Below are 57516 nucleotides of genomic sequence, written 5' to 3' on the forward strand. Positions count from 1 at the left end.
AGCCGCGCATAAGGCGGAGCGTCGCGCAACAGACGTGGCAAGGATTCCGGCAACAGCCACACCAGAAACGGAAACAGCAGCAACGGCGTCACGCCACCGGCGAGAAACACGGCCTGCCAGCCAAACCCTTCGATGAACCCCGCCGCCACAAACCCGCCTGCCGCGCCGCCGAACGAGAAACCACAAGCCGCCAAAGTCACCATCAATGTGCGCAGGCGTGGAGGGGAATAGTCCGACATCAACGCCATCGCACTCGGCATTGCGCCGCCCATGCCGATGCCACAGATGAATCGGGCGGCCATCAACGTGGTCAGCGAGTTGGCGAACACCATCAGCACAGTCAGGGTGGCGTAGATCAGCACACAGCCGAGCAGGATACGGCGTACCCCGAAACGATCCGCCAGCGGGGTGACCAGCAACGAGCCCAAGGTCAGCCCGAGCAGGTTGGCGCTGAACACCGGGCCAAAGGCAGCCTTCTCCAGCCCCCAGTCCTGGGCCAGCGCCGGCACCACATAACCCAGGACCTGGGCGTCGTAGCCATCGGTCACCAGCAGCAGCGCCAGCAACAGGAGAATCAACCACTGGTAGCGCGACACCGGACGGGCGTCGAGTGCCGCGCGAAAGCTGGCAATCTGATTATGCATCGCAAGGTACCTATTATTTTTATAAGGGTGTTGCAGGTCAAAATGTGGAAGGGGCTTGCACCCTTCCACAGTGTGTCCTAAGGCGTGTCAGGTTGATTGGCGGGGTGTGCTTTCACAAACGCCGGATTCTGCGCCGCCAATGCCGCCACCCGCCCGATGCGCGGGTACGCCGCCAATGGCACCTTGAAGCGTTCCGCCGCATACAACTGGGGAATCAGGAACGTATCGGCCAGCCCCGGCTGCTCGCCAAAACAAAACCCCGTGTCACCGATCAACTGCTCCACCGTACCCAGGCCCTGGCTGATCCAATGGCCGATCCATTCCAGCACTTGCGCCTCGTCATGCCCCCACTGGCGCAGCAGGTTCTGGGTACTGGAATTGTGCAGCGGATGAATATCGCAGCCGATGATCGAGGCCACCGCACGCTCATGGGCGCGGGTCGCCAAGTCCTTGGAGAGCAGCGGTGCCTGTGGATAACGTTCTTCCAGGTATTCGATGATCGCCGGCGACTGAATCAACAGCTCGCCCTCATCGGTGCGCAACGAAGGCACACGGCCCTGCGGATTGATCGCCAGGTACTCCGGCTGGCGATTGGCACCGCCCGCCGGCACCAGCAGGTTGACCGGTACGGCAGTGAAATCCAGGCCCTTGAGCGCCAGGGCAATGCGCACCCGGTACGACGCAGTGGAACGGTAGTAAGTGTAGAGTTCCATCGCCGGGCCCTCCTAGCGCGCCGCGACCACGGTGCCACGGCATTCGCCGAAGCCGATGGAGGCAAAGCCTTCGCGGCGGCAGCGGGCGCGCAGGATGATTTCGTCGCCATCCTCGAGGAACTTGCGCACCTCGCCGGACGGCAACTCGACCGCCTTTTTGCCACCTTCGGTCATTTCCAACAGGCTGCCGAACTGGCCCGCCTGCGGCCCGGACAAGGTGCCCGAACCAAACAGGTCACCGGCCTGCAACTGGCAGCCATTGACGCTGTGGTGCGCCACCAATTGCGCGACAGTCCAGTACATGTGCAGGCTGTTGCTCAGGGCCAGGCGGAATGCCGGCAGGTTCTGTTCGCGCATCGCGGCGGTGGTCAGCAGCACTTCCAATTCGATATCCAGGGCGCCCGCAGCCTGGTCGCGTTTATCCAGCAAGTACGGCAGCGGTTGCGGGTCGCCTTCGGGGCGCGCCGGTTGCGCTGTGCGGAACGGCTCAAGTGCCTCGACCGTGACCACCCACGGTGAGATGGTGGTGATGAAGCTTTTCGACAGGAACGGCCCCAATGGCTGGTATTCCCAGGCCTGGATATCCCGCGCCGACCAGTCATTGAGCAGGCAGAAACCGGCGATGTGGTCCGCCGCGTCACCAATGGCAATCGAATCGCCCATCTCGTTGCCCTGGCCGATCCAGATACCCAGTTCCAACTCATAGTCCAGGCGTGCACACGGGCCGAAGGTCGGTTCGGTCTGGCCGGCCGGCAGTGTCTGGCCCTTGGGACGACGCACGTCGGCGCCCGAGGCGCGGATGGTCGAGGCGCGGCCGTGGTAACCAATCGGCACGTACTTGTAGTTGGGCAGCAGCGGGTTATCGGGACGGAACAGTTTGCCGACGTTCTGCGCGTGCTCGATGCCCACATAGAAGTCGGTGTAGTCGTTGATCTGCGCCGGTACGTGCATCCGGCAATCGGCGGCGCGGTGCAGTACCTGTGCCTCGCGGGTTTGCAATGGGCTGCCTTCGGCCAGCAGTTCCAGCAGACGCTCGCGCAGGGCCACGCGCGGGCCTCGGCCCAGTTCAAAAAATGCGTTCAGTTGACCACCGGCGGTAGCCTCGACGGCGCGGCGGGCATCACCACTGAACTCGTCGATGGCGGCATGCAGATCCAGGATCGAGTCACCAATCGCCACGCCACTGCGTGGCGCACCGCCGTTGATGCTGAACACACCCAGTGGCAGGTTCTGCAAGGGGAAATCGGTGTGACCGTTGGCGGAGGCCACCCAGCTGCGGGTGAGTGTGGGCTGCGTCATGGGTTATCTCCGGTTCGGGTTGAAGGTAGCGGGCAGCGAGGCCCAGCACGCGTCATAAGCAGGTTGCAGTTGCGGGCAGTCCAGGGCGAACTGGGTCGGGCGCAGCACCTGGCTGGTCTCGAACATGAACGCCATGGTGTTATCGATCTTGTGCGGCGCCAGCTCCACGTTGATGGCCTTGGTGCAGGTCTCGCCGTCCGGGCCGTGGGCGCTCATGCAGCTGTGCAGGGATGCGCCCCCCGGCAGGAAGCCTTCGGCCTTGGCGTCGTAGGCACCCTGGATCAGGCCCATGTATTCGTTCATCAGGTTGCGGTGGAACCACGGCGGGCGGAAGGTGTTCTCGGCCACCATCCAGCGCGGCGGGAAGATCACGAAGTCGAGGTTGGCCAGGCCGTGGGTGCTGGTGGGCGAGGTCAATACGGTAAAGATCGACGGGTCCGGGTGATCGAAGCTGACGGTGCCAATCGTGTTGAAACGGCGCAGGTCGTATTTGTACGGCACGTTGTTGCCGTGCCAGGCGACCACGTTGAGTGGGGAATGGTCGAGCTCGCAGGCCCAGAGTTCGCCGAGGAATTTCTGTACCAGCGTCGTCGGTTTCTTCACATCTTCATAGTGCGCAACCGGCGTCAGGAAATCACGCGGATTGGCCAGGCCATTGCTGCCGATGGGGCCCAGGTCCGGCAGGCGCAGGGGTGCGCCATGGTTCTCGGCGACGTAACCGCGCGCTTGCGCGTCCAGCAGCTCGACGCGGAACTTCAGGCCACGAGGCAACACGACGATTTCCAGTGGCCCCACTTCCAACACGCCAAGCTCGGTGGCGATGCGCAGGCGGCCTTGCTCGGGAACGACCAACAACTCGCCGTCGGCGTTGAAGAACACACGCTCCATGGAGCGGTTGGCGCGGTAGTGATGGATGCTGATGCCTGAGGGCTTTTCTGACCCGGAATTAGCCACCATCCCGACCAGCCCGTCGATAAAGTCCGTCGCCTCGCTCGGCATATCCAGCGGGTTCCAGCGCAGGCGATTGGGCGTCACCGCGCCCAGCGGACCACCGGCCAACTGTCGTTCAAGCCTGATAAACGCCGGGTGATTGGCCGACGGCTGGATGCGGTACAGCCAGGTACGCCGGGCTTCGCTGCGGGCCATGGTGAACGCGGTGCCGGAGAACAGTTCGGTGTACAAACCGTAGGGCGCTTTTTGCGGGGAGTTCTGGCCGACGGGCAGTGCGCCGGGCAAGGCTTCGCTGGCGAATTCATTGCCAAAGCCCGACAGGTATTCGAGGTTCATGGATCATCCTCTGCACGGAAGTTGTTTTTATCGTAATCCAGTTACGCATAACGTAATTTGATCACTATCGACCGTCAAGCTATAAAGACGCCCATTCATCTCTCGGATTCTCGTCCCTCCATGGAAAAGCCCCGCGACACCGGTAAACAGAAAGTCCGCTCGGCCGAAGTGGGCACCGATATCCTCAAGGCCCTGGCCGAGTTGTCCCCGGCCACGTCGCTGTCACGCCTGGCCGAACACGTACAGATGCCGGCCAGCAAGGTGCACCGCTACCTGCAGGCGCTGATCGCCTCGGGTTTCGCCGAACAGAACACCGCCACCAACCACTATGGCCTGGGCCGCGAAGCGTTGCGTGTGGGCCTGGCGGCGCTGGGCAGTATGGACGTGCTGAAAGTCGGCGCACTGCCCCTGGCGGAGTTGCGCGATGAATTGAATGAAACCTGCTTTTTGGCGGTGTGGGGCAACCAGGGCGCGACCGTGGTGCAGATCGAACCGGCGGTGCGCGCGGTGACGGTGGTGACGCAATTGGGTTCGGTGCTGCCGTTGCTCAGTTCGTCCACCGGGCTGGTGTTCAGCGCCTTCCTGCCGTCGCGGGAAACCGTGGAGCTGCGCGAACGTGAGATCCAGGCCGGCATCGCCCATGCGTTGGCGGACGACCAAGCCTACGCCATCACCTGCAAACAGATCCGCAGCCGTGGCCTGCACTTTGTGCATGGTTTGTTGATGCCCGGCGTCGATGCGCTGTCCGCACCGGTGTTCAACGCCATCGGCCAAGTCGCGGCAGTGATGACCGTGGTCGGCCCCACCTCGTTGTTCCATGCCGATGAAGACGGCCCGGCGGCGCAGCGCTTGCTGGCGGCGACTCGGGCCGTGAGTTGGCGCATGGGTTATCAGCCCTGAACTAATCGTGCCATTGGGTCAGGGCCAACGCCACGCGGTTCTCCAGGGCGCGGATCGGCGCGGCGCTGCTCAGGTAGTTGTTACTGATCATTGAAAACACCAGGCGCCGGCCCTGGGCGTCGCTGATGTAGCCGCTCAGCGACGACACGCCGGCCATGGAGCCGGTCTTGGCGTGCAGGTTGTTTTGCGCAGGCGTCCCACTCAGGCGATAGCGCAGGCTGCCACCGGTCATGCGGTCCGGGTTGCCGGCAATCGGCAAGGCGTTGTACCAGGCGTCGAACCACGGCTGTCTGGCCGTGGCCAGCAGCAGATCGGTGAGGCCTTGGGAAGACACCAGGTTACGCCGCGACAGGCCCGAACCGTCGACCTGGCTGAGAGTCGTCGGGTCCAGGCCCTGGCGCCGCATGAAGTCCGCCACCGCGGCCACCCCCGCCTGCGCCGTGCCCGCATTGGACGTCTTGCGCCCCATGGCCTTGAGCAAGGCTTCGGACATGTTGTTGTTCGAAAGCTTGAGCAGCGGCGTGATCAGCTCCTGCAATGGCGCCGACTGATGTTCCGCCACGACCTTGGCCGTCGCAGGACTGGCACCGCCGATCACACGACGCCCGAGCACTTGGATGCCTTGCTGCGCCAGTGCTTGCTCAAACAGATTCGCCACCAGTTGCGTCGGCTCCCACACGCTCACCCACTGCCGGCTTTGCTTGCCCGGCGCCAACGCGCCGGTGAGTTGCAGCAGGTTGGTGCCGTGCTGGCGGGTGATGCCGTAATTGTTGCCGGGGCCGCTGACAGCACGGTTGTCCAGTTGCACGTAGTCGGTGGACGGACTCACCAACACGCTGACCGGCTGACCCACCACGGCGGGGGCTTTGGCGGTGACCAGCAACGTGCCCGCATCAAAATCAGAATTGGGTGACACGGTCAGCGCCGAAATTTGCGCGCCGTAGTAGGTGCTTTCGTCGTCCTGGGCCCAATCCACGCCCAGGCGTTCGGCGTCAAAAAAGCTATCGTCGAACACCAGGTCACCCTGGATCTGACGCACGCCCTGGCCGGCAAGCTGTGCCGCCAATGCCTGGTAGTCGGCGAACTGCGTGGTCGGATCGCCCAGGCCCTTGAGGTACAGGTTGCCGCTGAGACGCTCGCCTTGCTGCGTGCCGTCGCTCAACAGTTGCGTGGAAAAACGATACTGCGGCCCCAGCACATCCATCGCCGCTGCGGTGGTGAGCAGCTTGAGATTGGATGCGGGAATCAGGCGGGTTCGCGGGTTGTGTTGATAGAGGGTGCTGCCGCTGCGGGCATCACGCACCATCAGGGACACAGTGGCGCCGTTGAGGGCCGGGTCGGCCATCAACTGGTCGATGATGGTTGGGGTGGACGTCTGGGAAACACTCGCGCAGCCACCCAGCAATAAGCTCAAGCCCAACAGCATCCCGCTGGTGGGTATCCATTTTCCAAAGTACATCAGTAGCGTTTTCCTAAAGCGGTCAGTGGCAGCAACGCTAACAGCTCCCTCCCCCTGTGGCGAGCAGGCTCGCCACAAGGTTTATGTGGCTAAAACTCCAGGGTGCTCGACACCGACACCTGACGCGCATCCCCCATGGACACAAACAACCGGCTGGCCGCCGAGGTGTAGTAGACGCGGTCGAACAGGTTCTTCACGTTGAGCTGGAACTTGACCTTCTGCCCGTCAATCCTGGTGTCATACGTGGCAAACACATCCGCCACGGTGTACCCCGGCAGGGTGAAATCGTTGGCGGCATCGCCTGCACGCTCGCCGACATACCGCGCGCCGGTCCCCACCCGTAACTGATCGCCCCCGAACACGTTGCCGAAGTCATAGGCCACCGACAGCGAGCCGGTGTGCTTGGCCACGTTCTGCAGGCGGTTGCCTTCCAGGGTCGGGTCCTTGTCCTTGATGTCTTCGGCGTCGGTGTAGGCGTAGCTGCCGATCAGGCTCCACTTGTCGGTCAGTTGCCCGGTGGCGTCCAGTTCCAGGCCGCGGGAACGCACCTGGCCGGCAATGCTGTAGATAGTGTTCGCGCCGGAACCGACCGATACCAGCACGTTGCGCTTGTCGATGGTGAACAACGCGGCACTGGCCGTGATGCGCCCAGGGATGTCGAGCTTGGCCCCCAGCTCCCAGGACTTGGATTTCTCGGGCGTCAGGTCGCCAGTCAGCGTGCTGCCGTCGGCCAAGGCAGCAATGGTGGAGTTGGGCTTGAACGATTCGGTGTAGCTGCCATAGAACGACAACTCATCGGTGTAGCGGTACACCAGCCCAGCACGCGGCACCCAGGCCTGGCCATTGCCGTTGGTGTTGGCCTTGAACGGTACGCCTTTGCCAGCGTATTGGTCGTACATCTGGTAGCGCGCACCGGCGACAAAAATCCATTGGTCGTTGAGGTGAATCGCATCCTGGAAGAACAGCGAGTCGCTGCGCAGCAGGTCGGTCTGGGCGCTGTCGGCGGGGCTGACGGTGGTGCCCGCCACTTCGTTGCCATACACCGGGTTGTTGTAGTTGAAGGTGCCGCGCGAATTCTGGCGGATCAGGTCAGCGCGGTAGATCTTGCGGTACTCATCATCCAGGCCGAACACCACATCGTTCTGCAGGCCGAACACATTGACCTTGCCTTCCAGGCTTGCAGTGGCGAAACGGTCGGTGGTGATCGCTCCCTTGGTGCCATCCATCTTGCGGGTCAGGGTGCCGTTGGTGTTTACCGCGCTGACGCGCACCTGGCTGGCGTCATAGGTCTCGCGGTTCCAGCTGTAGCCGAAGTGGGCTTTCCAGTCGTCGTTCAGGTCGTGGTCGGCTTCGAAGCGGTAAAGGTCGGAGCGACCTTCCATGTTGTTGAACGGTTCATCCAAACGACGTGTGGCCGGGATGTCCAGCGGGTGGTTGGACTTGTCGATGGCGGTACCACGGTCGAACGGCGTGAGGAACTCGCGGTGCTCATAGGCGAACAGCAGTTGGGTGCTGTCGCCATACCAAGCCAGCGACGGCGCGATCAGGCTCTCGCGGTGGGTGCCGAAGTTGCGCCAGTAATCTTCGTCTTCATGATCGACGATCAGCCGATAGGCCAGGCCGCTGTCGCCAATCGGGCCGGTGGTGTCGAGGCTGCCGCCGCTGCCGTTCTTGCCGTCACCGAAGGTGGAGCCGCGTACGGTCAGGGCGGTGGACTGGACCAGTTCAGGCCTTTTACTGACGATGTTAACCACGCCGCCCGGGTCCTGGATGCCGTACAGCAACGACGCCGGCCCCTTGAGCACTTCGACCCGTTCCGCCGTGGCGTTCAGCGCACGACCCTGCACGATGGGCATGCCGTCACGCATGATCGAGCCGTTACGGTTGTCGCCAAAGCCGCGCAGCATCACCGCGTCCTGGGTGCTGGCCAGAGTGTTGGCCTGGGTGATGCCGCTGATATTGCCCAGGGCGTCATCCAGGTTGCGCGGGGTCTGGTCGCGCAGCACTTGGGCCGGGACCACGTTGACGGTTTGCGGAGTCTCCAGCAGCAGGCCATGGGAGCGCATCACCGAACTGGTGGGTGGTGGCTGGTAGCTGGTGCTGTCCTGGGCCAGGCTGGCACCGCTGATGGTGGTGGCGCCGAGGTTGACCGCGCCTTCGGTGGGCACCGGCTCCAGGGCCAGGGTGCGAGCGTCGATCTGGCGGAAGGTCAGGCCGGAACTGCCCAGCAGGCGCTGCAGGGCCTGGGTCGCGCTCATCTGGCCGCTGACCGCCGGGGCCTTGATGCCGTAGGGCGCTTCGTCGGTGTAGATCACGCTGATCCCGGTGACCCGGCTGAAATCGCTCAGGGCCTGGGGCAGCGGCTTGGCTGCCAGGGCAAAGGTGAACTGGGCGCTTTGCTGCTCTTGTGCCTGCGCCATGCTCAAGGGCAGCACCGCCAGCCCCGATACCGCCAATACCGAGGCTCCCAGCCACTGTTTAACCCAACCGCCCGCCGCTGACTTCATGCTGTGAGAACCCGTGTAGAAAACGCTGTTAATGCGAATAGATCGCAGTTTCAAGCACTACACGGTTGCGCGGTGGTTTTACCTCACTTTTATTTGCAAATATTTTTCCCTACTGCGCCTGGATGCGAAAACCGATGCGCGGGAAATGCACATGCACGGTGCCCGCGCGCTCGTCGGTGCGGCGCAGGATCAGTTCTTCACGCCCGGCAAACAGCAGTTCGCCGGCGACCGGGTCGGTGCCGTAGTCGGTCGCCGAAATGGTCACCTGCTGGCCTGCCTTGAAGCCGTTCAAGTCTTCAAACAGTTCTTCGGGCAGAGCAGCCGGCGTCGCATTGCGCGACACGTCCAGGGCTTGCTCGGCGCTCATCTGAGTGGAGGTACCGTGGCCGAAACCCAGCACACGATCCAACCAGGCGGCAACGCCGGGATAGGCGTCTACCAAAGGCGACGTCACTGAAGAGCCTTTGAGGAACCACAGGGGATGGGCCAGGGCAAAGTCGGCAATCGACGGCTCGCCGAACAGGAAATCCCCGGCCTGGTGCTGCAGTTGCTGATCGATGCGGCCAACAATCGCCGGCCATTGATGCTTGGCTACATCCAATTGCACCCGAGTCGCCGTGCCGCCGCTGAACAGTTTGCTGCGATCCGCCACCAGCACCTGGAGCATTTCCGGCGGCACCTTGGCGAACTTGACTGCCAGTGATTCCGGCTGGAATACCAGCGCCACCGCATGGGAGAACACCACCGAGTCGGCCCAGGCGGCGAAGCCTTGGGTGACCAGTTCCAGGCCTTGGAGAAACAGGGCCGGAGCGGCTTTTTCCTGTTCCAGACGCCGGGCGATCAGCGCGGTGTCGCAGTAGATATCGGCACCGATTTGCAGCACGGGGGTCTTGCGATAGCCGCCCGTCAGGGCGGTGAGGTCCGGCTTGGGCATCACCGGCGAAATATGCACCGAGCGCCAGGACAAACCCTTGAAGCCCAGCAACAGCCGGGCTTTTTCAGCGAAGGGGGACTGCGGGTAGTGGTGGAGGATCAACTCAGACATGCCAGGCTCCGCGAGAGAAGTGAATCGCTAGCTTAGCCTGCAAACCCTGGCGCGGGCATGATGGGGACTCATCAGTCAAATCAATGAGCCACTTGCCGCCAGGCACTCCTTGGCGCTCTTCTTCAACTTCTTGATCAGCCGTTCCTGACGCAGGGCCTCGCCCTTGCTCGCGCATTGCTCGGTGTACACCAGCGCCACCGCCGGGCTGGACAGGAAAAACCGCGCACCCTTGCCGCTCTGGTGCGAGGCGAACCGGCGCACCGGGTCATTGCTGATGCCGCAGTACAGCGAGCCATTGGCGGCGCGCACCAGGTAGACGAACCAGGGTTTGGCTTCAGGTGTATTCACAGAAAAATTCGGCAATACCAAAGAAGCGACAAGCTTATCAACGACTGGCCTGGAATGCCTTCAAGCCTTTGCGCGCCTGGGCACGCACGGCGTTTTTCACCAGCGGCGTCCACCCCAGCAACAACCCCTTGGCGCCCAAGGCCTGACGCGACCAGCGCCACAGGTCGAAGTGATCGTGGTGTTCGCAGATCCTGCCGTCGCGAAACACAAAGCGCGCCTGGATATCGTTGACCACTGTGTTGCCAGTGGCGCTGAACAGGTAAGTCGCCACCCAGTGAGCGCCACCGCTACGGTCGTCGCTGCGCACATTGTCGAAGGTCAGGGAGAAATCCTTGGCGCGGGTGGTGAGCATGCGCCACATGTCACCGGCATCGCGGCCGCGCAGTTCGCCGAAGGCCGGGTCGCTGAAGACCACATCGTCGGTGTAGCAGGCCGACATGGCCTCGGCGTCCAGGCGCTGGAACGCGCTGTAGAACTCGGTGATCAAGGCGTTGTGGGCATCACTCATGAACAGGCTCCGCAATTATCGGCATAAGGCCAGCACGATAATCCGCGGCGCCTGGAAACACCATGTTCATTCACCCGATGGATAAGCGAGGGTGCGTCAGAGGTAGACGATATCCAGGGTGGCGCTGCCGTCCAGCGGGATCTCTTCGGTGATGGCGCCCCGTGGTTTCCGGACCCGAGTCTGGATCGTCAGGTCCATCGCCAGGTTCTGGACCGGCACCGGCATGGCGTCGACTTCACCGGGCGCACCTACAGAGCGCATCCAGAGCGGTTGCCAGGTTTGATCTTGCGAGACGGGAAACCAGGTCTGGCCATCCACGGACTCGATCACCGGGGCCACGGCACCGTCGGCCTGGACGTTTTTCACCATCAAGCGATACCCGCCCAAGCGCCAGGTCCCGCCGTAGAAACCCAAACCAAACACCGCATCGGTATCGCTACCGAACCAGGCACTGCCGGACCGATTGTCCGTGGCCTTGACCGCCATCAATGTCGCGGCGTCACAGTTGACACTCAACGCCAGCGTGGCCTCAGGCAGGTAAGCGTCGTAAGAAAGATCGCCGATGGAAATCTTGCCATGATCGACCACTCCTGCGCGTGACAGTGCTGGCGTGCAGGCGGAAGGTGTCAATGTACCCACGACGCTCAGATCAATGGTGGACGCGGCAAACAGGTTCGAACTCGCCGTGATCAGGAGTACGGAGGAAATAAGGGACAGTGAGTATTTCATTGATTCAAGTGCTCGCATTCAAGCCAATACAGATACTTGCATCTTGCCGGATAACAAGACGCTGCTCTGTATTCAGCTCAGTGTTGGACATAGGTATTTTATGTCGCCGATTTATAACTATCGGGTACATGAACACACACTAACCTGCCAACGCTTACCCCCCCATACAACTAATACGAATCACCATCAAGCCTGTAACAAAACTGCAACTTATCCATTATTCACACCAACTAAGGCACCATGCCGCTTTGCCGTGCGTAGGTAAAAAGATCCACATCGGTGGAGATACACAAACGCTGCATGGCCGTGCTTTTCTGCTTGCTGATGGTCGAGATACTGCGGTTGACCCGTGCGGCAATCTGGCTGACAGTCATGCCACTGGCGAGCATTCTGACCACCTCCCGCTCCTTGCCCGACAATTGCGGTTGGGACGGATGCGCCAAGTCGGCTTGCTCCATCTGCAGGCGCAGGCACTCACTGACAAAAGTACGCCCCTCGACCACCGCCCGCAGAGCCAGGGGCAGCTCCCTCGCCGACGCGCTCTTGGCCACGATTGCCCGCGCACCATGGGCAAACGCTTCGCGCAGCGTCACAACGTTGGCGAACATCGTCACCAAAATCACCGGCAATTTGGGGTATTGCCGATGCAACAAGCCCAACAAGCCATACCCATCTGCCTGTTGGTTCCCTGGCATCGCAAAGTCGGTCACGATGATATCGCACGGGATACCGCTCACCAGTGCCAACAACTCATCCGGCCCGTTGGCTTCTCCTACGACTTTGTATTTACCACTTGCCTCGATCACCACTTTTTGCCCAATCCGAACTATAGGGTGATCGTCAGCAATAATTATGCGAATCATCGACACTATCCGTGATGGCAATTTGAATTTACGCAAAATAGCGCGCTCTGCCTCATGTAACAACCTGAAATAACTGGGTGATTGCGCGTTACCCCCCACGTCGCTGGAAGTCGGCATTTAACCCACAAAACAAAAGGAAACTACATACAGATAAATCCTACATATCAGCAAAGAAACTTCTTACAAGCATCTCAATTTAAAGTTGATGCAACCGCTGCAGATAACACTCGACATCGCGGTGGAATCGCTCCAATGCCTGCCGATTCCTTCCCACCCCATTGGCCTGTACCCGGTCAATCAACACCGCGGCCCGCCGCTCCAAAACCGTCGCTCCCAGAAACGCCACGCTGCCCGCCAGTCGGTGCAAGCGCTGCGAGGTCAGCGTGGCGTCGCCGCTGATACGCGCCTGCACCAGCACTTCCAAGTCGTCGCGGGCCTCTCGCAGCAGGCTTGTCAACATCGCCTCTACCACCGACCAGGAGCCAAAGGTCGCGATGAGGCTGTCACGGGAAGGGAATCGTTCCCGTCGACGACGCGGCGACTGCGGTTGCCGGCCACGGGCGCAGAGCAACGGCGCCGGCGCCAGCCACTGCGTCAGTAACTCGTGCAACTGGCCCAGGTTGATGGGTTTGACCAGCCACCCATCCATCCCGGATTCCAGGCAACGGCGAATCTCTTCCGGCCCCAGGCGTCCGGTCATGGCAATGATGGGGATACCAGGCCTGCTCTTGCCGTACTCGCGTCGACGCCATTCACGCGTCATGGCGAAGCCATCCATCACCGGCATTCGGCAGTCGGTAATGACCAAGTCAAAATGCCCCGTCTCCAAGGCGTGCAGCGCCATGCGGCCATCGCCGCAGGCTTCGTGGGCGACCCCCAGCATCTGCAGCAATGACCCGACCAGCAATCGATAGGTTGCATGATCATCGACCACCAGGACCCGGGCCTGCTGCCAGTGGGCGGGAACATCAGCCGGGGGCGAAGCCTTTCGTGAATAACGACGTGGAGCATTGCCCGGCATAACAACCTCATGCAGAGCGATCAGCTCACCAGGCTTACCTGGCGCAAGGAGACGCCTGAAAAGGTTTATGGCCCGTCAGACGATTTCACTCGAACTTTTCGCGCAAAGACATTCCGCTTCATTCAAAAGAAGCCGGATCGATTAAAAAAGAGCGCGAAAAATATCCGAACGAGTGAGTTTGAGCGATACAACAACTACGACTAAGCCACTTTCCTTACATGTTGATCTGCACATTCCAACAGCAAATCGCAGCGGTATCAGGCAGCGCCATTATCGTAATTGTTGCATTCCAGCCCCCAGGGGAACGGGCGTTAAATATGTCCCGGCTCAAGGCAACAAGAGGCGCGTCGCCGCCTACAACATCCCTCCAATATTGCGACGCCAGCGCCCCGCCCGAGCCACTGACTGCCCTTCGTGCCAACACTTTGCCCAGGAATGCGCTGTTCACATGAAAGCCCAATATGCCCTGCTCTTCACTACCTTGCTGATGACCACTGCAACCCCGTTGCTGGCTGCCAGCAGCACCGACCTGAACGTCTCCGGCCTGATCACGCCAAGCGCTTGTACCCCTTCGCTCAGCGGCGGCGGGGTGGTCGATTTTGGCAAGATATCCGCCGCCGATCTCTACGAACACAGCGCCAAGGCGTTGCCGCCCGCGACGTTGCAATTGGGCGTGGAGTGCGAAGCCGCCACGCTGTATGCCTTCATCGGCCTGGATAACCGCGACGGCAGCTCCATCGGCGGCCCGACCTCCTATGGACTGGGGTTGATCAACCAGACCGAACGGGTAGGTGCCTTTGACCTGGGCCTGAACAACGCCACCGCCGACGGCATGCAGGTCGCCACCCTCGCATCCAGGGACAACGGTGCCACCTGGCAGCAGAGCAGCGAAAACGCGTTATGGACCCGCGACCGCCTGGCCGGATTCGGCACTGAGGCCGCAGGGACCTGGGCGCCAATCCCGATCCGCGCCTTGAGCAGCGACCTGCGCATCTACGCGGTCATCGCCGCCACCAGCACCCTGACCCTGACCGAGGAACAACCCCTCGACGGCTCCGCCACGTTGGAGTTGCGCTACCTGTAAGCCCCACTGCTTTCCCTTCACACAAGGACCCGTGCCGATGGACAGAAACACCTGCGCCACACTTGCCCTGTTACTGAGTACCTGCGCTCCCGCAGCCTTCGCAGCCAGCACTACCGACCTGAATGTCTCGGGCACCATTACGCCCAGTTCATGCACCCCCAGCCTGTCCAATGAGGGCGTCGTCGATCATGGCAAGTTGACCGGTCGGGACCTGGACATCGATCTGCCGACCCGCTTGCTCCCCGGTGAAATGCAACTGGATGTGCATTGCGAGGGCGCCACGCATTTCACCCTGACCACCGTCGATAACCGTGGCGGAACGTCGGCCATCAATCCGGTGTTCCACGGGCTGGGAGTGGTCAACGATGACCAGATGCTGGGCAGCGTCGCGCTCGGACTGTTCGAACCCGTGGCGGATTCGACACCGGTGCAGGCCATCATGTCGCGGGACGGCGGTGCCAGCTGGGGGCCGTCGTCCTACCTGGGGCACGCCGCACTCACCGCCTTCGCCGCCGCGGGCGCCCCCTATACCCCCATTGCCATCACCGAGCTCAGCGCTCGCCTGCGGGCCTTCACCATCATCGCCCCGGCCCGCGACCTGACCCTGCTGGACGAGCTGCCGATCGATGGCAGTGCCACGTTGCAACTCAAGTACTGGTAACCCTTTTTCCCTTGCCCTTTATATGGAGCCTGACCATGAAACTTTCCTTGAATACCCTGTTCGCCAGCGTACTGCTGGCCGGTAGCACCAGCGCCTTCGCGGCCTCCAGCGTCGATCTCACCGTCAAGGGCCTGATCACCCCCAGTGCCTGCACTCCAGCCCTGTCCAATAGCGGGTCTGTGGACTACGGCAAGATTTCCGCCAAGGATTTGAATGTCGACCAGGTAACGCCCCTCACCGAGCAAACCGTACAACTGACCGTCACCTGTGATGCGGCTACCCTCATGGCCCTGGACGCCGATGACAACCGTGCCGGCTCGAACTACGGCGGCGACATCACGGAATTCGGCCTGGGCCTGATCAACGGTACGCAGAAGCTCGGGGCCATGGGCCTGAGCCTGAACACGCCGATTGCCGATGGTGTGGAGGGGCGGCCGATCACCTCGGTCGACGGCGGTGTCACCTGGGTCGTTGCGCGCAACTTGACGCCCGACAACCTGATCTCGGTGGCCGACACCGCCGTCGACACGCCCATCCCGGTGCAGGTGCTGACCTCGGACCTGACGGTCAGCCCCAAGATCGCCCCCTCCAGCCAATTGACGCTGACCAACGAGGTGGCCATCGACGGTTCGGTGACCGTGACGGTGCGCTACCTCTAAGCCCACTCGAAACGCACACAGGCAGGTCATGAGACCTGCCTGTGTCCTGCACTGAAACGAAGAACCAGGCAACCGGTGAACCTCCCCATGAAGCACACCTCTTCACGCCTTCTTGCCATGCTTTGCCTGCTCTGTAGCGGGCCCGCAGCGTTGGCGGCCTCCAGTACCGAATTGAATGTGACCGGGATAATCACCCCCAGCGCGTGTACACCGACGCTGTCGGCCAACGGCATCGTCGACCACGGATTGGTGCCGGCACGCAGTCTCAACCAATACGAATTCAGCGTCTTGCCCACCCAGGCCCTGGACCTGAATGTGAGCTGCAACGAGTCAGTGCTGTTTGTATTGGTGGGCTTGGACAATCGCGCCGATTCATCCCTGGGCCCGGGCTTTTACTATGGCCTGGGCCATAACGTCCACGCGCCCACCGAACGACTCGGCACCGTGTCCATTGCCTTTCGCGACGTGATGGGCGACGGCGAGCGCGTATTGGTGCTGGCGTCCAGCAATCAGGGCCTGACCTGGTTCCCGGAAAGCAATGCCTACCCGAACAATTACATGGGGTTCGCTCACCCCGGCACGTTGGTGCCGGAACCCCACCGCCAGATCGCGGCCACGTTGCAAGTCAATACGTCGATCAATGCGGCCGCCTATTTGACCCTCAAGCAGGAAGTCCCTCTGGACGGTTCCATCGTGCTTGACCTGAGGTATCTGTAGCCATGTCCCCCCTGCCCTTTTCAACCCGCGCCTTCACCGCCATTCGCTACGCCGGCCTCTACCTCGGCGCACTGGCCCTGACGTTCGCCGGCCCCTCATGGGTGCTGGCCGACGGCATGGTGCCCGACACCTCGGTGGTCATCGTCAACGAGGCGGACGGCGAAGCCTCGGTGTCCGTGACCAATACCGACGACAAGTTGGCGCTGTTGCACGTGACCCTTGAAGACATCCCCGAGGACAAAGCCTCGCTGTTGTTCGTGACCCCGCCCCTGGCCCGGGTGGAACCGAACAAGAGCCAATTGATCCGTTTCATTCTGCAATCGCCGCAACCGCTGAAAACCCAGCGCCTGAAACGGGTGATATTCGAAGGCATGCCCCAAGGCCGTTCGGCGGCCCAGGCCGGGCACGCACGGGTGGGCGTGACCGTGCGCCAGAACCTGCCGGTGATTCTGCACCCCAAGGGCCTGCCCCCCAACCGCACACCCTGGACCGGACTGGAGTGGCGCCTGCAGAACAACCAATTGAGCGTCAGCAACCCCACGGCCTATGTGGTACGCCTGGCTCAGGAGTTGCGCTTGTTGCCCGGCGACGGTTCGGCCTTGCTGCCGCGTACCTACGTGCTGCCCGGTGAAACCCTGCGCGTGACGGCCACCGGCAGCGGCGCGAGTCGCGTGCAACTGCAACCGGCCACGGTGTATGGCTTTGCCGTGGCGCCCTACGAAGCACCGATCACCCTATAAAAAAGAGTGGCCTGCCAACGCCACCGGAGGGCCTGACTGAACCGCAGAGTCAGCAGGCCACCCCCAGTTGAGAATGACCTTGTGAGCACAGTAATGACTGACCGCCGCGGCCAAGCCGTGCCCGCCGTTTCACCACGCCGCGCGCACACCTTATTGGCAGGGCTGGCGCTGACCCTGGGTGGTTCACTGCCATACGAGGCAGCTTGGGCGAGCGACAACCTGATTGCCGGCGCCTTCGACCCCCAAACCTTGTCCCATCGCGGCATCGATCCGGAGTTGGCCAACCTGCTCCTGCAAACGCCCCGTTTTGCCACGGGCAGGCATGCCGTCAACCTGAGCGTCAACGGCCAACGCCGTGGGCGGGTGGATGTGGAATTCGACCGCCAGGGCAGTCTCTGCTTCAGCCGGGCCCTGCTGGATGCGGCCAACCTGATAGTGCCCGATGAAGTCCAGACCCCAGGCTGCCATCGTTTCCTCGAGCGCTACCGACAAACCGTCATCGAGCAAGACCCGGCCAGCCTGACCCTGGCCCTGGTGGTACCGACCGATGCACTGCGCCCCGCCCGGCAGGATATCTCCGGCTATCAGACCGGTGGTTTTGCCGGCCTGCTCAACTATGACCTCACGGGCCTGCATAACGAGTTCGGTGACGCCACCAGCCGCTTCGGCTCAGCCAACACCGAAGTCGGCTTCAACGCCGGCGACTGGATCGTACGCAGCCGCCAGGTCAAGACCTGGCAAGACAGCCGCTCACGCACCACTCATCTGGATGCCTATGCCCAGCGCACCTTTGCCGAGCAACAGGCCGTGTTCCAGGCCGGCCAGATCAGCCTCTACAACCCGGTGCTGGCGGGCACGCAGATCACCGGCGCCCAAGTGCTGACCGAAACCGCACTGCAAGACCAGAATCAGGGCGCGACGATCAACGGCATCGCCAACAGCCCGGCCCAGGTGGAGGTCCGCCAGAACGGTGCGCTGATTCACTCCACCGTGGTGCCGGCCGGACCGTTCGCGCTGACGGATGTGCGCCGCTTGAACAGCCGCTCCGACGTGGAAGTCACCATCAAGGAAACCACCGGCGAAGAACGCCGCTTTACGGTGCCTGCCGCCATGCTCGGGCTGGGCTTGCCGGCGCCGGGGTATTCCGTGGCGGCGGGCCGCGTGCGGCAGATTGGCGACAGTGACGGCATCGAGCCCTGGGTGGTCAGCGCGGGGTGGAGTGGTGCGATCCATCCGCAAGTCAGCCTCGGCGGCGGTGCACTGATGGCCGATGACTATCGATCGGCGGGCATCAACCTGGGTTGGCTGCCCTGGCAGGACAGCCAATTGCAGGTCTCGGCGCAAGCGGCCCAGGCCAGCCACGAGGGGCGTGAGCGTGGCGTCCAGACGGACGTGTCCTGGTCCCAGCGCTTGAGTGAAAACTGGTCGGTGACCACTGCCGGCTCGTGGCGCTCCCAGGGCTATCGCGACCTCGAGGACTCAACCTTCGTCGGCAACAGTCGCGACCAACAGCGCTCGCGCTATCGCGATCAGCAAAGCCTCACCGCGTCCTGGGCACATCCAGCGCTGGGAGCGTTCAGTGCCGGCGTGTCGCGCACTGCGGCCTATAACGGTGAAAGCAGCAGCCGCGCGTTGGCGTCTTGGGGCACCAGTTTTGGCCGGGTGTCGGTGTCCGCCAGTGCCGAATGGCAGGTGGGCGGCCGCCAGCAAAACGATGACAGCGTTTACCTGAACATCAGCCTGCCGCTGGGTGAAAACCGTCGCGCCCGCACTTGGGCGCGCAGGGCCGGCGGTGAGCATCGCCTGGGCGTGGGGTTGAACGAGCAACTCAACGACCAGTTGAGTTACCGCGTGGGCGTGGAGCATGACAGCCGCGACCGCGAGGTGGAGTCTTCGATCGGCGTGTCGGCGCTGCCGTGGTACAGCCAACTGGACTTCAACTACACCCGCAGCAACGACGAGCACTCCAGTTACCAGGGCGGCGCCCGTGGCGGCGTGGTGGTGCATGGCGACGGCGTGACCTTCTCGCCCTATCCGGTGCGCGACACCTTTGCCGTGATGTCGGTGGGCGAGATGGCGGGGATCAAGGTGGCAACGCCCAGCGGCCCGGTGTGGACCGACTGGCAAGGCCAGGCCGTTGTGCCGCAACTCAACGCCTACGGCCGCAGCCCGGTGGAAGTGCAGACGCGCTCACTGCCGCGCAACGCCGATATCCACAACGGCCTGGCGGTGATTTCCGCCGGGCGCGGCGCGGTGGACAAGGTTGAATTCGGCGTCGCCCTCACCCGGCGCGCGCTACTGAACGTGACCACCGACAACGGTCAGCCGTTGCCGCGCGGCGCGACCGTCAGCACCGCCGACGGTGAATTCATCACTCTGGTGCAGGAGGACAGCAAAGTCTTCCTGCCCGACGTACTCAACCCGCGCCCGCTGTGGATCAAGGCCCCGGGCCAGGCGCCTTGCCGCCTGAGCTACGAATTGGCGGACGACGTCGACCCCGAGGTGTATTACGAAACCGCACCCGCCCGGTGCCACCAACCATGAGGACTGTGACCATGGGCCTGAAACCTGTCTTGTACGTCATAGGCGTGCTGTTCGGCGCCCACGCCCTGGCCGCCGACGAATGCCAACTCAACCTCAGCCAGACGCACATGGACTTTGGTTTGATGAACCGCGCCGTGGCATGGGTGCCCGCCCCCGAGCGCCTGCTGGGAGAGCGACAACTGAGCCTGACGTTGAACTGCCCGCAACCTATCGACATGAGTGTGTTTTATCGTGGACTGGGCGCGGGCCCTGGGCGCTTTCGCTTCACCGAGCGCGGCAGCTACGGCTTGCAAGTGCGCGATGCGGTGCTCGACGGTCAAACGGTCGAGCTTGGTTTGATTGCGGGCCCGGGGCAGGCGCCATCGGTGGTCGCTGGCCATCTGAATTGGCAGCCCGACCACGGCGTGGTGCCGATGCGTGGTGGCGTCGCGGTCACCGGGCGCAACCTGTCGCTACAGCTGCAGGCCAGTGCCTGGGCCAACGAAGATGCCGCCCGGGTACGCGACGCAGTCACCTGGGACACCTCCGGGCTGTTCGACGCCTTCGCCGCCGGGCGCTCGCGCGAGTTGCACTGGCAGGCACGTTTTGCGCCGGCCGCCTGTACCCCCACCCTGTCCAACGGCGGCCATGTGGAGCTGGGCAAACTTTCGATCGGCGACCTGTCCATCGACAAGGACACCCTTCTGGCGCCACGGCCCCTGTCCCTCAGCGTGACCTGCGATGCACCGACGACCTTCGCCGTACGCATGCAGGACAACCGCCAGGGTTCGGCAACCGGCGCCACGGATGAAACCACCTTTGGCCTGGGCCTGGACGCCAGCCGCCAGAAAATCGGGCGTTATCGCCTGCTGTTCGACCCGTCGCACATCGCTGCCGACAGCTTCGCCCATGTCTTCAACACCTTCTCCAGCACCGGCGGCCTGCCCTGGAGCAGCGCCAGCGCACGCATCACTGCGGTAGGCGCCAATCGCTACCTGGGGTTCAGCAACACCTCCGGCAGTACCGGGGGACCCACTGCCATTCAACACCTCAGCGCCACGTTGAGCCTGGAAGCGACCATTGCGCCCTTGGGCACCCTGGACCTGGGCAACGAGGTACGCCTCGACGGCGCGGGCACCCTCGAAATTCATTACCTATAGGAACGCAACCATGAAAGCGATACTGATCCGACTGACCGCCTGCGTGTGGCTGGCCCACATGCTACAGGCCCAGGCCGCCTCAACCGTCGAGCTGAGTATCAACGGCCTGATCACGCCCAGCGCCTGCGCGCCCGCACTGTCCGAGGGCGGCGTGTATGACTTGGGCAAGATAGCCGCCAAAGACTTGAACAGCGATCGACCCACCCTATTGCCCGCCACCAGCCTGCAACTGGCAATCACCTGTGAAGCCATGACGCTGCTGGCCCTTGAGCCCCGGGACAATCGCCTCGGCTCGAGTTACAACGATTCACCCAACTCATTCGGCCTGGGGCTGACCGGCAATAACGCCAAGCTCGGCTTCCTGCTGCTGACCCTCGATACCGCGTTGGCCGACGGCGTTGAGATGATACCGATTGGCTCGACGGCGTCCTCGTCCTGGTCCCCCACGAGCATTCTCTCGCACCACTTCCTCACCGCATTTGCCCCAAAAGACGTATTCGCTCCAGTACCTGTGCAGCAACTGACCGCCCAACTGCACGTCGCGCCAGCCCTCGCCCCCGCCAACACCCTGCCACTGAGCGAAGAAGTGCCCTTCGAAGGCTCGGTGACCTTGACCATCAAGTACTTATAGGAGCTGAACCATGAACGCCTCACTGATTCGCGTGGCCGCCCTTGCCTGGCTGGCCAGTATTTCAACCGCCCAGGCCGCGTCCACGGTGGAACTGACCGTGGGTGGCCTGATCACCCCCATGGCCTGCACCCCGGCGTTTTCCGGCGGTGGGTTGATCGACTTCGGCAAGATCTCCCGGCAGGACCTCAACCAGGCCACGGGCACCCGGCTGCCGCTCAAGTCACTGACCCTGACCGTCAGTTGCAACGCCCCGGGTCGCTATGCCCTGCGCATGCGCGACAACCGCGATGGCTCGGCTCACGTCAACAGCGAGATTTACTACGGCCTGGGCCTGGACAGCGCGGGTAACAAGATTGGCGTGTACTCGGTGAAATTCGATCCCAAGCAAACGGTGGCCGATGCTTTGCCGGTGACTTACGGCACCGAGTCCACCACGGGTGGCGTGGCGTGGCGTACATCCAACAGCAACCCCATCGATATCGGCTCCAGGAGCCTGCTGGGCTTCACCGATGTGGCCGGCAGCACCGCCGGCCCATCAGCGATCCAGAACCTGACCAGCACCCTGACCCTGGAAGCCGTGATCAACGCCAGGCAAAACCTCGACCTGAGTGTGGAAACGCCGATGGATGGCTCCGCGACGCTGGAAGTGGTGTACCTGTAGGTCGTACGCAGCCCCTGCGTTACCTCGAGGCCGCGGATCAAACCCGCTCGCTGAGCACGCCCACATAGCGTGCTCGGCCGGCGCCGAGACCTGTGATGATGGCCCCCAGGCCGATCACAGCGAACACCCAGCCGGTGGCGCCCCAGCCGCCGGTCCAGTCATGCAGCACACCCACCGCCAATGGCCCCATGGACGCCAGTGTGTAGCCAAAGCCTTGCGCCATGCTCGACAGGTTGGCAGCCACGTGGGAATCCCGCGAGCGCAACACGATCAAGGTCAGCGCCAGGCTGAAGGTGCCGCCCTGGCCCAGGCCCAGCAGGATCGCCCAGCCCCACAGGCCGTCGAGCGGTGCGTACAGGCAACCGAACAGGCCGCCGAGGGTGAACAGCATCACCACCACAATCGCCAGCCGTTGATCCTTGCCCCGCGTCGCCAACCACGGTGCCGCCAGCGAGCTGAACAGCTGCACGATGATCGAACCCGAGAGCGCCAACCCGGCCTCAGTGGCGCTCAGGCCACGGCCGATCAGAATCGACGGCAACCAGCCGAACACGATATAGGCCAAGGACGATTGCAGGCCCATGTACAACGTCACCTGCCAGGCCAGCCGGTCGCGCAGCAAGCCCTTCACGCGATAGGCCACGTGGTGCGCACCGTGCTTGTGCCCGACCTGCGGCAACCAGACCAGTGCCGCTACCAATGCCGGCAAGACCCAGAACCCCAGGCCGATGCTCCAGCTGTCGCCGAAGTAATGACTCAGGGGCACCGAAGCGCCGGCTGCCAATGCCGCCCCCAGGCACAGGGCCATGGTGTAGACGCCGGTCATGGTGCCCGCCTGCCGGGGGAAATCACGCTTGACGATCCCCGGCAACAGTACGCCGATGATGCCGATACTCGCTCCGGCGATCAGGCTGCCGACGAACAGCCCGGCTTCGCCAAATGAACTGCGCAGGATGATGCCGGCAGCCAGGGTCAGGAGGATGCCCAGCACCACCCGTTCGGCGCCGAAGCGGCGCGCCAGCAACGGAGCGGTCGGCGCGAACAGGCCCAGGCACAACACCGGCAACGTGGTCAGCAGACCGGCCCGGGCTGCCGACAGCCCCAGGCTGGCGGAGACCTCGGCCAGCAGGGGCGCCATGCTCGACAGTGCCGGACGCAGGTTCAGTGCCACCAGCACCAGGCCCAAAAGCAACAGCCATGGGCGGCTTACCAACGGTGGCGTGTGCTGCACCACCTCGTCATCGGCTTCGGCGTCGATCAGCAGTTCTTCGAATTCGGTTTTGCGCTGGGTTTCAAGGCTCATTGATCAACTGCCGGCAGAGGGATTTGGCGCGTTCAGGGTTTTGCTGTTCCACGGCGTCGAGCAAGGCTGTGTGCAGGTCGAACACCGCTTGGCGACGCGGTGAAATGTTCAGGGTCTGGCGCAACTGGGCGGCAACGATGCGCGAGAAATACTGGTACAGCTCGCTGAGTGCCGGATTGTGCGCGGCGTCCACCAGGTGCTTGTGGAACACCAGGTCAGCGCTGATATAGGCCTCAAGGTCGCCGTGATACAGCTTGCCACTGGTGTCAAGGGCTTCGCGCAAGGCGATGAGGTCTTGTTCGGTACGACGCATGGCGGCCAACCCGATGGCTTCCACTTCAAGAATCTGCCGCGTCTCCTGCGCCTGCTCCAGGGTGCAGTGGGATAGCGCCCGCATCGTGCCCAGCGGATCGGTCATCGAGCGCAGGTAACTGCCATCGCCCTGGCGGATTTCAATCAAGCCGGAGAACGCCAATACGCGCATGGCCTCGCGCACGGTATTGCGGCTGATACCCAATTCGGCGGACAGCTCGGGCTCGGTGGGCAGGCGTTCACCGATGGCCCACCGGCCTTCGGTGATGCGCAGGCGCAACTGCTCCAGGGCCTGGTCGACCAGGGAGCGTTTGATCAAAGGGGCTATGTCTGTCATGGGCTCCGCGCTTTCGTCCAATCATAGGATGAATTTTCCTACAGCCTATTCGGACTTGCCTACAAAGGCAACGCACTACGGTTCTTAGGCAGGTAAAGGAGCAGTATTTTCGATTGGTAAAATTACCCTTTGAGGGTAATTATGGACTTAGGTGTCTTATGGAAAAGTACACACCTCATTACGATTTGGCGGTGATAAAGGCGGATGTGAGGCGGCTGGGAGACCAGGCATTTACCTCAACGGCCAAGGCCACAGGAAGGAAACTCGGCTTCGCAATCCATGAGATGAAGGAGGTCGTTTATCAATTGCAAACCAGGATGTTGTACAAATCAATGACTACCTATGCAGACCATCGGGTATGGCAGGACGTGTACCACATCAGTTCACACGGCATGGAGATCTACATAAAGGTGACTTACTGCCCAGGCGGTAATCCCCCGGTCATCTCCTTCAAGGAGTGCAACTCATGAAAACCCGACAATGCTATATATGCGGTACACCCGACGGAATGACCCGGTTCGAGGGCCGAAGCGAAACCCTTAGTGTCAAAGGCATGGAACGTCGTGTCGATGACCTTTCTGGCTGGGAATGCCATGCATGCAGCGACAGCGTGTATGACCCTGATAGTTCAGAGCGCCATGCGAAAGCCGGTGATGAACTCATTCACGCCGCGCGAAAAATGATCGGCACCGAGATGAAACGCATCCGACGCAAACTGCACCTTACACAGAAGGAAGCAGTGGAACTGCTATCGGGAGGCGGTCACAACGCTTTTTCACGCTACGAGCGCGGCGAGCTTCTGCCCCCCAAACCCCTGGTGCTGCTGATGCGACTATTGGATCGCTACCCACACCTGCTGGCCGATGCGAGGGCGTTGGCCGAGGGTACTGATATGCGCGGATTCAACCACACCATCAATACCGATCAGGAAGCGCTCAAGGCCTCCTAGACAGGCAAAAACAAACCCGGCGCCAGGCCGGGTTTATCGTTTCAAGCATCGATCAATGCAGGATCTGGCTCAGGAACAACTTGGTCCGATCATTCTGCGGGTTGTCGAAGAAGTCATTCGGCGCCGCCTGTTCCACGATCTCCCCCTTGTCCATGAAGATCACGCGGTTGGCCACGGTGCGCGCAAAGCCCATTTCGTGGGTCACGCACAGCATGGTCATGCCGTCTTCGGCGAGGCCGATCATGGTGTCCAGGACCTCTTTCACCATTTCCGGGTCGAGTGCCGAAGTCGGCTCGTCGAACAGCATGATCTTGGGCTTCATGCACAACGCACGGGCGATCGCCACGCGCTGCTGTTGGCCGCCGGACAGTTGTCCCGGAAACTTGTGCGCCTGCTCCGGGATGCGCACGCGCTCCAGGTAGTGCATGGCGATTTCCTCGGCCTTGCGCTTGGGCATCTTGCGCACCCACATTGGCGCCAGCGTGCAGTTCTGCAGGATGGTCAGGTGTGGGAACAGGTTGAAATGCTGGAACACCATGCCGACTTCGCGGCGGATCGCTTCGATCTGCTTGAGGTCGTTGGTCAACTCCACGCCATCGACCACGATGCGACCCTGCTGGTGCTCTTCCAGGCGGTTGAGGCAGCGGATGGTGGTGGACTTGCCCGAACCCGACGGGCCGCACAGCACGATACGCTCGCCCTGCTTGACGTTGAGGTTGATGTCTTTCAACACGTGGAACTGGCCGTACCACTTGTTGACGCCCTGCATCTGGATAATGCCTTCAGGGCTCACAGGCTGTTTGATCGCTTCGCTCATAACAACAACTCCTAACGCTTGTGGCCTGTGTCGAGCTTGTGTTCCAAATGAATGGAATAGCGCGACATACCAAAACAGAAAATCCAGAACACCAGGGCCGCGAACACGTAGCCTTCGGTGGCCATGCCCAGCCATTTAGGATCGGCGGCGGCTTGCTTGACGCTGTTGAGCAGGTCGAACAGGCCGATGATGATTACAAGGCTCGTGTCCTTGAACAGCGCGATGAACGTGTTGACGATGCCGGGAATCACCAGCTTCAGGGCTTGCGGCAGAATCACCAGGCCCATGCTGCGCCAGTAACCCAGGCCCATCGCTGCAGCCGCTTCGTACTGACCTTTGGGAATCGCCTGCAAGCCACCGCGCACCACCTCGGCCACGTAGGCCGACTGGAACAGGATCACGCCGATCAACGCCCGCAGCAGCTTGTCGATGCCCATGCCTTCGGGCAGGAACAACGGCAGCATCACCGAGGACATGAACAGCACGGTGATCAACGGCACGCCGCGCCAGAATTCGATGAAGGTCACGCAGACCACCCGAATCGCCGGCATGTTCGAGCGTCGCCCCAACGCCAGCATGATGCCCAGCGGCAAGGCACCGGCGATGCCGACGGTGGCGATCACCAGGGTCAGCATCAGCCCGCCCCATTGGCTGGTCGCCACGTTGGTCAGGCCGAAGATGCCGCCATGCAACAGGAAGTAGGCGATGATCGGGTACAGCACCAAAAAGCTCAGGCCGTAGATCGCCTTGCGTTGGAAACGCGAGATGAACAGTGGCGCCACGCCAACGATGGCCAGCCACACGGTCAGGTCCACGCGCCAGCGCAGGTCGCCGGGGTAGTAGCCGTACATGAACTGCCCGAAGCGCTGTTGGATAAACACCCAGCAGGCGCCCTCCTTGGTGCAATCGGCCCGCGTGGTGCCGACCCAGTTGGCATCCAGGATCGCCCAATGCAGGATCGGCGGTACCACCAGGTAGATCAGGTAAAACGCCAACAGGGTCAGCAGGGTGTTGAGCCAGCTGGAAAACAGGTTGGCGCGCATCCATGCCATCGGGCCGAACACTTTGTTCGGCGGCGGCATATCCGGTTTGAATGTATGCGTAGTCATGCTGGTTTCCTCACCGCTCGATCAGCGCAATGCGCTTGTTGTACCAGTTCATCAGCAGGGAAATGCTGATGCTGATCGCCAGGTACACGCTCATGGTGATGGCAATGACTTCGATGGCCTGGCCGGTCTGGTTGAGCACCGTGCCGGCAAACAGCGAGACCATTTCCGGGTAACCGATACCGGCGGCCAGGGACGAGTTCTTCGCCAGGTTCAGGTATTGGCTGGTCAGCGGCGGAATGATCACCCGCAGCGCCTGCGGGATGATGACCTTGCGCAGCGTCGGCCCAGGGCGCAGGCCAAGGGAGCGCGCGGCTTCGGTCTGGCCATGGCTGACGGACTTGATGCCCGAACGCACGATCTCGGCAATAAACGCTGCCGTGTAGACGGTCAGCGCCAGGGTCAGTGCCAGCAGTTCAGGGATGAGTACCCAGCCACCGACAAAGTTGAAGCCTTGCAACTTGGGCATTTCCCAATGCAGCGGCGCGCCGAAGATCAAGGCGCACAACGCCGGGATCACGATGAACAGCGCCAGGCCCGCCCAGAACTTGTGGAACGGTACGCCGGTGGCTTCGAAACGTTTGTTGGCCCAACGCGCCATCAGCACGATTGCCACGATGGCGACAACGATACTGACCACAAACGGCCAGAATCCGTCAGCGGCAATCGCTGCCGGCATGTTCAGGCCACGGCTGCTGACAAAGAAGGTGTCACCGAAGTTATGACTGTTACGCGGCCCCGGCATGGTCAGGAACACCGCGAAGTACCAGAACAGGATTTGCAGCAGCGGCGGAATGTTGCGGAACACTTCCACATACACGGTCGCCAGCTTGTTGATCATCCAGTTCGGTGACAGCCGCGCCACGCCGATGATGAACCCCAGCAAGGTCGCCAGGATCACGCCGATAAAGGTCACCAGCAAGGTGTTGAGCAAGCCGATCACGAAGACCCGGGCATAGCTGTCCGATTCGGTGTAGTCGATCAAATGCTGCGCGATGCCGAAGCCGGCACTGCGTTCAAGAAAGTCGAAACCCGAGGTAATGCCCCGGTGCTGAAGGTTGGTCTGGGTGTTGTTGAAGAGGTACCAGCCCAGCGAGACCACCGCCACTATCGTGATGATCTGGAAGAGCCACGCACGCACTTTAGGGTCGCTGAAGCTGAGCTTCTGCTTGGGTGCGCCGATTTGATTTTGCATGAAGTGCCCCGGAAATAATGGAACAGAACATCACCCGGCGGTTGGCCCACCGGGTGACAGAACCATCAGCGATCAGCGCACAGGTGGTGCGTATTGAATGCCGCCAGCGTTCCACAGCGCGTTCAGGCCACGGTCGATTTCCAGCGGGGTGCTCTTGCCCAGGTTGCGCTCGAACACTTCACCGTAGTTACCGACTTGCTTGACGATCTGTACAACCCAGTCTTTCTTCACTTTCAGGTCTTTGCCGTATTCGCCGTCAGCACCGAGCAGACGCGCAACGTCCGGGTTCTTGGTGGACTTGGCTTCAGCTTCGACGTTTTTGGAGGTGATGCCGGCTTCTTCAGCGTTGAGCATGGCGTAGCCAACCCAGCGCACGATGGCCAGCCACTCGTCGTCGCCATTACGCACGACCGGGCCCAGTGGTTCCTTGGAAATGGTTTCCGGCAGAACAACGTAGTCCTTCGGTGAGGCCAGCTTGCTGCGCTGGGCGAACAGCTGGGACTTGTCGGAGGTCAGTACGTCGCAACGCCCGGATTCCAGCGACTTGGCGCTTTCATCGGAAGTGTCGAAGGTGATCGGCGTGTATTTCAGGCCGTTGCCACGGAAGTAGTCGGAAACGTTCAGCTCGGTGGTGGTACCGGCCTGGATGCAGATGGTTGCACCGTCCAGTTCCTTGGCACTTTTCACGCCCAGCTTGTTGTTTACCAGGAAGCCGATGCCGTCGTAGTAAGTGATGAAGCCTGGGAATTTCAGGCCCATGCCGGCGTCGCGGGAGCTGGTCATGGTGGTGTTACGGGACAGAATGTCGACTTCGCCGGATTGAAGCGCGGTGAAACGCTCCTTGGCATTCAACTGGCTGAATTTGACCTTGGTCGCGTCGCCGAAAACGGCAGCGGCCACAGCGCGGCAAAAGTCGGCGTCAATCCCGAGGATCTTGCCGCTGGCATCCGGTACCGAGAAACCCGGCAGGCCGTCACTCACGCCACACTGCACAAAGCCTTTTTTCTGCACGGCGTCCAGCGTGGCGCCCGCCTGGGCGAAACCACTGACACCCAGTACAGCCGCCGCAGTCACGATGGCCAGGGTGGATTTCAATACCTTCATTCAAACCTCCAGTTTGCTCTTGTTGTGTCGGAGCTCGAACCTCAGCGCACCCTTATGAGGCGATATCGACCCGTGTTGGCTTTTTTTAGGGTCAAGCGGCATGAAGTTGTCGCAGTAATTCCAGTTGCTATCCCACAAGCGGCAGTCACTGATAGTGTTACCGTCCCGGGATAGCGCTGACATCGTTCAACACATAGCAAGCGCCGTACCAGAGTGCCGGCTGAGTCGTTCCAGCCCCCGGTCAAGAGAAAAAGATTCAACCGTGCGACATCTTCTTAACAGATCAACCCATCGCGCACCGTTCCGTCGCACTTAATCGGAGCGCACGCACATTAATGGAGCAGACATGACCGAACCCTTGATTCTTCAGCCCGCCAAGCCCGCAGACGCCTGCGTTATCTGGTTGCATGGCCTGGGTGCCGATCGCTATGACTTCCTGCCAGTGGCCGAGGCGCTGCAGGAAAGCCTGCTGACCACGCGTTTCGTTTTGCCCCAGGCACCGACCCGGCCGGTGACGATCAATGGTGGCTACGAGATGCCAAGCTGGTACGACATCAAAGCCATGAGCCCGGCCCGTTCCATCAGCCTGGAAGAGCTGGAAGTCTCGGCAAAAATGGTTACGGATTTGATCGAGGCACAGAAGAGAACCGGAATAGACGCTTCGCGGATTTTCCTCGCCGGTTTTTCCCAGGGTGGCGCCGTGGTCTTTCACACCGCTTTCCTGAATTGGGAAGGCCCCTTGGGTGGCGTGATTGCCCTCTCCACCTATGCCCCCACGTTCAGCGAAGAGTTGGAATTGTCCGCCAGCCAGCAGCGCATTCCCGCGCTGTGCCTGCACGGCCAGTACGACGACGTGGTGCAGAACGCCATGGGCCGCAGCGCCTACGAGCATTTGAAGAGCCGTGGTGTCACCGTGACATGGCAGGAATACCCAATGGGCCACGAAGTGTTACCCGAGGAGATACGCGATATCGGTGCCTGGTTGACCGCTCGCCTGGGCTGAACACCAGCGTTTATGTAGCCGTATGACAGACGCACTACGCCGCGCCCGATTCTTGCATTACACTGGCCGGCGTACATTCCTTAACCAATTAATGAGATCACCGTGCTCAAAGCACTCAAGAAGATGTTCGGCAAAAGCGAGGCTGAGCCGCTCGCGCCTGATTCCAGTGCTCCTGCCCCGACAGCCGGCAGCCGCAATGACGGCAGACAGCCCGACCGGACCGCACCCGCCGCCCAGCCGAAGAAGCCGACGGTGACCCCACCTGAACAGGCCAGACCGGTCGAACCCGTTGCCGCACCGGTGGCACCAAAACCGCGCCGTGAACGTGCGCCAAAACCGCCGGTAATTCCATGGAAACTCGAAGACTTTGTCGTCGAACCCCAGGAAGGCAAGACCCGCTTCCATGATTTCAAGCTGGCCCCGGAACTGATGCACGCCATCCAGGACCTTGGTTTTCCGTACTGCACGCCGATCCAGGCGCAGGTGCTGGGCTTTACCCTGGCCGGCAAAGACGCCATCGGCCGCGCCCAGACCGGCACCGGCAAGACCGCCGCGTTCCTGATCTCGATCATCACCCAGTTGCTGCAGACGCCACCGCCCAAAGAGCGCTATATGGGTGAACCGCGCGCGCTGATCATCGCCCCGACCCGGGAGCTGGTGGTACAGATCGCCAAGGACGCCGCCGACCTGACCAAGTACACCGGCCTCAACGTCATGACGTTCGTGGGCGGCATGGACTTCGACAAGCAGCTCAAGCACCTCGAAGCCCGTCACTGCGACATCCTGGTGGCCACCCCTGGCCGTCTGCTGGACTTCAACCAGCGCGGCGACGTGCACCTGGACATGGTCGAAGTGATGGTGCTGGACGAAGCCGACCGCATGCTCGACATGGGTTTCATCCCACAAGTGCGCCAGATCATTCGCCAGACCCCGCCGAAATCCGAGCGTCAGACCCTGCTGTTCTCCGCGACCTTCACCGAAGACGTGATGAACCTCGCCAAGCAATGGACCACAGACCCGTCCATCGTCGAGATCGAAGCGGAAAACGTCGCCAGCGAGAACGTCGAGCAACACATCTACGCGGTAGCCGGCGCCGATAAGTACAAGCTGCTCTACAACCTGGTCAACGACAACGGCTGGGAACGCGTGATGGTGTTCGCCAACCGCAAGGACGAGGTGCGCCGGATCGAAGAACGCCTGGTGCGTGACGGTGTGAACGCCGCGCAACTGTCGGGCGACGTGCCACAGCACAAGCGCATCAAGACCCTGGAAGGCTTCCGCGAAGGCAAGATCCGTGTGCTGGTGGCCACCGACGTGGCCGGGCGTGGGATTCACATCGACGGCATCAGCCATGTGATCAACTTCACCCTGCCGGAAGTGCCGGATGACTACGTGCACCGCATTGGCCGCACCGGCCGTGCCGGGGCGGCGGGTGTGTCGATCAGCTTTGCCGGGGAAGATGATTCGTATCAGCTGCCGTCGATCGAGGCGTTGCTGGGGCGCAAGATCAGCTGTGAGACGCCGCCGACGCACCTGTTGCGCGCCGTTGAACGCAAGCGTCCGTAAGCTGGAATGCAGTGAAAACTGTGGGAGGGGGCTTGCCCCCGATAGCGATGGCACATCTAACATCTCTGTTGGCTGACCCACTGCAATCGGGGGCAAGCCCCCTCCCACATTTGGTGCTGTGTTTGGCCTAAGACTTCCAGCGATCCGCGGCGGCGTGGTCGCTGTGGCGCCCTTCCACCCAACGCGGCCCCTCGCTGGTATTTTCCTTCTTCCAGAACGGCGCCCGCGTCTTCAGGTAATCCATCACAAACGCGCAGGCATCAAACGCCGCCTGGCGATGGGCACTGGCCGCCCCGACAAACACAATCGGCTCGCCAGGTTCCAGCGCGCCAATGCGGTGCAGCACTTCCAGCTTGAGCAACGGCCAGCGCTGCTCGGCTTCCACAGCGATCTTGGCCAGGGCCTTTTCGGTCATGCCGGGGTAGTGCTCCAGGAACATTCCCGCGACATCCAGACCGTCATTGAAATCGCGTACATAGCCAACAAAACTCACCACCGCGCCCACGCCAACATTGGCCGCATGCATCGCGTTGACTTCAGCACCGGGATCAAACGCCTGGACCTGCACACGAATGGCCATGCTCAGCCTCCGGTCACGGGTGGGAAGAATGCTACTTCGTCACCTGCCTGCACCGGCTCATCAAGGCCGCACATCTCTTCGTTGCGCGCACACATCAGGCTGGTTTCGTTGAGCACTGCAAACTCCGGGTCACTGGCCAGCGCCAGACGCACCGCATCGACAGTGGCGAAGTCGCCCTCCATCTCCAACGAATCAAAACCCACCGCTTCGGCGTAACGCGCAAAAAACAATACGTTGATGCTCATGCCTGGTCCGCCTTGAAATGCCCGCTTTTGCCGCCGAGTTTTTCCAGCAGGCGAATACTTTCGATGGTCATGCCACGGTCCACCGCCTTGCACATGTCGTAGATCGTCAGCGCCGCGACGCTGGCAGCAGTAAGGGCTTCCATCTCCACGCCGGTCTGGCCGGAGAGTTTGCAGCGCGCCACGATACGCACCAAGTCTGCACCCTCGGCGCTCAGTTCGACCTTGACACCCGTCAACATCAACGGATGGCAGAGGGGAATCAGGTCACTGGTTTTTTTCGCGGCCTGGATCCCGGCAATGCGGGCCACGGCAAACACGTCGCCCTTGGGGTGGGCGCCGTCGACAATCATTTGCAGGGTCTCGGGCAGCATGCGCACACGCGCTTCGGCCACCGCCTCACGGAACGTCACGGACTTGTCGGTGACGTCGACCATATGGGCGCGACCTTGGGAATCGAGATGAGTCAGCACAGGGATACTCCTGATCAGGAGCAGCGATTGTAAACCCGTCGGTCAAGATTGCGCACACCTGATTCCCCGTCCCTGAATCACCAGTAGCCAATGCTCGATCAGTGCGACGAATACACCCCATCAGAACAAAGAATTGGCGCCAACAATCCAAGCACCGTAAAACTTGAAAAAAAACGGAATGCCCACTTCATGACCTTACTGTATTTCATCCTGCTCAGTTTATTCGCCGGTTTTGCAGTGCCCTTGCAGGCAGGCACCAACGCAAAACTGGGTAACCTGCTAGGCCATCCTTTATGGGCCACGGCAGTATCTCTATTGGTCAGCCTGGTTGTACTCATTGTTGTCATTATTGCAGTCAAGGCGCCTCGCCCCAATCTTGCCGCCGTGCAAGACGGCCCCTGGTGGATTTGGATGGGCGGTGTTGCCGGCGTTTTTTATATTACCGTAGCCTTATTGATGGCGCCTCGACTCGGCGCCCTCAACTTCATCATGGCGGTATTGATCGGACAACTTATCGTTTCAATTGCGATTGACTATTTTGGCTTATTGGGCTTTCCCAAACAGTCTCTCAACATTAATAAACTGGTCGGCGTACTTGTCGTCATAGGAGGATTCCTTATTACCACTCGCACTTGATTCACGCCTAACAGGGTCACCAAAAACAGAAGACTTCTTCATGTTCCCAGTCAGGGATTGACGACAGCTATTAACTTTAAAAAGGTGAGGCAATGACCACTCAAACTGCAACGGCAACTTACGACGCCATCGGCGAACGCTTCGAAGCTTTCACGGACAGCGCCTCGCAGCGCTCGGTGGAAACCGCAACCTTCTTCAGTATGGTTGGTAATCCCCAGGGCAAATCCGTACTGGACCTGGCCTGCGGTTTCGGTTTCTTCGGACGCGAGTTGTATCGCCAAGGTGCCAGCAAAGTGGTTGGCGTGGACATCTCCGCCTCCATGATTGAACTGGCCCGTCAAGAGTCGGCGCGCAACAAGGAGCCGATCGAGTACCACGTCAGCGATATCTGCGATCTGGGCATTCTCGGCAAGTTCGACCTGATCACCGCCGCCTGGCTGTTCAACTATGCCGATTCGCCAGAAAAACTGGACAAGATGTTCCAGGTCGTCGCCAAGAACCTCGCCCCAGGTGGACGGGTCGTGGCTTACACGGTAGAGCCAACCTTTCAATTGAAACGTGGCAACTTCACCAAATACGGCGTGCACGTACTCACCGAAGAACCCCATGAAGGCGGCTTTCGCCACCACGCCGAATTCGTCACCACACCGCCCAGCGCCTTCACCTTCCATCGCTGGAGCCGCGAACGCTATGAGCTGGCGATCATGAAAGCCGGCTTCTCCCGCCTGCAGTGGCAAAAACCGATTATTTCCGAGGCCGAGCGGGCCAAGCACCCCAAGGGCTACTGGGATGACTTCGAACGCAACTGCCTGCAAACCGGGCTGATCTGCACTCTCTGAAGGCCGGGCACGTACGCCTGGGTGTACGTGCCTTTTCTCCCAAGCAGTAGGAAAACGAGCGTTATGACTTCCAAGGGTTTCAACCATTGGCCCGTGTTCGACGGCCCCCTGACCGCCGAAATGACAGACCGTTTCTTGATGGGCCTGCCTGAGCATTTCCACGAAGCCGTCAACCTCAAGTTGCCGCTGGCAGCCTGGCGCCTGGTGTCGGAAGAGACCAGCGAACAGTTGGCCGACCGCGTCGAAAACCCTGTCTCGCCGCTGGCCTGGCGCTATGCCGCCGCCCAACTGCTGGCACTGACCCATGACCCCAGGCTCGATGTACTCAACCCCACGATGATTCAAATCAGCGCAGGCACCGTCGAGATCGGTCTGGCCGAATCGGCGGTCGACCAGGTGATGCATGACATGCGCGGCCTGGGCCTGGATCGGGACTGGATCGCCAAGGAAGTCCCTCGTCATCGCGTCCACCTGCGGCCATACGCCATCGGTAAATATCCGGTAACCAACCTCGAATACCGAGCCTTTCTCGAAGCCAACACACAGGCACGGATTCCCGAAAGCTGGGCCTTCGGACAGTACCCTCACGCACGCGCCAACCATCCGGTCTACGGGATCACTGCCGATGACGCCGACGCCTACGCTGCCTGGCTCAGCGAAGCCAGTGGCCGCAGCTTCCGCCTGCCCACCGAGGCTGAATGGGAATACGCCGCCGCCGGCCCGGAAAACCTCGAATATCCCTGGGGAAATACCTTCCTGCCCGAGCGTGCCAACACCGCCGAACTGGGCCTGTTCGACACCACTCCGGTCGGCTTCCTGGTCGAGGGTGCTTCGCCATTTGGCTGTCTGGACATGGCCGGTAATGTCGAAGAATTCGTCGCTGACGACTACGCCCCCTACCCCGGCGGCACCGCCATCACCGACGACCTCGTCACTGTGGTTGGCACCCACCGCATCGCCCGTGGTGGCAGCTTCACGCGGTTTCGCGACCTGACCCGCAATTGCCGGCGTCACGGCAAGTATCCGCGACAGATTTACGTAATGGGCTTTCGCCTCGCACAAACCCTGTAATCCCTCTTCTGTACCAAAACAATAACGCGTTGATCATTCAAGCACGGAAGGAACCGCCATGAACCGCCTAAGCGTACGCAACCATGTTGATATCCCCCTGGACGACCATTCCAACCCTGGAACTTTCTACACGTTCAGTGGGTTGGACACGGCACACGAACATATCGTGATAAAGCTTGGCCCCGCCAATCCCATCAGCCCGTTGGTGCGTATTCATTCCGAATGCCTGACCGGCGATGTATTCAGTTCACAGCGCTGTGACTGCGGCCCGCAATTAAACGAGTCGATCCTGCGCATGCAGGAAGTGGGTGGCTATCTTATCTACCTGCGCCAAGAAGGCCGCGGCATCGGCTTATATGCAAAGTTGGACGCCTACCGCCTGCAGGATTCTGGCATGGACACGTTCGAAGCCAATACTCATCTGAACTTTCCGGAAGATGATCGCGACTTTTCCATGGCCGCAGGCATGTTGAAAGCGCTGAACATCAAACATTGCCAATTGATCACCAATAACCCGGACAAAGTTCAGGCCCTGGTGGATAACGGCATTGTAGTGGACAACGTTATTCCGACCGGTGTGTTTGTCACCCGACATAACACTCATTACCTGCAAGCGAAAGTCGATAAGAAAAATCACGTGATCAACCTGATGAAACAACCGAAGCGCGCCTGAACACTTTCTTTCGCCCACACTACATTAAGGATGATGACGCATGAGACACTTTGGCCCTATTAGCGGTATCGCAACATTCAACGATACTTACGTTGCAACCGCCGGTTATGACAACCAGGTTATTTTGTGGGATGCAAAAACCAAGACGCCGATCCAGCGCGTGCTCCACGACCACCTGGCCAACCAATGTGCGTTCAACGCCAGCGGCACCCTGCTGGTCAGTGCCAGCAGCGACTACACCGCCCGCGTCTGGGAAATCCCTTCGCTGCGCTTGAAAAGCGTGCTGGTGGGTCACGATGACGACATCGAAATGGCTGCCTTCTCACCGGATGGCCAGACCATCGCCACCTGCTCGCGGGACCACAGCATCCGCCTGTTCGACCTCAGCGGGCGAACCCTGCGGATCCTCAGCGGTCACGATGCCGACGTGATTTCGGTGTGCTGGGCCGCCGATGGCAAGACCCTGGTTTCCAGCAGCGATGACGGTTCGATCCGCCGTTGGGACGCTGCCAGCGGCGAACAACTGGACCTGATCGACCTGGGCGGCGTCGAAACCGACACCGTCGCCCTGTCCCGTGAGGGCATCATTTTCGCCGGTGACGACGAAGGCAAAATCTCCGTGATCAGCAGCAGCGGCACCTACCTGCAAGCTGCCCATGCCGCCGGCATCAAGCGCATCGTATGGAACGACGCGCAGCGCCTGCTGGTCAGCCTCAGCTACGACCGTTGCGTCATGCTGTGGGAGCTGACGCCCGACAACCAACTGGTAAAAACCGCCCAGACTTCACTGCCAAGCATCATCTGGCCACGCAGCTGTGCATTGCTGGGCAACCATCGCATCGCCTTCGTGACCTTCGGCTCCACCTACGCCACCTGGGATTTCATCACTCAGGAATGGGACGTGGGCGGCATCGAGCCGGCCATCAGCTTGAACGCCGTCACGGTGGTCGGCGACGACATCTACAGCATCGGTGATGCCGGCATCCTGCAGATCAATGGCCAGCCCAGCACCAAGGCCGGCAGTCTGTGCAACTTCCTGCTGCCCTTCGGCGACAGCGTGTTGACCGGCGGCCAGATGGGCACGGTGTTCGACGCCAAGACCGGCGACGTCATCTACCAGCACCGCTCACCGCTCAACTGCGGCACCGCCTTCGAAAAAGATGGCCAGTTGCACGCCGCAATCGGTACGTACACTGGCGAAGCCTTGATCTTCAATCTGGAAAACCAGCAGCCGCGTTTCCTGCGCGAAGTGCGCATGCACGAGAACGCCATCAAGGGCATCGCCGCCGATGAACAGTACCTGTTCAGCGTATGCGCGACAGCGGCCGCAGCGTTCTTCCGGATCGAAGACTTCGAGCTGGAAACCTACCTGGACAAGGCCCACGACCGTATTTCCAACGGCTGCACGCAGATCCAGGGCGGCTTTGCCAGTATCGGTCGCGACCTCAAGCTGCGCCTGTGGCAAGCCGGCAACAGCGAGGTGTATGACACACCTCATAGCCACTCGATCAAGTGCATTGCCATCTCCAAGGACCGCCAGATGATCGCCACCGGCAGCTACGGCGGCACCGTGGCCGTGTTCGACCTGGCCAAGCGCAAATGGGCAAAGGTGGAGAAGATCACCGCCAGCGGTATTTCATGCCTGACCCATGACGCCGAAGGCAGTGGCTTCCTGGCCAGCGCCTACGACGGGCGTATCTACCCGATCACCGCCCACGCTGTGGCAGGGCAACGCCGCCCATGACCCACTTCAGCGAAATCGACTTTCAACATATGCATCATGCATTGTCGTTGGCCGAGCGCGGCAGTCACTCCACCTGGCCCAATCCACGGGTCGGGTGCGTCATCGCCCACGGTGCACACATCGTGGGCGAGGGCTGGCATCGGCGTGCGGGCGGTCCGCACGCCGAGGTCTTCGCCCTTCGCCAGGCCGGTGCCCTGGCCAAGGGCGCCACGGCCTATGTGACGCTGGAACCCTGCAGCCATGTCGGGCGCACCGGTGCCTGTCACCAGGCGCTGATCGAGGCTGGCGTGGCGTGTGTGGTCGTTGCCCATGAAGACCCGTTCGAGCAGGTCGACGGTCGTGGGATCGCCGAACTGCGCGACGCCGGGATCGAGGTTCGCGTGGGCTTGCTCAATGCGGTCGCCCGCGAGTTGAACCGTGGCTTCCTGTCCTCGGTCAAGCGCCAGCGGCCGTGGGTGCAACTGAAGATGGGCATGAGCCTGGATGGCCGCACCGCGCTGAACAACGGGCGCTCGCAATGGATCACCGGCGCCAGGGCGCGCGCCGATGTGCAGTATTGGCGAGCGCGCAGTGCAGCGATCCTCACCGGCAGCGGCACGGTGCTGGCCGACAACCCCTCATTGACCGTACGCGAGATGGCATCCGCCGAAGCCATCGCGCCGCTGCGGGTGATCCTCGACAGCCAGGCGCGGGTGCCGGGTACCGCGAGGGTGTTCGACGACCAGGCGCCAAGCCTGCATGTGGTGCACGAGCAACATCTGCCGCCAGGCGCCAACGCCGAGCGCTTGCTCGGCCTGCCGGGCAACCAGAATGGCCTCGACCTGCATGCCTTGATGGTCCATCTGAGCCAGCGCGGCTTGCATGATGTGATGGTCGAGGCCGGGCCGACCCTGGCCGGCAACCTGCTGCGCGCCGGGCTGGTGGATGAGCTGTTGCTGTACGTCGCGCCGCGCCTGCTCGGCGACCTCGCACGGCCGCTGGTGCATTTGCCGGAGCTGGAAAACCTCACCCATTCCCTGGACTTCACCCTGTACGAAGTGACCCAGTTGGGCCAGGACTTGCGATTACGCCTGCGCCCCGATCAGTCGACCTGCACGGTATGAGCTACCACTTGCTTGACCTGTTCGCGCAACCACGCATGTGCCGGATCGTCACAGAATCGCTGGTGCCAGATCTGCACAAAGGGAAAGCGCGGAATGCTGAACGGTGGCGGCAATTGCACCAGGTCCGGGTTGAGCAACGTGTCTTCCAGCGTGCGGGTGGCCACGGTAAGGATCAGGTCGGTGTTGTGCAACAGGCTCGGCGCCGTACGCCAGTGCGGCACGCTGACGGCGATGCGACGACGCAAACCTTCGGCACGCAACAGGCTATCGACTTCACCATTGGCACCTCCGTCCATGGACACCTGGATATGCGGGCGCTCCAGGTAGCTCTCCAGATCCAGCATGCCGTCCTTGGACAGGGTCCGCCGGTCGAGCAGGCAGGAAAACGTTTCCTCGAACAACACTTCCATCGACACATCGGGCGTCAGGCTGGGGAACACCCCCAGCGCCAGGTCGATCTTGCCCTGCGCCACTTGCTCGAACATCGCATGCCGGCTGCCCTGGGTCACCACCAGCGTGGTGTTCGGCGCCTCGCTGCGCAGTCGCACCAGCAACTTGGGCAGGATAATCGCCGCGCCGTAGTCCGACATCGCCAATTGAAAGGTGCGTTGGGAACTGGCCGCGTCGAAGTCGATGGATTTGCCGAACAGTGTTTCGATCTGGCTGAGGATGTCGCGCAACGGCACCTGGATATTCTGCGCCAGCGCGCTGAGCACCACTTCGTTACCCTCGCGGATCAGGATCGGATCGTCGAGCAGCACCCGCAACTTACTCAAGGAGTGACTGATGGCCGGCTGGCTCAAATGCAGTCGCGCACCGGTGCGGGTGACGTGTTTTTCAGTCAGCAGTGCATCGAGCACCACCAACAGATTCAAATCGATATTGCGCAGTAGGACCGTGACCATGCTGTGAATTCCATCTCAGGGAGCAACCTTCAACAAGGAGCAAAACCATGCCTCAACTCAAACGAATCATTGAGACCGCGCTGTACGTAGACGACCTCGACCGCGCCAAAGCGTTTTACGCCCGGCACCTGGAGCTTGAGACGATGGTCGAGAGCAACGTACTCGTCGCGTTAAACGTCGGTCAGCAGAATACTCTCTTGCTATTCAAACGGGGCGCCTCTCTTCAAACCAAATACTTGAGCGGCGGCGAGATCCCTCCCCATGACGCCAACGGGCGCATTCATATCTGCTTTGCCATCGACGCCGACGACCTGCCGACCTGGGAGGCGCGCCTGGACAACGCGAACATAACCATCGAGGGGCGCACCCACTGGCCCAAAGGTGGATCGAGCATCTATTTCCGCGATCCGGATGAGAACCTCGTCGAACTACTGACGCCGGGCTGCTGGCCCATTTACTGATTGCCGCTCAAGGAATGAAGCTTATGTCACACGTCAGTCGATCCGGACGTGCCGTCTCACGAACCAGCGTGGCGCTGTTGATCGCCGTGGTTGTCCTCATTGCGTTGGCGTGGGCATTGTGGCGCTGGAGCCATCCGGCTGCCGCGGCCTACGCGCCTGCGCCGATCAAAGTCGCGGTGGCGCCGGTCAGCGACGCCCCCTTCACCCGCTACCTGGAAGCCATCGGTGAGCTGGAAGCCGTGCAGCAGGTGAGCGTACCCGCCGAAGTCGGCGGACGTGTGGTGCAGTTGCCAGTGGAATCCGGCCAGCGCGTCGAGCGCGACCAAGTGCTGGTCAGGCTCAACGATGCTCCCCAACGCGGCAACCTGATGCGCCTGCAGGGTGAGTTGGAAAATGCCAAGGTCAAACTGGAACGCTCGCGCACCCTGGTCAAGGTGAACGCCACGTCCCGCGAAGCCTTCGACAATGCCCAGACCGAATACACCACCGCCCAAGGCGCCCTGCAGGAACTGAAGGCGCAGATCGACCAATTGACCATACGTGCACCGTTCGCCGGCACTCTCGGGATCCGCAAGGTTCACCTGGGCCAATTTGTGAACCCCGGCGACAGCCTGATCAACCTGGTCGGCGACAAGGGCCTGTACGTGAACTTCAGCGTGCCGGAGCAAGCCCTGGCCCAACTGAAGGTCGGCAATACCCTGGATGTGCAACTCGATGCCCTGCCGGGGCAACGCTTCAGCGCACGTATCAGCAGTATCGACCCGTTCCTCGACCGCTCGCGCACCCTGAGCGTCCAGGCGCTACTGCAGGCCCCCACCGACGGCGCCCTGCCGCGCATGTTCGCCAAAGTGCGCCTGCCGCAGTCACTGCCCGGCAATACCTTGAGCGTGCCGGAAACCGCCATCACCTATAACGCCTACGGCGAAGATGTCTTCGTGGTGCAGCCATCGACCGATGCCAATACCCCACCCGTCGTCCGCCGCGTATTGGTCAAGACCAGCGAGCGGCGCAATGGCCGCGTAGTGATCGATGCGGGTCTGAATCCGGGTGACCGAGTGGTGATTTCCGGGCAGATCAAACTCAGTGACGGTGCCGCTATCGAGCCCCTCGAACGTACGGTGTTGAACGACGCCAACTCGTCCTCGGGGATGACCATGGCCGGAGAAAACCCGTGAAATTCACCGACCTGTTCGTACGTCGCCCAGTGCTGGCCCTGGTGGTCAGCCTGCTGATCGTACTGGCCGGGCTCAAGGCCTACCTCGACCTGCCTGTGCGCCAATACCCGCTGTTGGAAAGCTCGGTGATCAGCGTGACCACCGATTACCCCGGCGCGCCCGCCGAGCTGATGCAAGGCTTTGTGACCCAACCGATCAACCAGTCGCTGGCCTCGGTGGAAGGCGTGGACTATGTCAGTTCCTCATCGGTGCAGGGCCGCAGCCAGATCACCCTGCGCATGGCACTCAACCAGGACTCGGCCAAGGCGTTGAGCGATGTGATTGCCAAGGTCAACCAGGTCAAATACCGCCTGCCTGAACAGGCCTATGACCCGGTGATCGAACGTTCCGCCGGCGATGCGACAGCAGTGGCATACGTGGGGTTTTCCAGTGATTCGCTGTCGGCCTCGGCCTTGAGCGATTACCTGAGCCGCGTGGTACAGCCGTTGTTTTCCACGATCGACGGCGTGGCCAAGGTCGAGACCTTCGGCGGCCAGCGCCTGGCCATGCGCCTGTGGCTCGACCCGCAACGCATGGCAGGCCACGGCATCAGTGCCGCCCAGGTGGAACAGGCGATCCGCGACAACAACTTCCAGGCAGCACCGGGGCAGATCAAGGGCCACTATGTGATCTCCTCGATCCAGGTCAACACCGACCTGAGCAGCCTCGATGAGTTTCGCAACATGGTCATCCGCAACAACGGCGACCACCTGCTGCGCCTGCGCGATATCGCGACCGTCGAGCTGGGTTCGGCAGCCTACGAAACCAGTGCGTTGATGGACGCCAGGCCCGCAGTGCACCTGGGCCTCTATGCGACACCCAAGGGCAACCCGCTGTTGATCGTCGCCGACATCAAGCGCCTGCTGCCGAACATCGAGAAAACCCTGCCGCCTGGGGTCAAGGTGGCGCTGGCGTTCGAGACCGCGCACTTTATCGAAGCCTCGATTATCGAAGTCATCGAAACGCTGATCGAGGCCATCCTGATCGTGGTGGTGATCATCTACCTGTGCCTGGGCTCGGTGCGCAGCGTGATCATCCCCATCGTCAGTATTCCATTGTCGATGCTCGGCGCCCTGGGCTTGATGACGTTGTTCGGCTTCAGCATCAACCTGCTGACGCTGCTCGCAATGGTGTTGGCGATCGGCCTGGTGGTGGATGACGCGATTGTGGTGATGGAGAACATCCACCGGCATGTCAAGGAAGGCCGCAGCGCGCTGCAGGCTGCCTTGTTCGGCGCGCGCGAGATCGCTTCCCCGGTGATCGCCATGACCATCACCCTGGCGGCGGTGTACATGCCCATCGGCCTGATGAACGGCCTGACAGGCGCGCTGTTCAAGGAGTTCGCCCTGACCCTGGCCGGCGCCGTGCTGGTCTCCGGGGTGATCGCCCTGACCCTGACCCCGGTCATGTGCGCCAAGCTGCTACCGGGCCAGGAGCATGAAGGCACCATGAGCCGCCTGGCCGAGCGCTTCTTCCACCGCCTGGCACGCCTGTATCAGCGTGCGTTGCTGGGCTCGCTGCGCAAGCGCGGGCTGATCCTGTTGTTCGGCGCCGTGGTGCTGCTCAGCCTGCCCTGGCTGTATGGCCATGCCAGCAAGGAATTGGCGCCCAACGAAGACCAAGGCAACCTGCTGCTGGCGATCAAGTCACCGCAGCACGCCAACCTGGATTATGTAGAGCGCTACGCCTATCAGTTGAGCGGGATTCTCGGCCACTTGCCGGAGACCGTGAGCACCTGGATCATCAACGGCAATGACGGTGTCGCCGCGAGTTTTGCCGGGGTGAACTTCACCGAATGGTCGCAGCGTCAGCGCAGCGCAGCGACAATCCAGGCCGAGCTGCAACAAAGCGTCGATGCCGTGGAAGGCAACTCGATCTTCGTGTTCCAGTTGCCGCCACTGCCCGCCTCCACCGGTGGCTTGCCGGTGCAAATGGTGATGCGCAGCACAGAAGACTACCGCTCGCTGTACCAGGCCATGGAGGCGCTGAAAACCCAGGCGCGGGCCAGCGGGCTGTTTGCGGTGGTCGACAGTGACCTGGCGTTCAATAACCCGGTGACCCAAGTGCGCATCGACCGCAGCAAGGCCAACAGCCTGGGGATTCGCATGCAAGACATCGGCAGCACGCTGGCGGTGTTGATCGGTGAGAACTACACCAACCGGTTCGCCCTGCAAGGCCGCTCCTACGATGTGATCCCCCAGAGCCAGGCCTCGCGACGCCTCACGCCCCAGGACCTGAATGGCTTCTACGTCGACACCGACACCGGCCAGCAGGTGCCGCTGTCCACCGTGGTGAGCCTGCACAACGTGATCGAGCCGAACAAGCTCAAGCAGTTCAACCAGCAGAACAGCGCGACCTTCCAGGGTATTCCCGCGCCCGGCGTCAGCCTTGGCCAGGCAGTGGCCTTTTTGCAGGAACACAGCCGCCAGTTGCCCGCCAGTTTCAGCCATGACTGGCAGGCCGATTCGCGGCAGTTCATCCACGAGGGCAATGCGCTGATGCTGACCTTCCTGTTCGCGCTGATCGTGATCTACATGGTGCTGGCCGCGCAGTATGAAAGCCTGACCGACCCGCTGATCATCCTGATCACGGTGCCGCTGTCGATCTGCGGCGCGTTGATTCCCCTGGCGCTGGGGCTGGCGACCATCAATATCTACACGCAGATCGGCCTCGTCACCCTGATCGGTCTGATCAGCAAGCACGGGATCCTGATGGTCGAGTTCGCCAACGAGCTGCAGGTGCTGTACCGCTGCACCCCGGCCCAGGCGATCATGCGCGCGGCACGCATTCGGCTGCGGCCGATCCTGATGACCACGGCGGCCATGGTGGTGGGCCTGGTGCCGATGCTGTTCTCGTCAGGTGCCGGCGCCGGCAGCCGCTTCGGGTTGGGACTGGTGATCGTGATCGGCATGCTGGTGGGCACGCTGTTTACCTTGTTTGTACTGCCGTCGGTGTACACCCTGCTTTCCAGGGCACATAAACCGGCAATCGATTGGGCACAGGTCGAGCAGTCGGCCTGAACACAAAAAACGGGCGTCCCATGGGACGCCCGTTTTAGTCAGTGCCGAGGGTCAGAGATGGGATTCGGCGTATTCGGCCAGGATCGAACGTGGAACACCCTGCAGCGCAATGTGTACGCCGTTCGGGAAATCCTTGAAGCGTTCAGTCAGGTACGTCAGCCCGGAGCTGGTCGCGGACAGGTAAGGGGTGTCGATCTGTGCCAGGTTGCCCAGGCACACCACTTTGGAACCGGCGCCGGCACGGGTGATGATGGTTTTCATCTGGTGCGGCGTGAGGTTCTGGCATTCATCGATCAGGATCAGGCTCTGCTGGAAGCTGCGACCTCGGATGTAGTTGAGAGATTTGAACTGCAACGGCACTTTGCTGAGGATGTAGTCGACACTGCCATGGGTGTTTTCATCATCCATGTGCAAGGCCTCGAGGTTGTCGGTGATCGCCCCCAGCCACGGCTCCATTTTTTCCGCTTCGGTGCCGGGCAGGAAACCGATCTCCTGGTCCAGGCCCTGCACGCTGCGGGTGGCGATGATGCGGCGATAGCGTTTGGTCACCATGGTCTGCTCGATGGCGGCAGCCAGGGCGAGAATGGTTTTCCCCGAGCCTGCGGCGCCGGTCAGGTTGACCAGGTGGATGTCCGGATCGAGCAGCGCGTACAGCGCCAGGCTCTGGTAGATATCACGCGGTTTCAGGCCCCAAGCCTCCTGGTGCAACAGGGGTTCCTGATGCAGGTCGAGGATCAGCAACTTGTCGACCTGGATCTCTTTGATCCAGCCCACGAAGCCCTGTTCGTCGACGATGAACTCATTGATATGTACGGCCGGCAGGTTATCGATCAACTGCACCTGGTGCCAGGTACGGCCATGGTCCTGACGGGTTTCGACCTTGCTGACGCGGTCCCAGAACGAGCCAGTCATCATGTGATAACCACGGGACAGCATCGACACGTCGTCGACCAGTTGGTCGGTACTGTAGTCCTCGGCCGCGATCCCACACGCTCGGGCCTTGAGGCGCATATTGATGTCTTTGGTCACCAGCACTACGCGCAGGTCCTTGTCACGGGCGTGCAGGTCGATCAATTGGTTGATGATCTTGTTGTCGTTCAGGTTTTCCGGCAGCAGGCTGTTGGGCTCGCTGCGCTTGCTCATCAGAATCGACAGCAAGCCCTTGGGTCCGCTTTTGCCACGCTGGATCGGCACGCCGACTTCGACATCTTCTGGCGAAGCTTCGCCCAATGTCTTGTCGATCAGGCGGATGGCCTGGCGGCATTCGGCGGCCACGCTGTGGTGCCCGCTTTTGAGTTTATCGAGCTCCTCAAGCACGATCATCGGGATGGCGACGTGGTGTTCTTCGAAGTTGAGCAGTGCGTTTGGATCGTGGATCAATACGTTGGTATCAAGCACATAAAGGATTGGCTGGTCGGAAGAAGGGTTACGTCCATGATCATCCATACTCGGTCACCTTTGTGGGAGCCAGTCGACGCAATACCTGGGCGGTGCTGCGCCTCGATTCGACCACCGACTGCACCTGAGTGACGTCAAGCGCAGTGCCCACATGAGGAGTCTTGGAAGACGCCACCTGTGTTGCAGGTTTCGGCGATCTGACTTCGTAATACCGCAAAACGTGTGACAGGAAAAAGCACTTTGACGCTTTTTTGAAGTTTATTTTTCAGGATGACGAATAGCACTAGCCGAGTGCCACTTACCCCGCTAAAGTCGGAAGTCCGCCTGCATCGAAATGTCGCACAAAATTACCCCGAAATCGCCCAAAACCCAACAGTTCCGGGCACTTCAGCGAAACGCCTCCCGGCAGTCCTGCCAACCCAGACCACTCTGCGCCGTCGCCTGCAACAGCATGGGCAAAGCGACCCGTGCCTTGTCCTGGGTGTCGTGGAACACAATCACGCCTTTGCGCCACAACAGCATCAAGGTCAGCACCCGTTGCGCCGACTCATCGGCCTTGAGCTTGCCCGGTTCATCCTGGGAATCGATGTCCCACAACGCCACCTGCAAGCCCTGGGCTTGAAAGAACCCCTGGCTGTCCGCGCGGCGCTGGCCATAGGGCGGACGGAACAGCGGCACGTAGTTTTCCGGCATCAGGTTTTGTGCCAGCGAAGCGCTGCGGGTAATCGAGCTCTGCCAGTCCACCCAATGGCTGTGGGAACGATACTGCCAGCCCTGGGTGCCGACGCACTGGCCCTGGTACAGCGCCTGCACATCGGCAACCGAACTGCGCTCGACACGGGCCTGCAGGCTGCTGCCAAGGGTGAAGAAGGTCGCGCTCATCTTCTGCTTGCGCAAATAGTCGGCGAGCCAGTCGGTATTGCCGCTGACCGGCGCAGGGCCGCCGTCGAACGTCAGCAGGAACAGGCGGTCATTGAACTCGTCGCCATTGCGCTCATGGTCGCCGAAACGTGCGACTTCGCTGCTGATCTGCGGAAACAGCGCGGCCTTGCGCAGCAATTCATCCAGGTAGCGCTCATGGAAGGTATGGCTCGGAGCGGCCCAGCCTATATAGAAGGAGTCTTCGCTCACCTCGAACTTGCCGGCCTGCTCGCGCAGGTCGTCCATGTTCTCCACCAGATAGCAGAACGAGGCGTCTTCCGCGCAGCTCTGCTGGGCGAAGGTGTAGTTCTCCAGCAGGCGCTGCCAGAGCTGGCGGCGCAGGTCGTCGATGGCGGCCAGGTTGATGATCTTCAGGCCCAGGCGCTGCTTGAGCGCGGTTTCGTCCTGGTTCTCGCTGGCCAGCAGGCTGTGGGCGAACATCAGGATTTCGGCGCGTGACGCCACGTCGAACAGCGCCGGGCTGCCGAGTTTTTCGGGCCAGGAGCCACGGTCCAGGCTGGCCACATCCACGGGTGCTGCCTGGGCATTCAGGCAAAGCAGGCATGCCGACAATAAAAGCGCTATTCGCACACAGGGTCTCCCTCTCCAGAGTCACCGGCCATCATAGCGGATCACGCCTATCGCCATCATAGGTGGAGTCAAAACGCCCCAGCCCCTAGAATCGCCTCACGTTTAAAGGAGACGACTTCATGCTGATGGTGATTTCCCCCGCCAAGACCCTCGATTTCGAGACCGCGCCGGCGACCCAGCGCTTTACCCAGCCGCAGTACCTGGACCACTCCCAGGAGCTGATCGAGCAACTGCGCACCCTCAGCCCGGCGCAAATCAGCGAATTGATGCACGTATCCGACAAGATCGGCGGCCTCAACGCCGCCCGCTTCGGCAGCTGGACCCCGGCATTCACTCAGGACAATGCCAAGCAGGCGCTGCTGGCCTTCAAGGGCGATGTTTACACCGGCCTGAATGCCGAGACCTTCAGCGATGCCGACTTCAGCTACGCCCAGGACCACCTGCGCATGCTCTCGGGCCTGTATGGCCTGCTGCGCCCCCTGGACCTGATGATGCCGTACCGCCTGGAGATGGGCACCAAGTTGCCCAATGCCCGTGGCAAGGACCTGTACGCCTTCTGGGGCACGCGTATCAGTGAATGGCTCAACCAAGCGCTGGCCGAACAAGGCGACGACGTGCTGCTCAACCTGGCCTCCAACGAATACTTCTCGGCGGTCAAGCGTACGGCCTTGAAGGCGCGGATCATCAACACCGAGTTCAAGGACCTGAAGAACGGCCAGTACAAGATCATCAGCTTCTACGCCAAGAAAGCCCGGGGGATGATGAGCCGCTTTGTGATCGAGGAACGCATCAACGACCCGGCGAAGCTCAAGCAGTTTGATGTTCAGGGCTATCGCTTCAACGCCGAGCAGTCCAAGCCGGATAACCTGGTGTTTTTGCGCGATCACGCACCAGAATAAAGCTCCCGAGAACACTGATGAACAAATGTGGGAGGGGGCTTGCCCCCGATGGCGATGGGTCAGCCAGCTTATGTTTAGCTGACCCACCGTCTTCGGGGGCAAGTCCCCTCCCACATGTTTAACCGCATTTTAATTCGCGAATCGTCATTTTTTTGGCGTCAAAAAATATCCCGACGCATCTCTAACAATTCTTTCACTCGACATTCGTCGATTTTTTTCGTAGTGGCACCACTTTTTTCAAACACTAGTGGCACAAAACTATCCCCGCGCGCCAACTCCCTATAACTACTGGCTCAAATAGCAAGTGCTATCAATATACTACCAGTGCCATCTTTCCTAATATTTCAAGAAATTTCAGGAAACAGGATGAGCGGCCCGGAACTTCGTCTAAACGCACGGCTCATACCACCGGTAACGAAATTCTCTGCTTCTGTAAGAGATGACTTACATGACGACCCAAGGAAGTAGCAAAGTTGCCCCATCAACTTTGACTCACGGGTCATATCATCAACTGATATGAGTTGAGGGCAGCGATAAGGATTAATTGCTATCCCCTATAGGCCAAGGCAGCGCTTACCCAAATGTGTCAGTGATGACACCCAAGATGTTGATAAATAAGGGCTTAAAGCCCCCATCAGGATCTTGTGGCACTGGCGTCGGCACCTTTCCCCAGAAAGGCCGGCTGCATTTCAGGGCAAGCCCCAATAACAAGGCCAAGTTGCGCACAACTTGAGTGCAATTGTTAGTCACTCGCTAATTAACATGCCTGTACGCGGTAAGTTGGCGTCTATTCGCCTAACTTTCGCGGCATCAGTGACGCTTGCAAACATGAACTCCGCCATTAATTGGCATGATTAACACAGTCTTGAAGACAAAGAGGTAAATGCGATGCGCATCAGCATATTTGGTCTCGGTTACGTTGGCGCAGTCTGTGCCGGTTGCCTGTCTGCCCGTGGCCACGAAGTGGTCGGCGTAGACATCTCCAAGGATAAGATTGACCTGATCAATGCAGGCAAATCGCCCATCGTTGAGCCCGGTCTGGGCGAGCTGTTGAGCCAGGGTATCGAAACCGGCCGACTGCGCGGCACGACCAACTTCGCCGACGCCATCCGCGATACCGACCTGTCGATGATTTGTGTCGGCACGCCGAGCAAGAAAAACGGCGACCTGGAGCTCGATTACATCGAAGCCGTGTGCCGCGAGATCGGTTTTGTCCTGCGTGACAAAACCACCCGCCACACCGTGGTCGTGCGCAGCACCGTACTGCCGGGCACCGTGGCGAACGTGGTGATCCCGATCCTCGAAGACTGCTCCGGCAAAAAAGCCGGCATCGACTTCGGTGTCGCGGTCAACCCGGAATTCCTGCGTGAATCCACCGCCATCGCCGACTACGACCAGCCACCGATGACAGTCATCGGCGAGTTCGACAAAGCCTCCGGCGATGTCCTGCAGTCGCTGTACGAAGAACTCGACGCACCGATCATCCGCAAGGACATCGCCGTTGCCGAGATGATCAAGTACACCTGCAACGTATGGCACGCCACCAAAGTGACGTTCGCCAACGAAATCGGCAACATCGCCAAGGCCGTCGGCGTCGACGGTCGCGAAGTGATGGAAGTGGTATGCCAGGACAAGACCCTCAACCTGTCCCAGTACTACATGCGCCCAGGCTTCGCCTTCGGTGGTTCGTGCCTGCCCAAAGACGTGCGTGCCCTGACCTACCGCGCCAGCTCCCTGGACGTGGAAGCGCCGCTGCTCAACTCGCTGATGCGCAGCAACGAGTCCCAGGTACAGAACGCCTTCGACATCGTCTCCAGCCACGACAAACGCAAAGTCGCCCTGCTGGGCCTGAGCTTCAAGGCCGGCACCGACGACCTGCGCGAAAGCCCGCTGGTTGAACTGGCCGAAATGCTGATCGGCAAGGGCTTCGACCTGAGCATCTACGACAGCAACGTCGAGTACGCCCGTGTCCACGGTGCAAACAAGGACTACATCGAAGGCAAGATCCCGCACGTGTCGTCCCTGCTCAACTCGGACTTCGACGATGTGATCAACAACTCCGACGTGATCATCCTGGGCAACCGTGATGAGAAGTTCCGTGCCCTGGCGCAGAACGCACCACACGGCAAGCAAGTGATCGACCTGGTGGGCTTCATGTCCAAGGCCACCTGTGCCACAGGCCGTACCGAAGGCATTTGCTGGTAACAGCAACGGCAAGTTCCGGGCTGCAAGCGTACCTATCCCCAGCGCTTGCAGCCGGGAGCCTTCTTCACCTTCGGATGACGCTTATGTCCAAGTTAAAACACGTACTGCTCCAATCCGCCGGCTGGCTGTTCTTTTTGAGCCTGCTGATGGGACTCGCCCTGCTCTTGCCGGCGAGTACGTTCGACTCCGAGTCGAAGAATTTTATTTTCCTGATTGGCGCCGTCGGCATCTGGCGCTACTCGATGGGTGCTACGCATTTCTTTCGCGGCATGCTGTTCCTGTACGTGGTCTACCCGCACCTGCGCCGCAAAGTGCGCAAGCTGGGCAAGGCCGCCGACCCGTCCCATGTGTTCCTGATGGTCACCAGTTTCCGTATCGACGCGCTGACCACCGCGCAGGTCTACAGCTCGGTGATCCGTGAAGCCATCGAATGTGGCTTTCCCACCACCGTGGTCTGCTCGCTGGTGGAAATGTCCGATGAGCTGCTGGTGAAGAGCCTGTGGGAACGCATGAATCCACCGGAGCACGTGAAGCTCGACTTCGTGCGCATCGCCGGCACCGGCAAACGCGACGGCCTGGCTTTCGGTTTCCGCGCCATCTCCCGCCACCTGCCGGACGACCGTGCCGTGGTTGCCGTGATCGATGGCGACACCGTGCTCGCCGAAGGCGTGGTTCGCAAGACCGTGCCGTGGTTCCAACTGTTCGGCAACGTCGGCGGCCTGACCACCAACGAGTTCTGCGAAGTGCGCGGCGGCTACATCATGAGCGAGTGGCACAAGCTGCGTTTCGCCCAGCGTCACATCAACATGTGCTCCATGGCCCTGTCCAAGCGCGTGCTGACCATGACCGGCCGCATGTCAGTGTTCCGTGCCAGCGTGGTCACCGACCCGGGCTTTATCGCCGACGTGGAAAGCGACTCGCTGCAACACTGGCGCCTGGGCCGCTTCAAGTTCCTCACCGGCGACGACAAGTCCAGCTGGTTCAGCCTGATGCGCCTGGGCTACGACACCTTCTACGTGCCGGATGCCGCGATCAACACCGTGGAACACCCGCCGGAGAAGAGCTTCATCAAGGCCAGCCGCAAGCTGATGTTCCGCTGGTACGGCAATAACCTGCGCCAGAATTCCCGTGCCCTGGGCCTGGGTGTGCGTCGGCTGGGCCTGTTCACCAGCATCGTGCTGTTCGACCAGCGCGTGTCGATGTGGACGTCCCTGCTCGGCCTGACCGTGGCGATCATCGCCACCTTCAAATACGGCGGCGCCTTCATCCTCGCGTACCTGCTGTGGATCGGCATCACTCGCCTGATTCTCACCCTGCTGCTGTCGTGCTCCGGCCACAAGATCGGCCCTGCGTACCCGGTGATTCTCTATTACAACCAGATCATGGGCGCGCTGGTGAAGATCTACGTGTTCTTCCGCCTCGATCAACAGTCCTGGACCCGCCAGGACACCAAACTGACCCGCGATTTGGCCAGCTTTCAACGTTGGTTCAACACCTGGTCGTCTCGGACCATGACCTTCTCCGCCGGCAGCATCTTCGTTGCCGTGTTGCTGATGATGGTCTGACCCTGCCAAGCCTGAATTAACTCTAGGAAATTGCCCTGATGAACAGCCAAGTAAATGCCAATGTTGTCCACGAATCCGAAGCCCAGCGCCAACATGCCCGCGTAAAAATCCCGGCCAAGCTGCGCTTCTTCAACACCGACCGCACCCAGACCGAAGCACGGGTGATCGACCTGTCCGCCGGCGGCCTGGCGTTCACCGCCACCCAGCCGTTGACCGTCGGCGAAGTGCACAAGGGCCGCCTGCAATTCGTCATCGATAACCTCGGCCTGGCCATGGACGTGGAACTGCAGATCCGCTCCTACGACCGCCAGACCGGCCGCACCGGTTGCCAGTTCCAGAACCTCGACGCCCAGGATATTTCCACCCTGCGCCATCTGATCACCTCGCACCTGTCCGGTGACATCGTGACCATGGGCGACGTGCTGGCGACCCTGCAACGTGACAACTTCACCAAGGCACGCAAGGTCAAGGACAGCGGCAGCAACATGAGCGCCGCCGGCCGCCTGCGCGCCGTGGTGTTCAGCGCGGGTATCTTCATCGTCGGCCTGGCGGCTTTCGGTTTCGTCTTCAAGTCGGTGTACGGCATGTACTTCGTCAGCCATGCCCAGGCCGGCCTGGTGAGCGTGCCCGGCATGAACGTGACCATGCCACGCGACGGCACCGTGCAGAGCCTGCTCAAGGGTGATGCGGTCGCCGCCAAAGGCGCGCCACTGGCGACCTTCAGCACCAGCATGCTCGACGTGCTCAAGGGCCACCTGGACGAAGACCAACTGCAACCGGCCAAGGTTGAAGAGCTGTTCGGCAAGCAAATGACCGGCACCCTGACTTCGCCGTGCGATTGCGTGGTGGCGCAGCAACTGGTGGCTGACGGTCAGTACGCCAGCAAGGGCGACGTGATCTTCCAACTGGTCCCACGCGGCAGCCAGGCCAACGTGGAAGCACGCTTCACCTATCGCCAGTTCGCCGATGTGCGCCCAGGTACCCCGGTGAGCTTCCAGGTGGCCGACGAGGAGCAGATCCGCACCGGCACCATCGTCAGCAGCACCAGCCTGAACAGCGCCGACCTGTCCTCCGACATCCGCGTGCAGATCAAGCCGGACGCACCGCTGGACAGCACCTACGCCGGTCGCCCGGTGGAAGTCACCAGCGACCGTGGCCCATCGCTGAACTGGCTGATCGATAAAGCCATGGCTGCGGGTCTTTAATCATGAGCGCCCTTCGAAACCTGCCGGTGCCCCTGGCGCTGGCCATCGCCCTCGCCGGTTGCGCCGGCCTGCCCGACCAACGCCTGGCCAATGAAGCGCTCAAGCGTGGCGACACCGTCGCCGCGCAGCAGAATTACCAGCAACTGGCAGACCTGGGCTACAGCGAGGCCCAGGTGGGCCTGGCTGACATCCAGGTAGGCACTCGCGATCCGGCGCAAATCAAACAGGCCGAGGCCACCTACCGTGCGGCAGCGGACACCTCGCCCCGCGCCCAGGCGCGCCTGGGTCGCCTGCTGGTGGCCAAGCCCGGCAGCACCGAAGCCGAACACCATGAAGCCGAAGGCCTGCTGAAAAAAGCCTTTGCCAATGGCGAAGGCAACACCCTGATTCCGCTGGCGATGCTGTACCTGCAATACCCGCACAGCTTCCCGAACGTGAATGCCCAGCGGCAGATCAGCCAATGGCAGGCCGCCGGTTACCCGGAAGCCGGCCTGGCCCAGGTGCTGCTGTATCGCACCCAGGACACCTACGACCAGCACTTGGATGACGTGGAGCGCATCTGCAAAGCCGCGCTGAACACCACCGACATTTGCTACGTCGAACTGGCCACGGTCTACCAGAAAAAAGCCGAGCCGGAAAAACAGGCCGAACTGCTCAAGCAAATGGAAGCCGGTTACAGCCGTGGCACCGTTACCGCACAGCGTGTCGACAGCGTGGCGCGTGTGCTGGGTGACGCCACCCTCGGCCAGCCGGACGAAAAAACCGCCCAGGCCCTGCTGGAAAAAATCGCCCCCGGCTACCCGGCTTCCTGGGTCAGCCTGGCGCAACTGCTCTATGACTTCCCGGAACTCGGTGACGTCGACCAGATGATGAAGTACCTGGACAACGGCCGCGCCGCCGACCAGCCGCGCGCCGAACTGTTGCTGGGCAAGCTCTACTACGAAGGCAAGTGGGTGCCGGCGGATGCCAAGGCAGCCGAAGCGCACTTCGAAAAAGCCGTGGGCAAGGAAGTGGCCGCCGATTACTACCTCGGCCAGATCTATCGCCGTGGCTACCTGGGCAAGGTCTACCCGCAAAAAGCCCTCGACCACTTGCTGACCGCTGCGCGCAACGGCCAGAACAGCGCCGACTTCGCCATCGCCCAGTTGTTTTCCCAAGGCAAGGGCACCAAGCCCGACCCATTGAACGCCTATGTCTTCAGCCAGTTGGCCAAAGCCCAGGACACCCCGGAAGCCAATGACCTGGCCGCCCAGCTTGAAGCGCCTTTGACGCCTGAACAACGCGCCCAGGGCCAACGCCTGGTGCAACAGGAACTGGCCGCCCGCGGCACCCTGGCCCAGAGCACGTTGCAACTGCACGCCCTGGATGAAGAAGACGACGGCGAGGAATCCCTATGAAGCTCAACCCATTCGTCAAGGCCGGCATCGGCCTGACCTTCGCCCTGCTGTGGTCGTGCCCGACCCTGGCCGCGCTGACCGAAGCCAAGAACTTCGGCCTGGAAGTCAAAGCCACCGCACAGTCCGAAGATGACCGCGACCTCGGCACGCAGAAAGGCGGCGACGTCAACGGCGTCGGCCTCGACCTGCGCCCGTGGATCTACGGCGAAAGCGGCGCGTGGAGCGCCTATGCCATGGGCCAGGCGGTGGCGTCCAGCGACATCATCGAGACCGACACGCTGCAACAGTCGGCCGATGACGCGAACCAGCAAACCACCAACAACGACCGCAAGGCCAAGAAAAACTACCTGGCCATGCGCGAGTTCTGGGTCGGCTACAGCGGCTTCACGCCCTACCCTGGCGAGATCCTCAAGCTGGGTCGCCAACGCCTGCGCAATGACGACGGCCAATGGCGCGACACCAACATCGAAGCGCTGAACTGGACTTTCGACACGACCCTGCTCAAGGCCAATGTCGGCGTCGCCGAACGTTTCAGCGAATACCGCACCGACCTCAAGGAACTGTCGCCCAAGGACAAGGACCGTCAGCACCTCTACGCCGACGCCGCCTACCAGTGGACGCCCGGTCAGTGGATCGGCCTGCGCGGTCACCACACCCATGACAACGGCAAGCTGGACTACCCGGAACCGGGCGTGCCCACCGACTCGTTGGACAAGCGCGAAAACGGCGACCTGACCTGGCTCGGCATCGAAGCCAACAGCGACGCCTATAACTGGCGCAATACCAACACCGTCAACTACTGGGCCAGCATCACCGGTATGCGCGGCGACCGTGACTCGGTCAATGCCCTGAATGCCGACGGCACCCGCCCGACCAACGCCAAGCGCAGCGACGACGTGAGCGGCTGGGCCACCGACCTCGGTGTGCGCCTGCGCCTTGACCCGCAGTGGCAAGTGGGCGCGGCCTACTCCCGCGCCAGCGCCGAGTACGAGCAGAACGGCCTGCAAAGCAACCGTTCGAACTGGACCGGCACCCAGTCCCGCGTGCACCGCTTCGGTGAAGCCTTCCGTGGCGAAATGAACAACATGCAGGCCATGAGTCTGTTCGGTTCCTGGCAGCTGCGCGAGGACTACGACGCCAGCCTGGTGTACCACAAGTTCTGGCGTGTCGACGGCAACAAGCCGGTGGGCAGCAACGGTATCGATGCGGTGCAGAACAACACCGACGACGTCACCGGCGCGATCCTGTCCAGTACTTCCCTGCCCCTTGAAGATGGCAAGAAAGACCTGGGCCAGGAGATGGACCTGGTGGTCACCAAGTACTTCAAGACCGGCCTGTTGCCGGCTGCGCTCAGCCAGTCGATCGATGAGCCATCGGCGCTGGTGCGTTTGCGTGCCGGCGTGTTCAAACCGGGCGATGCCTATGGCAGCAACGTCGACTCGTACATGCATCGCGCGTTTGTCGACGTGATCTGGAAATTCTGATGGGAGCCCGCCCAATGAATGCTCAAAGCCTACTCGTCGCGGCAATGCTGTTGGCCAGCGCCACAGCGTTTGCCGATACGGCGGCCAAGGCGCCGACCATCGCCAAGGAACTGCAGCAGGCCAAGACCTACACCATCTCCAGCCCGCCTACCGCGCCGCTGGAAATGGCCAAGCCGGCCCTGCCGGACCTGTCGGGCTACACCGCCGCGGCGATGGAAAAAAAGATCGTAAGAACCAAGCCGGGCAAGATCAGCATCCGCCGCATGATGCAGGAAGACGCGCTCAAGGACTTCATCGGCGGTGACAACAAGATGGCCGAATGGGTGGTGCGCCAGCACGGTATTCCCCAGGCGATCTTTGTCGACGACGGCTACATGAACCTCAAGGACCTGCTGGGCAAGGTGCCCAAGCAGTACCTGAGCGAGACCTCGCCGGGTGTGTTCCTGGCCAAGTTGCCGATCGTGGTCGGGCGCAAGGGCATCCTGGAAATCGACAAGAAGACCCAGGAGCTGCGCCTGTCCCAGGAAGGCGGTTCGTTCCTGATCAACGACGGCCAGCTGTTTGTGCATGACACCAAGGTCACCGGCTGGAGCGAAAAGGCCAACGGCCCGGCGCTGTTCAAGTCGCCCAAGGAATTCCGCCCCTTCCTGCTGGCCTGGGGCGGTACCGAAACCTACATTTCCAACACCAAGATGGCCAGTTTCGGCTACGCCAACAGTAAGTCGTACGGGGTGAGTATTTCCCAGTACACGCCGAACATGGCAAAGGTGCTCAAGCGTCCGGAGCCGACCGGCTGGATCATCGATTCCGAGTTCTCGGACATGTGGTACGGCTTCTACTGCTACGAGACCACGGGCTTCGTGATCAAGGGTAATACCTACAAAGACAACATCGTCTACGGCATTGACCCCCACGACCGTTCCCACGGCCTGATCATCGCGGACAACACCGTCTACGGCACCAAGAAGAAGCACGGCATCATCATTTCCCGTGAAGTGAACGACAGCTTCATCTTCAACAACCGCAGCTACGACAACAA

The 57516-nt window shown here is 61.3% G+C and carries 54 protein-coding genes (2 of these 54 running past the window's edge); 30 read left to right on the forward strand and 24 right to left on the reverse strand.

The features are described from left to right. From BMX59_RS02040 to hmgA, 4 genes are all read right to left on the reverse strand, one after another. A protein-coding gene (locus BMX59_RS02040) for an MFS transporter (protein WP_092240914.1) crosses the window boundary here: on the reverse strand, window positions 1–644 show its 5' end (the start). Its footprint begins 727 nt before the window's first position; only the first 644 of its 1371 coding nucleotides appear in the window; the start codon lies at window positions 642–644; the stop codon falls past the left edge of the window. A 77-nt stretch (window positions 645–721) separates the two neighbouring features. Further along, the gene (gene maiA / locus BMX59_RS02045; protein ID WP_093119619.1) at window positions 722–1357 is read right to left on the reverse strand and encodes a maleylacetoacetate isomerase; all 636 of its coding nucleotides are present in this window, start codon (window positions 1355–1357) and stop codon (window positions 722–724) included. 12 nt (window positions 1358–1369) lie between these two features. Further along, the gene (gene fahA / locus BMX59_RS02050) at window positions 1370–2656 is read right to left on the reverse strand and encodes a fumarylacetoacetase (protein ID WP_092240910.1); all 1287 of its coding nucleotides are present in this window, start codon (window positions 2654–2656) and stop codon (window positions 1370–1372) included. Between the two features lie 3 nt (window positions 2657–2659). Next, window positions 2660–3943 (reverse strand): homogentisate 1,2-dioxygenase, encoded by a 1284-nt coding sequence (hmgA, locus tag BMX59_RS02055; RefSeq protein ID WP_093119623.1) that lies wholly within the window; start codon window positions 3941–3943, stop codon window positions 2660–2662. A gap of 120 nt (window positions 3944–4063) precedes the next feature. Between hmgA and BMX59_RS02060 the strand changes: the two genes are divergently transcribed. Further along, the gene (locus BMX59_RS02060; RefSeq protein WP_093119626.1) at window positions 4064–4843 is read left to right on the forward strand and encodes an IclR family transcriptional regulator; all 780 of its coding nucleotides are present in this window, start codon (window positions 4064–4066) and stop codon (window positions 4841–4843) included. 1 nt (window position 4844) lies between these two features. Here the strand turns inward: BMX59_RS02060 and dacB are convergent, their stop codons facing one another. The 8 genes from dacB to BMX59_RS02100 form a co-directional block, all read right to left on the reverse strand. Further along, on the reverse strand, window positions 4845–6302 hold the full coding sequence (dacB, locus tag BMX59_RS02065) for a D-alanyl-D-alanine carboxypeptidase/D-alanyl-D-alanine endopeptidase (protein WP_093119629.1): 1458 nt from the start codon (window positions 6300–6302) through the stop codon (window positions 4845–4847). An 89-nt stretch (window positions 6303–6391) separates the two neighbouring features. Continuing rightward, a complete protein-coding gene (locus tag BMX59_RS02070; RefSeq protein ID WP_093119632.1) occupies window positions 6392–8809 on the reverse strand; it encodes a TonB-dependent siderophore receptor in 2418 nt (805 codons plus the stop codon). 109 nt (window positions 8810–8918) lie between these two features. Next, window positions 8919–9854, reverse strand: coding sequence for a glutathione S-transferase family protein (locus BMX59_RS02075; RefSeq protein WP_093119635.1), 936 nt, complete (start codon window positions 9852–9854; stop codon window positions 8919–8921). Window positions 9855–9929: 75 nt separating this feature from the next. After that, window positions 9930–10202: a GIY-YIG nuclease family protein gene (locus BMX59_RS02080; protein ID WP_058422881.1), complete on the reverse strand. Its 273-nt coding sequence runs from the start codon at window positions 10200–10202 to the stop codon at window positions 9930–9932. 37 nt (window positions 10203–10239) lie between these two features. Next, a complete protein-coding gene (locus tag BMX59_RS02085) occupies window positions 10240–10710 on the reverse strand; it encodes a nuclear transport factor 2 family protein (protein WP_093119638.1) in 471 nt (156 codons plus the stop codon). Window positions 10711–10806: 96 nt separating this feature from the next. Beyond that, window positions 10807–11439 carry a DUF1120 domain-containing protein gene (locus BMX59_RS02090; RefSeq protein ID WP_093119641.1) on the reverse strand — a complete coding sequence of 211 codons (633 nt, stop codon included), beginning with the start codon at window positions 11437–11439 and terminating at the stop codon, window positions 10807–10809. A 230-nt stretch (window positions 11440–11669) separates the two neighbouring features. Then, on the reverse strand, window positions 11670–12302 hold the full coding sequence (locus BMX59_RS02095; RefSeq protein ID WP_092240897.1) for a response regulator: 633 nt from the start codon (window positions 12300–12302) through the stop codon (window positions 11670–11672). A gap of 196 nt (window positions 12303–12498) precedes the next feature. Next, a complete protein-coding gene (locus tag BMX59_RS02100) occupies window positions 12499–13236 on the reverse strand; it encodes a response regulator (RefSeq protein ID WP_256572925.1) in 738 nt (245 codons plus the stop codon). 535 nt (window positions 13237–13771) lie between these two features. On the opposite strand from BMX59_RS02100, the gene BMX59_RS02110 reads away from it, so the two are divergent. From BMX59_RS02110 to BMX59_RS02150, 9 genes are all read left to right on the forward strand, one after another. Next, window positions 13772–14407 carry a DUF1120 domain-containing protein gene (locus BMX59_RS02110; protein WP_093119650.1) on the forward strand — a complete coding sequence of 212 codons (636 nt, stop codon included), beginning with the start codon at window positions 13772–13774 and terminating at the stop codon, window positions 14405–14407. A 37-nt stretch (window positions 14408–14444) separates the two neighbouring features. Beyond that, window positions 14445–15068, forward strand: a complete 624-nt coding sequence (locus tag BMX59_RS02115; RefSeq protein WP_092240891.1) for a DUF1120 domain-containing protein — start codon at window positions 14445–14447, stop codon at window positions 15066–15068. A 35-nt stretch (window positions 15069–15103) separates the two neighbouring features. Continuing rightward, window positions 15104–15727 carry a DUF1120 domain-containing protein gene (locus BMX59_RS02120; RefSeq protein ID WP_093119654.1) on the forward strand — a complete coding sequence of 208 codons (624 nt, stop codon included), beginning with the start codon at window positions 15104–15106 and terminating at the stop codon, window positions 15725–15727. Window positions 15728–15814: 87 nt separating this feature from the next. Then, on the forward strand, window positions 15815–16444 hold the full coding sequence (locus BMX59_RS02125) for a DUF1120 domain-containing protein (protein WP_071488599.1): 630 nt from the start codon (window positions 15815–15817) through the stop codon (window positions 16442–16444). 2 nt (window positions 16445–16446) lie between these two features. Then, window positions 16447–17184, forward strand: coding sequence for a fimbria/pilus chaperone family protein (locus tag BMX59_RS02130; RefSeq protein WP_093119657.1), 738 nt, complete (start codon window positions 16447–16449; stop codon window positions 17182–17184). 81 nt (window positions 17185–17265) lie between these two features. Further along, complete coding sequence (locus BMX59_RS02135; RefSeq protein ID WP_371914359.1) at window positions 17266–19728, forward strand: fimbria/pilus outer membrane usher protein; 2463 nt, start codon at window positions 17266–17268, stop codon at window positions 19726–19728. Between the two features lie 11 nt (window positions 19729–19739). Continuing rightward, window positions 19740–20867, forward strand: coding sequence for a DUF1120 domain-containing protein (locus tag BMX59_RS02140; protein WP_093119663.1), 1128 nt, complete (start codon window positions 19740–19742; stop codon window positions 20865–20867). A gap of 10 nt (window positions 20868–20877) precedes the next feature. Next, window positions 20878–21498 carry a DUF1120 domain-containing protein gene (locus tag BMX59_RS02145; RefSeq protein ID WP_093119666.1) on the forward strand — a complete coding sequence of 207 codons (621 nt, stop codon included), beginning with the start codon at window positions 20878–20880 and terminating at the stop codon, window positions 21496–21498. A 10-nt stretch (window positions 21499–21508) separates the two neighbouring features. Next, complete coding sequence (locus tag BMX59_RS02150; RefSeq protein WP_092240877.1) at window positions 21509–22159, forward strand: DUF1120 domain-containing protein; 651 nt, start codon at window positions 21509–21511, stop codon at window positions 22157–22159. A gap of 37 nt (window positions 22160–22196) precedes the next feature. Here BMX59_RS02150 and BMX59_RS02155 read toward each other — a convergent pair whose 3' ends face one another. Together BMX59_RS02155 and BMX59_RS02160 are read right to left on the reverse strand one after the other, a co-directional pair. Then, on the reverse strand, window positions 22197–23462 hold the full coding sequence (locus BMX59_RS02155; protein ID WP_093119670.1) for a CynX/NimT family MFS transporter: 1266 nt from the start codon (window positions 23460–23462) through the stop codon (window positions 22197–22199). Then, the gene (locus BMX59_RS02160) at window positions 23452–24111 is read right to left on the reverse strand and encodes a FadR/GntR family transcriptional regulator (protein ID WP_071488592.1); all 660 of its coding nucleotides are present in this window, start codon (window positions 24109–24111) and stop codon (window positions 23452–23454) included. The genes BMX59_RS02155 and BMX59_RS02160 overlap by 11 nt, the downstream gene beginning before the upstream one ends. Before the next feature lie 158 nt (window positions 24112–24269). Here BMX59_RS02160 and BMX59_RS02165 point away from each other — a divergent pair, with 158 nt between their 5' ends. Then, window positions 24270–24581: a type II toxin-antitoxin system MqsR family toxin gene (locus BMX59_RS02165; RefSeq protein WP_092240871.1), complete on the forward strand. Its 312-nt coding sequence runs from the start codon at window positions 24270–24272 to the stop codon at window positions 24579–24581. Further along, window positions 24578–25060: a type II toxin-antitoxin system MqsA family antitoxin gene (locus BMX59_RS02170; RefSeq protein WP_093119674.1), complete on the forward strand. Its 483-nt coding sequence runs from the start codon at window positions 24578–24580 to the stop codon at window positions 25058–25060. The genes BMX59_RS02165 and BMX59_RS02170 overlap by 4 nt, the downstream gene beginning before the upstream one ends. 52 nt (window positions 25061–25112) lie before the next feature. On the opposite strand, the gene BMX59_RS02175 is transcribed toward BMX59_RS02170, so the two are convergent. The 4 genes from BMX59_RS02175 to BMX59_RS02190 form a co-directional block, all read right to left on the reverse strand. Beyond that, window positions 25113–25877, reverse strand: a complete 765-nt coding sequence (locus BMX59_RS02175) for an amino acid ABC transporter ATP-binding protein (protein WP_003171943.1) — start codon at window positions 25875–25877, stop codon at window positions 25113–25115. Window positions 25878–25888: 11 nt separating this feature from the next. Continuing rightward, a complete protein-coding gene (locus BMX59_RS02180; protein ID WP_058422897.1) occupies window positions 25889–26986 on the reverse strand; it encodes an amino acid ABC transporter permease in 1098 nt (365 codons plus the stop codon). Window positions 26987–26996: 10 nt separating this feature from the next. Continuing rightward, complete coding sequence (locus BMX59_RS02185) at window positions 26997–28178, reverse strand: amino acid ABC transporter permease (RefSeq protein ID WP_058422898.1); 1182 nt, start codon at window positions 28176–28178, stop codon at window positions 26997–26999. Window positions 28179–28250: 72 nt separating this feature from the next. Next, window positions 28251–29282: an amino acid ABC transporter substrate-binding protein gene (locus BMX59_RS02190; RefSeq protein ID WP_071488588.1), complete on the reverse strand. Its 1032-nt coding sequence runs from the start codon at window positions 29280–29282 to the stop codon at window positions 28251–28253. Window positions 29283–29628: 346 nt separating this feature from the next. On the opposite strand from BMX59_RS02190, the gene BMX59_RS02195 reads away from it, so the two are divergent. Next, complete coding sequence (locus tag BMX59_RS02195; protein ID WP_093119677.1) at window positions 29629–30285, forward strand: alpha/beta hydrolase; 657 nt, start codon at window positions 29629–29631, stop codon at window positions 30283–30285. Between the two features lie 96 nt (window positions 30286–30381). Next, window positions 30382–31851 carry an ATP-dependent RNA helicase RhlB gene (gene rhlB, locus BMX59_RS02200; protein WP_165447910.1) on the forward strand — a complete coding sequence of 490 codons (1470 nt, stop codon included), beginning with the start codon at window positions 30382–30384 and terminating at the stop codon, window positions 31849–31851. 127 nt (window positions 31852–31978) lie between these two features. On the opposite strand, the gene moaE is transcribed toward rhlB, so the two are convergent. Genes moaE through moaC form a run of 3 tightly spaced genes read right to left on the reverse strand, consistent with a single transcriptional unit; the run spans window position 31979 to window position 33146 of the window. After that, window positions 31979–32431 (reverse strand): molybdopterin synthase catalytic subunit MoaE, encoded by a 453-nt coding sequence (moaE, locus tag BMX59_RS02205; protein WP_092240865.1) that lies wholly within the window; start codon window positions 32429–32431, stop codon window positions 31979–31981. Window positions 32432–32433: 2 nt separating this feature from the next. Further along, window positions 32434–32676 carry a molybdopterin converting factor subunit 1 gene (gene moaD, locus BMX59_RS02210; protein ID WP_071488584.1) on the reverse strand — a complete coding sequence of 81 codons (243 nt, stop codon included), beginning with the start codon at window positions 32674–32676 and terminating at the stop codon, window positions 32434–32436. Next, window positions 32673–33146, reverse strand: coding sequence for a cyclic pyranopterin monophosphate synthase MoaC (moaC, locus tag BMX59_RS02215; protein WP_071488583.1), 474 nt, complete (start codon window positions 33144–33146; stop codon window positions 32673–32675). Before moaC ends, moaD begins: the two co-directional genes overlap by 4 nt. Window positions 33147–33335: 189 nt before the next feature. On the opposite strand from moaC, the gene BMX59_RS02220 reads away from it, so the two are divergent. From BMX59_RS02220 to ribD, 6 genes are all read left to right on the forward strand, one after another. Further along, window positions 33336–33782 (forward strand): DMT family transporter, encoded by a 447-nt coding sequence (locus BMX59_RS02220; RefSeq protein WP_071488582.1) that lies wholly within the window; start codon window positions 33336–33338, stop codon window positions 33780–33782. A 92-nt stretch (window positions 33783–33874) separates the two neighbouring features. Further along, a complete protein-coding gene (locus BMX59_RS02225) occupies window positions 33875–34621 on the forward strand; it encodes a class I SAM-dependent methyltransferase (protein ID WP_093119681.1) in 747 nt (248 codons plus the stop codon). Window positions 34622–34684: 63 nt separating this feature from the next. Further along, a complete protein-coding gene (locus tag BMX59_RS02230; RefSeq protein WP_092240863.1) occupies window positions 34685–35692 on the forward strand; it encodes a formylglycine-generating enzyme family protein in 1008 nt (335 codons plus the stop codon). Window positions 35693–35750: 58 nt separating this feature from the next. Further along, window positions 35751–36365 carry a GTP cyclohydrolase II gene (gene ribA / locus BMX59_RS02235; RefSeq protein ID WP_071488579.1) on the forward strand — a complete coding sequence of 205 codons (615 nt, stop codon included), beginning with the start codon at window positions 35751–35753 and terminating at the stop codon, window positions 36363–36365. A 40-nt stretch (window positions 36366–36405) separates the two neighbouring features. Beyond that, on the forward strand, window positions 36406–38109 hold the full coding sequence (locus tag BMX59_RS02240; protein ID WP_093119687.1) for a WD40 repeat domain-containing protein: 1704 nt from the start codon (window positions 36406–36408) through the stop codon (window positions 38107–38109). Continuing rightward, window positions 38106–39212, forward strand: coding sequence for a bifunctional diaminohydroxyphosphoribosylaminopyrimidine deaminase/5-amino-6-(5-phosphoribosylamino)uracil reductase RibD (ribD, locus tag BMX59_RS02245; RefSeq protein WP_092240859.1), 1107 nt, complete (start codon window positions 38106–38108; stop codon window positions 39210–39212). The genes BMX59_RS02240 and ribD overlap by 4 nt, the downstream gene beginning before the upstream one ends. On the opposite strand, the gene BMX59_RS02250 is transcribed toward ribD, so the two are convergent. Beyond that, window positions 39191–40117, reverse strand: a complete 927-nt coding sequence (locus BMX59_RS02250; RefSeq protein ID WP_071488576.1) for a LysR family transcriptional regulator — start codon at window positions 40115–40117, stop codon at window positions 39191–39193. The two genes, ribD and BMX59_RS02250, sit on opposite strands and share 22 nt — an antisense overlap. A 47-nt stretch (window positions 40118–40164) precedes the next feature. On the opposite strand from BMX59_RS02250, the gene BMX59_RS02255 reads away from it, so the two are divergent. The 3 genes from BMX59_RS02255 to BMX59_RS02265 are packed head-to-tail and all read left to right on the forward strand — an operon-like array spanning window position 40165 to window position 44812. Then, window positions 40165–40578, forward strand: coding sequence for a VOC family protein (locus BMX59_RS02255; RefSeq protein WP_093119694.1), 414 nt, complete (start codon window positions 40165–40167; stop codon window positions 40576–40578). A 23-nt stretch (window positions 40579–40601) separates the two neighbouring features. Continuing rightward, a complete protein-coding gene (locus tag BMX59_RS02260) occupies window positions 40602–41753 on the forward strand; it encodes an efflux RND transporter periplasmic adaptor subunit (protein WP_093119696.1) in 1152 nt (383 codons plus the stop codon). Beyond that, window positions 41750–44812: a MexW/MexI family multidrug efflux RND transporter permease subunit gene (locus tag BMX59_RS02265; RefSeq protein ID WP_093119698.1), complete on the forward strand. Its 3063-nt coding sequence runs from the start codon at window positions 41750–41752 to the stop codon at window positions 44810–44812. The genes BMX59_RS02260 and BMX59_RS02265 overlap by 4 nt, the downstream gene beginning before the upstream one ends. Before the next feature lie 51 nt (window positions 44813–44863). On the opposite strand, the gene BMX59_RS02270 is transcribed toward BMX59_RS02265, so the two are convergent. Both BMX59_RS02270 and BMX59_RS02275 read right to left on the reverse strand, forming a co-directional pair. Further along, window positions 44864–46258: a PhoH family protein gene (locus tag BMX59_RS02270; RefSeq protein WP_005785025.1), complete on the reverse strand. Its 1395-nt coding sequence runs from the start codon at window positions 46256–46258 to the stop codon at window positions 44864–44866. Window positions 46259–46597: 339 nt separating this feature from the next. Continuing rightward, on the reverse strand, window positions 46598–47722 hold the full coding sequence (locus tag BMX59_RS02275; RefSeq protein ID WP_093119701.1) for a polysaccharide deacetylase family protein: 1125 nt from the start codon (window positions 47720–47722) through the stop codon (window positions 46598–46600). Between the two features lie 119 nt (window positions 47723–47841). Here BMX59_RS02275 and yaaA point away from each other — a divergent pair, with 119 nt between their 5' ends. The 7 genes from yaaA to algG form a co-directional block, all read left to right on the forward strand. Beyond that, on the forward strand, window positions 47842–48621 hold the full coding sequence (gene yaaA, locus BMX59_RS02280; protein ID WP_071488571.1) for a peroxide stress protein YaaA: 780 nt from the start codon (window positions 47842–47844) through the stop codon (window positions 48619–48621). An 888-nt stretch (window positions 48622–49509) separates the two neighbouring features. Then, on the forward strand, window positions 49510–50826 hold the full coding sequence (locus BMX59_RS02285) for a nucleotide sugar dehydrogenase (RefSeq protein WP_093119704.1): 1317 nt from the start codon (window positions 49510–49512) through the stop codon (window positions 50824–50826). A gap of 83 nt (window positions 50827–50909) precedes the next feature. After that, complete coding sequence (gene alg8, locus BMX59_RS02290) at window positions 50910–52391, forward strand: mannuronan synthase (RefSeq protein ID WP_162276396.1); 1482 nt, start codon at window positions 50910–50912, stop codon at window positions 52389–52391. A 38-nt stretch (window positions 52392–52429) separates the two neighbouring features. Beyond that, window positions 52430–53596 (forward strand): alginate biosynthesis protein Alg44, encoded by a 1167-nt coding sequence (locus BMX59_RS02300; RefSeq protein WP_071488569.1) that lies wholly within the window; start codon window positions 52430–52432, stop codon window positions 53594–53596. A gap of 2 nt (window positions 53597–53598) precedes the next feature. After that, the gene (algK, locus tag BMX59_RS02305; protein ID WP_093119707.1) at window positions 53599–54993 is read left to right on the forward strand and encodes an alginate biosynthesis TPR repeat lipoprotein AlgK; all 1395 of its coding nucleotides are present in this window, start codon (window positions 53599–53601) and stop codon (window positions 54991–54993) included. Next, on the forward strand, window positions 54990–56477 hold the full coding sequence (locus BMX59_RS02310) for an alginate export family protein (protein ID WP_093119710.1): 1488 nt from the start codon (window positions 54990–54992) through the stop codon (window positions 56475–56477). Before algK ends, BMX59_RS02310 begins: the two co-directional genes overlap by 4 nt. After that, window positions 56477–57516 carry the 5' portion of a mannuronan 5-epimerase AlgG gene (gene algG / locus BMX59_RS02315; protein WP_071488566.1) on the forward strand. It continues 529 nt past the right edge of the window, so 1040 of the gene's 1569 nt are visible here — the first part of the coding sequence; its start codon is at window positions 56477–56479; the stop codon falls past the right edge of the window. The genes BMX59_RS02310 and algG overlap by 1 nt, the downstream gene beginning before the upstream one ends.

It is taken from the genome of Pseudomonas sp. NFR09 (assembly GCF_900111535.1).
Classification (GTDB): domain Bacteria; phylum Pseudomonadota; class Gammaproteobacteria; order Pseudomonadales; family Pseudomonadaceae; genus Aquipseudomonas; species Aquipseudomonas extremorientalis.

Bases quoted from the DNA above. Each gene is read 5' to 3' on its own strand.
- maiA (WP_093119619.1), bottom strand. From the start codon at position 1,357: ATGGAACTCTACACTTACTACCGTTCCACTGCGTCGTACCGGGTGCGC.
- fahA (WP_092240910.1), bottom strand. From the start codon at position 2,656: ATGACGCAGCCCACACTCACCCGCAGCTGGGTGGCCTCCGCCAACGGT.
- hmgA (WP_093119623.1), bottom strand. From the start codon at position 3,943: ATGAACCTCGAATACCTGTCGGGCTTTGGCAATGAATTCGCCAGCGAA.
- BMX59_RS02060 (WP_093119626.1), top strand. From the start codon at position 4,064: ATGGAAAAGCCCCGCGACACCGGTAAACAGAAAGTCCGCTCGGCCGAA.
- dacB (WP_093119629.1), bottom strand. From the start codon at position 6,302: ATGTACTTTGGAAAATGGATACCCACCAGCGGGATGCTGTTGGGCTTG.
- BMX59_RS02070 (WP_093119632.1), bottom strand. From the start codon at position 8,809: ATGAAGTCAGCGGCGGGCGGTTGGGTTAAACAGTGGCTGGGAGCCTCG.
- BMX59_RS02075 (WP_093119635.1), bottom strand. From the start codon at position 9,854: ATGTCTGAGTTGATCCTCCACCACTACCCGCAGTCCCCCTTCGCTGAA.
- BMX59_RS02085 (WP_093119638.1), bottom strand. From the start codon at position 10,710: ATGAGTGATGCCCACAACGCCTTGATCACCGAGTTCTACAGCGCGTTC.
- BMX59_RS02090 (WP_093119641.1), bottom strand. From the start codon at position 11,439: ATGAAATACTCACTGTCCCTTATTTCCTCCGTACTCCTGATCACGGCG.
- BMX59_RS02095 (WP_092240897.1), bottom strand. From the start codon at position 12,302: ATGATTCGCATAATTATTGCTGACGATCACCCTATAGTTCGGATTGGG.
- BMX59_RS02110 (WP_093119650.1), top strand. From the start codon at position 13,772: ATGAAAGCCCAATATGCCCTGCTCTTCACTACCTTGCTGATGACCACT.
- BMX59_RS02115 (WP_092240891.1), top strand. From the start codon at position 14,445: ATGGACAGAAACACCTGCGCCACACTTGCCCTGTTACTGAGTACCTGC.
- BMX59_RS02120 (WP_093119654.1), top strand. From the start codon at position 15,104: ATGAAACTTTCCTTGAATACCCTGTTCGCCAGCGTACTGCTGGCCGGT.
- BMX59_RS02125 (WP_071488599.1), top strand. From the start codon at position 15,815: ATGAAGCACACCTCTTCACGCCTTCTTGCCATGCTTTGCCTGCTCTGT.
- BMX59_RS02130 (WP_093119657.1), top strand. From the start codon at position 16,447: ATGTCCCCCCTGCCCTTTTCAACCCGCGCCTTCACCGCCATTCGCTAC.
- BMX59_RS02140 (WP_093119663.1), top strand. From the start codon at position 19,740: ATGGGCCTGAAACCTGTCTTGTACGTCATAGGCGTGCTGTTCGGCGCC.
- BMX59_RS02145 (WP_093119666.1), top strand. From the start codon at position 20,878: ATGAAAGCGATACTGATCCGACTGACCGCCTGCGTGTGGCTGGCCCAC.
- BMX59_RS02150 (WP_092240877.1), top strand. From the start codon at position 21,509: ATGAACGCCTCACTGATTCGCGTGGCCGCCCTTGCCTGGCTGGCCAGT.
- BMX59_RS02155 (WP_093119670.1), bottom strand. From the start codon at position 23,462: ATGAGCCTTGAAACCCAGCGCAAAACCGAATTCGAAGAACTGCTGATC.
- BMX59_RS02160 (WP_071488592.1), bottom strand. From the start codon at position 24,111: ATGACAGACATAGCCCCTTTGATCAAACGCTCCCTGGTCGACCAGGCC.
- BMX59_RS02165 (WP_092240871.1), top strand. From the start codon at position 24,270: ATGGAAAAGTACACACCTCATTACGATTTGGCGGTGATAAAGGCGGAT.
- BMX59_RS02170 (WP_093119674.1), top strand. From the start codon at position 24,578: ATGAAAACCCGACAATGCTATATATGCGGTACACCCGACGGAATGACC.
- BMX59_RS02175 (WP_003171943.1), bottom strand. From the start codon at position 25,877: ATGAGCGAAGCGATCAAACAGCCTGTGAGCCCTGAAGGCATTATCCAG.
- BMX59_RS02180 (WP_058422897.1), bottom strand. From the start codon at position 26,986: ATGACTACGCATACATTCAAACCGGATATGCCGCCGCCGAACAAAGTG.
- BMX59_RS02185 (WP_058422898.1), bottom strand. From the start codon at position 28,178: ATGCAAAATCAAATCGGCGCACCCAAGCAGAAGCTCAGCTTCAGCGAC.
- BMX59_RS02190 (WP_071488588.1), bottom strand. From the start codon at position 29,282: ATGAAGGTATTGAAATCCACCCTGGCCATCGTGACTGCGGCGGCTGTA.
- BMX59_RS02195 (WP_093119677.1), top strand. From the start codon at position 29,629: ATGACCGAACCCTTGATTCTTCAGCCCGCCAAGCCCGCAGACGCCTGC.
- moaE (WP_092240865.1), bottom strand. From the start codon at position 32,431: ATGGCCATTCGTGTGCAGGTCCAGGCGTTTGATCCCGGTGCTGAAGTC.
- moaD (WP_071488584.1), bottom strand. From the start codon at position 32,676: ATGAGCATCAACGTATTGTTTTTTGCGCGTTACGCCGAAGCGGTGGGT.
- BMX59_RS02220 (WP_071488582.1), top strand. From the start codon at position 33,336: ATGACCTTACTGTATTTCATCCTGCTCAGTTTATTCGCCGGTTTTGCA.
- BMX59_RS02225 (WP_093119681.1), top strand. From the start codon at position 33,875: ATGACCACTCAAACTGCAACGGCAACTTACGACGCCATCGGCGAACGC.
- BMX59_RS02230 (WP_092240863.1), top strand. From the start codon at position 34,685: ATGACTTCCAAGGGTTTCAACCATTGGCCCGTGTTCGACGGCCCCCTG.
- ribA (WP_071488579.1), top strand. From the start codon at position 35,751: ATGAACCGCCTAAGCGTACGCAACCATGTTGATATCCCCCTGGACGAC.
- BMX59_RS02240 (WP_093119687.1), top strand. From the start codon at position 36,406: ATGAGACACTTTGGCCCTATTAGCGGTATCGCAACATTCAACGATACT.
- ribD (WP_092240859.1), top strand. From the start codon at position 38,106: ATGACCCACTTCAGCGAAATCGACTTTCAACATATGCATCATGCATTG.
- BMX59_RS02250 (WP_071488576.1), bottom strand. From the start codon at position 40,117: ATGGTCACGGTCCTACTGCGCAATATCGATTTGAATCTGTTGGTGGTG.
- BMX59_RS02255 (WP_093119694.1), top strand. From the start codon at position 40,165: ATGCCTCAACTCAAACGAATCATTGAGACCGCGCTGTACGTAGACGAC.
- BMX59_RS02260 (WP_093119696.1), top strand. From the start codon at position 40,602: ATGTCACACGTCAGTCGATCCGGACGTGCCGTCTCACGAACCAGCGTG.
- BMX59_RS02270 (WP_005785025.1), bottom strand. From the start codon at position 46,258: ATGGATGATCATGGACGTAACCCTTCTTCCGACCAGCCAATCCTTTAT.
- yaaA (WP_071488571.1), top strand. From the start codon at position 47,842: ATGCTGATGGTGATTTCCCCCGCCAAGACCCTCGATTTCGAGACCGCG.
- BMX59_RS02285 (WP_093119704.1), top strand. From the start codon at position 49,510: ATGCGCATCAGCATATTTGGTCTCGGTTACGTTGGCGCAGTCTGTGCC.
- alg8 (WP_162276396.1), top strand. From the start codon at position 50,910: ATGTCCAAGTTAAAACACGTACTGCTCCAATCCGCCGGCTGGCTGTTC.
- BMX59_RS02300 (WP_071488569.1), top strand. From the start codon at position 52,430: ATGAACAGCCAAGTAAATGCCAATGTTGTCCACGAATCCGAAGCCCAG.
- algK (WP_093119707.1), top strand. From the start codon at position 53,599: ATGAGCGCCCTTCGAAACCTGCCGGTGCCCCTGGCGCTGGCCATCGCC.
- BMX59_RS02310 (WP_093119710.1), top strand. From the start codon at position 54,990: ATGAAGCTCAACCCATTCGTCAAGGCCGGCATCGGCCTGACCTTCGCC.